Source organism: Cupriavidus pauculus (assembly GCF_003854935.1).
Taxonomy (GTDB): Bacteria; Pseudomonadota; Gammaproteobacteria; order Burkholderiales; family Burkholderiaceae; genus Cupriavidus; species Cupriavidus pauculus_C.
The window spans coordinates 57672-113686 of the sequence record NZ_CP033969.1 but is presented as its reverse complement, the minus strand read 5'-3'; the positions used below and the strand labels follow the sequence as shown (position 1 = coordinate 113686).

The 56015-nt window shown below is 66.5% G+C and carries 51 protein-coding genes, 1 tRNA gene, 1 other RNA gene and 1 pseudogene (2 of these 54 cut by a window edge); 36 read left to right on the top strand and 18 right to left on the bottom strand.

The annotated features are described in order from the left end of the window. On the bottom strand, positions 1–458 hold the 5' portion of the coding sequence (locus EHF44_RS02245; protein WP_124682229.1) for an aldehyde dehydrogenase family protein. It extends 979 nt beyond the left edge of the window; 458 of the gene's 1437 nt are visible here — the first part of the coding sequence; it begins with the start codon at positions 456–458; its stop codon lies beyond the left edge, outside the window. A 185-nt stretch (positions 459–643) separates the two neighbouring features. On the opposite strand from EHF44_RS02245, the gene ppa reads away from it, so the two are divergent. After that, positions 644–1171: an inorganic diphosphatase gene (ppa, locus tag EHF44_RS02240; RefSeq protein WP_124682228.1), complete on the top strand. Its 528-nt coding sequence runs from the start codon at positions 644–646 to the stop codon at positions 1169–1171. Positions 1172–1305: 134 nt separating this feature from the next. Beyond that, positions 1306–1893, top strand: a complete 588-nt coding sequence (locus EHF44_RS02235; protein WP_124682227.1) for a cytochrome b — start codon at positions 1306–1308, stop codon at positions 1891–1893. 6 nt (positions 1894–1899) lie between these two features. On the opposite strand, the gene EHF44_RS02230 is transcribed toward EHF44_RS02235, so the two are convergent. Continuing rightward, entirely contained in the window at positions 1900–3090 is a 1191-nt protein-coding gene (locus EHF44_RS02230) for a GNAT family N-acetyltransferase (RefSeq protein WP_124682226.1), read from the bottom strand. Between the two features lie 153 nt (positions 3091–3243). Here EHF44_RS02230 and EHF44_RS02225 point away from each other — a divergent pair, with 153 nt between their 5' ends. After that, positions 3244–5316: an NAD(+) synthase gene (locus EHF44_RS02225; RefSeq protein WP_124682225.1), complete on the top strand. Its 2073-nt coding sequence runs from the start codon at positions 3244–3246 to the stop codon at positions 5314–5316. A gap of 65 nt (positions 5317–5381) precedes the next feature. Next, the gene (gene glnK, locus EHF44_RS02220) at positions 5382–5720 is read left to right on the top strand and encodes a P-II family nitrogen regulator (RefSeq protein WP_006162803.1); all 339 of its coding nucleotides are present in this window, start codon (positions 5382–5384) and stop codon (positions 5718–5720) included. Positions 5721–5792: 72 nt separating this feature from the next. Here the strand turns inward: glnK and EHF44_RS02215 are convergent, their stop codons facing one another. From EHF44_RS02215 to trxB, 3 genes are all read right to left on the bottom strand, one after another. Then, the gene (locus EHF44_RS02215) at positions 5793–6434 is read right to left on the bottom strand and encodes a trimeric intracellular cation channel family protein (RefSeq protein WP_124682224.1); all 642 of its coding nucleotides are present in this window, start codon (positions 6432–6434) and stop codon (positions 5793–5795) included. Positions 6435–6438: 4 nt separating this feature from the next. Then, positions 6439–7104 carry a Smr/MutS family protein gene (locus tag EHF44_RS02210; RefSeq protein ID WP_124682223.1) on the bottom strand — a complete coding sequence of 222 codons (666 nt, stop codon included), beginning with the start codon at positions 7102–7104 and terminating at the stop codon, positions 6439–6441. A gap of 130 nt (positions 7105–7234) precedes the next feature. After that, positions 7235–8188 carry a thioredoxin-disulfide reductase gene (gene trxB / locus EHF44_RS02205; RefSeq protein ID WP_124682222.1) on the bottom strand — a complete coding sequence of 318 codons (954 nt, stop codon included), beginning with the start codon at positions 8186–8188 and terminating at the stop codon, positions 7235–7237. Positions 8189–8369: 181 nt separating this feature from the next. Here trxB and EHF44_RS02200 point away from each other — a divergent pair, with 181 nt between their 5' ends. From EHF44_RS02200 to EHF44_RS02190, 3 genes are all read left to right on the top strand, one after another. Beyond that, positions 8370–10700 carry a DNA translocase FtsK gene (locus EHF44_RS02200; protein ID WP_124682221.1) on the top strand — a complete coding sequence of 777 codons (2331 nt, stop codon included), beginning with the start codon at positions 8370–8372 and terminating at the stop codon, positions 10698–10700. Between the two features lie 131 nt (positions 10701–10831). Beyond that, on the top strand, positions 10832–11467 hold the full coding sequence (gene lolA / locus EHF44_RS02195) for an outer membrane lipoprotein chaperone LolA (RefSeq protein WP_124682220.1): 636 nt from the start codon (positions 10832–10834) through the stop codon (positions 11465–11467). 63 nt (positions 11468–11530) lie between these two features. Then, on the top strand, positions 11531–11938 hold the full coding sequence (locus EHF44_RS02190) for a hypothetical protein (RefSeq protein ID WP_124684969.1): 408 nt from the start codon (positions 11531–11533) through the stop codon (positions 11936–11938). A 33-nt stretch (positions 11939–11971) separates the two neighbouring features. Here EHF44_RS02190 and EHF44_RS28275 read toward each other — a convergent pair whose 3' ends face one another. Together EHF44_RS28275 and EHF44_RS02185 are read right to left on the bottom strand one after the other, a co-directional pair. After that, positions 11972–12145, bottom strand: coding sequence for a hypothetical protein (locus EHF44_RS28275; RefSeq protein ID WP_172965997.1), 174 nt, complete (start codon positions 12143–12145; stop codon positions 11972–11974). 172 nt (positions 12146–12317) lie between these two features. After that, positions 12318–13001 (bottom strand): hypothetical protein, encoded by a 684-nt coding sequence (locus tag EHF44_RS02185; protein WP_124682219.1) that lies wholly within the window; start codon positions 12999–13001, stop codon positions 12318–12320. 226 nt (positions 13002–13227) lie between these two features. Here EHF44_RS02185 and EHF44_RS02180 point away from each other — a divergent pair, with 226 nt between their 5' ends. From EHF44_RS02180 to EHF44_RS02155, 7 genes and pseudogenes are all read left to right on the top strand, one after another. Beyond that, the gene (locus tag EHF44_RS02180) at positions 13228–14541 is read left to right on the top strand and encodes a replication-associated recombination protein A (protein ID WP_124682218.1); all 1314 of its coding nucleotides are present in this window, start codon (positions 13228–13230) and stop codon (positions 14539–14541) included. Between the two features lie 122 nt (positions 14542–14663). After that, positions 14664–14834: pseudogene (locus EHF44_RS28950) on the top strand (PAAR domain-containing protein); the annotation flags it as partial. A gap of 9 nt (positions 14835–14843) precedes the next feature. Then, positions 14844–15215: a hypothetical protein gene (locus EHF44_RS02175; protein WP_253699938.1), complete on the top strand. Its 372-nt coding sequence runs from the start codon at positions 14844–14846 to the stop codon at positions 15213–15215. Beyond that, a complete protein-coding gene (locus EHF44_RS02170; RefSeq protein ID WP_124682216.1) occupies positions 15212–16108 on the top strand; it encodes a glycine zipper family protein in 897 nt (298 codons plus the stop codon). The genes EHF44_RS02175 and EHF44_RS02170 overlap by 4 nt, the downstream gene beginning before the upstream one ends. A gap of 5 nt (positions 16109–16113) precedes the next feature. Beyond that, positions 16114–16806 carry a hypothetical protein gene (locus EHF44_RS02165; protein ID WP_124682215.1) on the top strand — a complete coding sequence of 231 codons (693 nt, stop codon included), beginning with the start codon at positions 16114–16116 and terminating at the stop codon, positions 16804–16806. Between the two features lie 128 nt (positions 16807–16934). After that, on the top strand, positions 16935–18242 hold the full coding sequence (gene serS, locus EHF44_RS02160) for a serine--tRNA ligase (protein WP_124682214.1): 1308 nt from the start codon (positions 16935–16937) through the stop codon (positions 18240–18242). Positions 18243–18326: 84 nt separating this feature from the next. Then, positions 18327–18416, top strand: a tRNA-Ser gene (locus tag EHF44_RS02155). A gap of 136 nt (positions 18417–18552) precedes the next feature. Here the strand turns inward: EHF44_RS02155 and EHF44_RS02150 are convergent. Further along, on the bottom strand, positions 18553–19866 hold the full coding sequence (locus EHF44_RS02150; protein ID WP_124682213.1) for a hemolysin family protein: 1314 nt from the start codon (positions 19864–19866) through the stop codon (positions 18553–18555). A 97-nt stretch (positions 19867–19963) separates the two neighbouring features. Next, positions 19964–20917, bottom strand: a complete 954-nt coding sequence (locus EHF44_RS02145; protein WP_124682212.1) for a LysR substrate-binding domain-containing protein — start codon at positions 20915–20917, stop codon at positions 19964–19966. Positions 20918–21098: 181 nt separating this feature from the next. Here EHF44_RS02145 and EHF44_RS02140 point away from each other — a divergent pair, with 181 nt between their 5' ends. From EHF44_RS02140 to EHF44_RS02125, 4 genes are all read left to right on the top strand, one after another. Continuing rightward, the gene (locus EHF44_RS02140; RefSeq protein ID WP_124682211.1) at positions 21099–22376 is read left to right on the top strand and encodes a D-amino acid dehydrogenase; all 1278 of its coding nucleotides are present in this window, start codon (positions 21099–21101) and stop codon (positions 22374–22376) included. Positions 22377–22500: 124 nt separating this feature from the next. Continuing rightward, positions 22501–23409 carry a glutamate/aspartate ABC transporter substrate-binding protein gene (locus EHF44_RS02135; RefSeq protein WP_124682210.1) on the top strand — a complete coding sequence of 303 codons (909 nt, stop codon included), beginning with the start codon at positions 22501–22503 and terminating at the stop codon, positions 23407–23409. Between the two features lie 204 nt (positions 23410–23613). Beyond that, the gene (locus EHF44_RS02130; protein ID WP_124682209.1) at positions 23614–24426 is read left to right on the top strand and encodes a transporter substrate-binding domain-containing protein; all 813 of its coding nucleotides are present in this window, start codon (positions 23614–23616) and stop codon (positions 24424–24426) included. Between the two features lie 246 nt (positions 24427–24672). Continuing rightward, a complete protein-coding gene (locus EHF44_RS02125; protein WP_124682208.1) occupies positions 24673–25332 on the top strand; it encodes an amino acid ABC transporter permease in 660 nt (219 codons plus the stop codon). Here EHF44_RS02125 and EHF44_RS02120 read toward each other — a convergent pair. The 3 genes from EHF44_RS02120 to cphA (EHF44_RS02110) form a co-directional block, all read right to left on the bottom strand. Next, positions 25326–25808, bottom strand: a complete 483-nt coding sequence (locus tag EHF44_RS02120; RefSeq protein ID WP_124682207.1) for an SRPBCC family protein — start codon at positions 25806–25808, stop codon at positions 25326–25328. The two genes, EHF44_RS02125 and EHF44_RS02120, sit on opposite strands and share 7 nt — an antisense overlap. 176 nt (positions 25809–25984) lie before the next feature. Further along, a complete protein-coding gene (gene cphA, locus EHF44_RS02115) occupies positions 25985–28564 on the bottom strand; it encodes a cyanophycin synthetase (RefSeq protein ID WP_124682206.1) in 2580 nt (859 codons plus the stop codon). A 33-nt stretch (positions 28565–28597) separates the two neighbouring features. Continuing rightward, positions 28598–31249 (bottom strand): cyanophycin synthetase, encoded by a 2652-nt coding sequence (gene cphA / locus EHF44_RS02110; protein ID WP_124682205.1) that lies wholly within the window; start codon positions 31247–31249, stop codon positions 28598–28600. 277 nt (positions 31250–31526) lie between these two features. On the opposite strand from cphA (EHF44_RS02110), the gene EHF44_RS02105 reads away from it, so the two are divergent. Both EHF44_RS02105 and EHF44_RS02100 read left to right on the top strand, forming a co-directional pair. Next, a complete protein-coding gene (locus EHF44_RS02105) occupies positions 31527–33827 on the top strand; it encodes an ABC transporter ATP-binding protein (RefSeq protein ID WP_124682204.1) in 2301 nt (766 codons plus the stop codon). 22 nt (positions 33828–33849) lie between these two features. Then, complete coding sequence (locus EHF44_RS02100) at positions 33850–34320, top strand: DUF1854 domain-containing protein (protein WP_124682203.1); 471 nt, start codon at positions 33850–33852, stop codon at positions 34318–34320. 91 nt (positions 34321–34411) lie between these two features. Here EHF44_RS02100 and EHF44_RS02095 read toward each other — a convergent pair whose 3' ends face one another. Further along, positions 34412–34819, bottom strand: a complete 408-nt coding sequence (locus EHF44_RS02095) for a hypothetical protein (RefSeq protein WP_124682202.1) — start codon at positions 34817–34819, stop codon at positions 34412–34414. A 205-nt stretch (positions 34820–35024) separates the two neighbouring features. Here EHF44_RS02095 and EHF44_RS02090 point away from each other — a divergent pair, with 205 nt between their 5' ends. Beyond that, a complete protein-coding gene (locus EHF44_RS02090) occupies positions 35025–36218 on the top strand; it encodes a lytic polysaccharide monooxygenase (RefSeq protein WP_124682201.1) in 1194 nt (397 codons plus the stop codon). A gap of 101 nt (positions 36219–36319) precedes the next feature. Next, the gene (locus tag EHF44_RS02085; protein ID WP_124682200.1) at positions 36320–36691 is read left to right on the top strand and encodes a hypothetical protein; all 372 of its coding nucleotides are present in this window, start codon (positions 36320–36322) and stop codon (positions 36689–36691) included. Between the two features lie 98 nt (positions 36692–36789). Here the strand turns inward: EHF44_RS02085 and ssrA are convergent. The 4 genes from ssrA to ompA all read right to left on the bottom strand — a co-directional run bounded on the left by ssrA (position 36790) and on the right by ompA (position 39449). Beyond that, positions 36790–37149: a transfer-messenger RNA gene (ssrA, locus tag EHF44_RS02080) on the bottom strand. An 88-nt stretch (positions 37150–37237) separates the two neighbouring features. Next, entirely contained in the window at positions 37238–37894 is a 657-nt protein-coding gene (gene gph, locus EHF44_RS02075) for a phosphoglycolate phosphatase (protein WP_124682199.1), read from the bottom strand. Between the two features lie 2 nt (positions 37895–37896). Then, positions 37897–38634 carry a bifunctional 2-polyprenyl-6-hydroxyphenol methylase/3-demethylubiquinol 3-O-methyltransferase UbiG gene (gene ubiG / locus EHF44_RS02070; RefSeq protein WP_124682198.1) on the bottom strand — a complete coding sequence of 246 codons (738 nt, stop codon included), beginning with the start codon at positions 38632–38634 and terminating at the stop codon, positions 37897–37899. Positions 38635–38792: 158 nt separating this feature from the next. After that, positions 38793–39449, bottom strand: coding sequence for an outer membrane protein OmpA (ompA, locus tag EHF44_RS02065; RefSeq protein WP_066739225.1), 657 nt, complete (start codon positions 39447–39449; stop codon positions 38793–38795). 444 nt (positions 39450–39893) lie between these two features. On the opposite strand from ompA, the gene gyrA reads away from it, so the two are divergent. The 7 genes from gyrA (at position 39894) to aroA (ending at position 49214) form a co-directional block, all read left to right on the top strand. After that, positions 39894–42596, top strand: coding sequence for a DNA gyrase subunit A (gene gyrA / locus EHF44_RS02060; protein ID WP_124682197.1), 2703 nt, complete (start codon positions 39894–39896; stop codon positions 42594–42596). 82 nt (positions 42597–42678) lie between these two features. Next, complete coding sequence (locus EHF44_RS02055; RefSeq protein WP_124682196.1) at positions 42679–43245, top strand: DUF2059 domain-containing protein; 567 nt, start codon at positions 42679–42681, stop codon at positions 43243–43245. 145 nt (positions 43246–43390) lie between these two features. Then, positions 43391–44554, top strand: a complete 1164-nt coding sequence (serC, locus tag EHF44_RS02050) for a 3-phosphoserine/phosphohydroxythreonine transaminase (RefSeq protein WP_124682195.1) — start codon at positions 43391–43393, stop codon at positions 44552–44554. 88 nt (positions 44555–44642) lie between these two features. Then, positions 44643–45788 (top strand): prephenate dehydratase, encoded by a 1146-nt coding sequence (pheA, locus tag EHF44_RS02045; RefSeq protein ID WP_124682194.1) that lies wholly within the window; start codon positions 44643–44645, stop codon positions 45786–45788. 21 nt (positions 45789–45809) lie between these two features. After that, positions 45810–46940, top strand: coding sequence for a histidinol-phosphate transaminase (gene hisC, locus EHF44_RS02040; protein WP_172965996.1), 1131 nt, complete (start codon positions 45810–45812; stop codon positions 46938–46940). A gap of 20 nt (positions 46941–46960) precedes the next feature. Beyond that, the gene (locus EHF44_RS02035) at positions 46961–47860 is read left to right on the top strand and encodes a prephenate dehydrogenase (RefSeq protein WP_124682193.1); all 900 of its coding nucleotides are present in this window, start codon (positions 46961–46963) and stop codon (positions 47858–47860) included. Positions 47861–47900: 40 nt separating this feature from the next. Then, positions 47901–49214 (top strand): 3-phosphoshikimate 1-carboxyvinyltransferase, encoded by a 1314-nt coding sequence (gene aroA / locus EHF44_RS02030; RefSeq protein WP_124682192.1) that lies wholly within the window; start codon positions 47901–47903, stop codon positions 49212–49214. A gap of 27 nt (positions 49215–49241) precedes the next feature. Here aroA and EHF44_RS02025 read toward each other — a convergent pair whose 3' ends face one another. Continuing rightward, on the bottom strand, positions 49242–49478 hold the full coding sequence (locus tag EHF44_RS02025) for a DUF2061 domain-containing protein (RefSeq protein WP_253699936.1): 237 nt from the start codon (positions 49476–49478) through the stop codon (positions 49242–49244). Positions 49479–49622: 144 nt separating this feature from the next. Between EHF44_RS02025 and cmk the strand changes: the two genes are divergently transcribed. From cmk to rfaE1, 7 genes are all read left to right on the top strand, one after another. Next, the gene (gene cmk / locus EHF44_RS02020; protein WP_124682191.1) at positions 49623–50282 is read left to right on the top strand and encodes a (d)CMP kinase; all 660 of its coding nucleotides are present in this window, start codon (positions 49623–49625) and stop codon (positions 50280–50282) included. Between the two features lie 141 nt (positions 50283–50423). Beyond that, positions 50424–52118 (top strand): 30S ribosomal protein S1, encoded by a 1695-nt coding sequence (gene rpsA, locus EHF44_RS02015; RefSeq protein ID WP_124682190.1) that lies wholly within the window; start codon positions 50424–50426, stop codon positions 52116–52118. Positions 52119–52151: 33 nt separating this feature from the next. Next, positions 52152–52565 carry an integration host factor subunit beta gene (locus tag EHF44_RS02010; RefSeq protein ID WP_124682189.1) on the top strand — a complete coding sequence of 138 codons (414 nt, stop codon included), beginning with the start codon at positions 52152–52154 and terminating at the stop codon, positions 52563–52565. Positions 52566–52800: 235 nt separating this feature from the next. Further along, positions 52801–53127, top strand: a complete 327-nt coding sequence (locus EHF44_RS02005; RefSeq protein ID WP_124682188.1) for a lipopolysaccharide assembly protein LapA domain-containing protein — start codon at positions 52801–52803, stop codon at positions 53125–53127. A gap of 3 nt (positions 53128–53130) precedes the next feature. Then, positions 53131–54351, top strand: a complete 1221-nt coding sequence (lapB, locus tag EHF44_RS02000; protein ID WP_124682187.1) for a lipopolysaccharide assembly protein LapB — start codon at positions 53131–53133, stop codon at positions 54349–54351. Between the two features lie 39 nt (positions 54352–54390). Further along, positions 54391–55764: a UDP-glucose dehydrogenase family protein gene (locus EHF44_RS01995; protein WP_124682186.1), complete on the top strand. Its 1374-nt coding sequence runs from the start codon at positions 54391–54393 to the stop codon at positions 55762–55764. Between the two features lie 74 nt (positions 55765–55838). Further along, positions 55839–56015, top strand: partial view of a D-glycero-beta-D-manno-heptose-7-phosphate kinase gene (gene rfaE1 / locus EHF44_RS01990; protein WP_124682185.1) — the 5' portion only. The gene runs 768 nt beyond the window's last position; 177 of the gene's 945 nt are visible here — the first part of the coding sequence; the start codon lies at positions 55839–55841; its stop codon lies off the right edge, out of view.

Below are 56015 nucleotides of genomic sequence, written 5' to 3'. Positions count from 1 at the left end.
TGCAGCGGGTAGTTCCAGGGGATGATGTGGCCGGTCACGCCGTGCGGCTCGCGCACGGTCAGCACGGTGTAGCCGGTCTGGTAGGGGATGGTCTCGCCGTGCAGCTTGTCGGCCGCGCCGGCGTAGAACTCGAAATAGCGGGCCACGGCGCGTGCGTCGGCGCGGGCCTGGCGCAGCGGCTTGCCGGTGTCGCGCGCTTCCAGCGCGGCCAGCTCGTCCTCGTGCTCGATCAGCTTGAGCGCCAGGCGGTTCAGCAGACGCACGCGGCTGGCGGGGGCCATGGCGCCCCATTCGCCCTCGAAGGCCTGGCGCGCGGCGCGCACGGCCACGCTGACGTCGGTGGCATTGCCGCGGGCGATCTCGGCGAACGGCTCGCCGCTGGACGGATCGAACACCTTGATGCGCAGGCCGGAATCCGGCGCGATCAGGCGGTTGGCCACGAAGTGCTGGGCATGCATGCGGGTCTCCACGGCTCCGGTTATGGAGCAAATGCTGAAATCGGGAATGCCGCATTATCACCCAGCCCGCCGCGCGCGCAAGGCATTGCACGGCACACGGCGCCACGCCGTTTGTCAGGCCGGGGTCAGGGCCGACCCGCTATAATGCCGGCCATCCCATTCCTACAAGTATTCGGAGAACTCGCATGAGCTTCAACCTCGTCTCCCCGGGCAAGGATCTGCCCAACGATTTCAACGTCATCATCGAGATCTCCGCCCAGAGCGATCCGGTGAAGTACGAGGCCGACAAGGAAACCGGCCTGCTGTTCGTCGACCGTTTCATCGGCACCGGCATGCGCTATCCGGCCAACTACGGCTTCATCCCGCAGACGCTGTCGGGCGACGGCGACCCGGTGGACGTGCTGGTGCTGACGCCGTTCCCGATCCTGGCCGGCGCCGTGGTGCGCTGCCGTGCGCTCGGCATGCTGAAGATGACCGACGAGTCGGGCGTGGACGCCAAGCTGGTGGCCGTGCCCGTGGACAAGCTTTGCCCGGCCACGGCGCACATGAAGGGCCTGTCGGACGTGCCGCAGAACCTGCTGGACCAGATCAAGCACTTCTTTGAGAACTACAAGGCACTCGAAGCAGGCAAGTGGGTCAAGGTGGAAGGCTGGGCCGGCATCGAGGAAGCCCACAAGGAAATCACCGACGGCGTGGCGAACTTCAAGAAGTAATCGCGCCGCTGTCGCGGACCCGCAAGCCCCGCCGCCCGGCGGGGTTTTTTATTGGCGCCAATGATCTCCGGCAAGGCCGGGCGGCCGGCGCCGCCGGTAAGCTGTGCGCCGTTCCCCACCCACCTGGAGTTCCGATGTCCGTTCCACCGCGCGCCGCCGTCCTGCCGGCGGCCGGGCAGGCGCCGGCCGCCTTTGCCCGCTACGAATCCACCGCCATCCTGTTCCACTGGCTGATGTTCGTGCTGGTCGCCGTGGCCTACGCCACGATCGAGCTGCGCGGCTTTGCCGAGCGCGGCACGGCGGCGCGGATGATCGTCATGGAGCTGCACAAGTGGTCGGGCGTGCTGGTGCTGCTGCTGGCGATTCCCCGGGTGCTGTGGCGCCTGATCATGGGCGCGCCGCCGCCCGAGCCCGGCCCTCGCGCCGGCCAGCTTGCCGGCGCGGCCGTGCACGGGCTGCTGTACCTGTTCCTGTTCGCCCAGCCGATCCTGGGCCTGCTGATGTCGAATGCCGCCGGGCGCGTGGTGACGCTGCCGGGGCTCCATTTCGGCGTGCCGCCGCTGATCGGGCCGGACCCGGCGCTGCGCGACGTGCTGGCCGGCATCCACGAGATGGTCGGCAAGGCGTTCTACCTGGTCATCGGCCTGCACGCCATGGCGGCGCTGTTCCACCACTACATGCTGGGCGACAACACGCTGCGCCGGATCCTGCCGCGGCGCTGAGCCGGGTTATTCCGCGGTGCGGGCGAACGGGTTGCGGTCGTTGAGTTCGTCGAGATAGGCGTCCATGCCGTGGCGCTCGCGCTCCAGAAAGCGCTCCACGGCATCGGCAAAGGACGGGTGGGCGAGCCAGTGCGCCGAGCGCGTGGCCACGGGCAGAAAGCCGCGCGCCATCTTGTGCTCGCCCTGGGCACCGCCTTCGAACGTGGCGATGCCCTCGGCGATGCAGAACTCCAGCGGCTGGTAGTAGGCCGTCTCGAAATGCAGGCAGGGGTGGTGCTCCAGCGCGCCCCAGTAGCGGCCGTAGAGCGTGCTGACGCCGGGGGTGGCGTCGTAGACCAGCAGCGAGCTGGCGATGTCCCGGCCGTCGCGCGTGGCCACCACCAGCAGCAGGTTGTCGGGCATCGCCTGGCCGATGCGGCGGAAGAAGTCCAGGTTCAGGTACGGCGACGAATGATGCTCGCGGTACGTCTGCCGGTAGCAGCGGTTGAAGAACTTCCAGGCGTCGTCGTCGATGGCCGGGCCCTTGAACTGGCGGAACGTGATGCCGGCCTCGGCCACGCGGCGGCGTTCGGCGCGGATGTTCTTGCGCTTCTTCTGGGACAGCGTGGCCAGGAACGCGTCGAAGCTGGCGTAGCCGGGGTTGCTCCAGTGGAACTGCACGCCGTGCCGCATCATCATGCCGGCCGCCTGCATCAGGTCTGCCTCGTGATCGGACGGAAACAGGATGTGCAGCGACGACAGCTCGCTCTCGGCCGCCAGCGCCAGCGCCACGCGCAGCAGCACGGCGCGCGCGGCATCGTCCTCGGCCAGCAGCCGCGTGCCGCGCACCGGCGTGAACGGCACGGCTGCGAGCCACTTCGGGTAGTAATCGAGCCCGTGCTGCCGATAGGCGTCGGCCCAGGCCCAGTCGAACACGTATTCGCCGTAGGAGTGGGTCTTGGCGTAGAGCGGCATGGCCGCCGCCAGCCGGTCGCGGCCGGGGCCGTGGCCGTCGGGCACCCAGAGCGTCAGGAAGCGGGGCATCCAGCCCGTGTCTTCGGTGGCGCTGCCGCTGGCGTGCAGCGCGTGCAGGAAGGCGTGGCGCAGGAACGGGGTGGGCTCGGGCTGGGCGGCCAGCAGGGCATCCCAGTCGGCGGCGTCGATGTCGGCAAGGTCCAGCACGATGTCCGTGCGGTATGGGGGGCGCGGATCGCTCATAAACGGGTTGGCTTGGGTGCCGGGCGAGTCTACCGGAATTGGCATTGTGATGCTGGCGTTGTCAGCGTGACGCGGACGCCGGGTCGCGGCGGGGCGTCGTAGAATGCGCCTATCCGTTTCCCGATGTCCACTGCCGCCCCCGCGGCCCCCGACATGACGCACCCCTTTCACAATCTCTATTCCCACGGCTTTGCGCGCGTGGCCGTTGGCGTACCCGAGTGCCGCGTGGCCGATCCCGCCTACAACGCCACGCAGACCATCGAACTGGCCCGCCAGGCTGCCGATCGAGGCGCGGTGCTGGTGGTCTTTCCCGAACTGGGCCTGCCGGCCTATACCTGCGACGACCTGTTCCACCAGCGCGCGCTGCTGCGCGAGTGCGAGCTGGCGCTGCAGCGGATTGTGGAGGCATCCACCGGCATCCGGGCCGCGATCCTGGTCGGCATGCCGGTGCTGGTGGAGCACCAGTTGTTCAACTGCGCCGTAGTGGTGGCCAACGGCGTGGTGCAGGGCGTGGTGCCGAAGTCCTACCTGCCGAACTACTGGGAATTCTACGAAGCCCGCCAGTTCAGCAGCGGCGACTGCGCGGCCGTCGACACGGTGTCGCTGCTGGGCGCCGAGGTGCCGTTCGGGGCCAACCTGCTGTTCGACATCGAGAACATTCCGTTCTTCCGCTTCCATGCGGAAATCTGCGAGGACGTGTGGGTGCCGATCCCGCCGTCGTCGTTCGCGGCGCTGGCCGGGGCGACGGTGCTGGTGAACCTGTCGGCGTCGAACATCGTCATCGGCAAGTCGGGATACCGGCACCAGCTTGTCTCGCAGCAGTCGGCGCGGTGCCTGGCGGCCTACCTGTACACGTCGGCCGGCAAGGGCGAGTCGACGACCGACCTGGCCTGGGACGGCCAGGCGCTGATCTACGAGAACGGCGAGCTGCTGGGCGAATCGGAACGGTTTGCCGATACGTCGCACCTGCTGTTCGCCGACGTGGACCTGGAGCGCCTGTCGCGCGAGCGCATGCACCAGACGTCGTTCGGCCAGTCGGTCCGCCGCCACAAGGACGAGGTGGAAAAGTTCGACGTGGTCGCGTTCCGCATGGAGCTGCCGACCGGGCAGGACCTGCCGCTGGAGCGCAAGGTCGAGCGCTTCCCGTACGTGCCGGCCGACCCGCGCCGCCGCGACGAGCGTTGCATGGAGGTCTACAACATCCAGGTCCAGGCGCTGGTGCAGCGGCTGTCGTCGAGCCGGATGCAGAAGGTGGTGATCGGCGTGTCGGGCGGGCTCGATTCCACCCACGCGCTGCTGGTCTGCGCCAAGGCGATGGACCGCCTGGGCCTGCCGCGCGCCAACATCCTGGCCTACACGATGCCGGGCTTTGCCACCAGCGACCGCACGCTGAAGCAGGCGCGCGAGCTGATGGAGGTGGTGGGCTGCACGGCGCGCGAGATCGACATCCGGCCGAGCTGCCTGGCGATGCTCAAGGACCTGGACCACCCCTACGCGCGCGGCGAGGCTGTCTACGACGTGACGTTCGAGAACGTGCAGGCCGGCGAGCGCACGAACCACCTGTTCCGGCTGGCCAACCACAACGGCGCCATCGTGATCGGCACCGGCGACCTCAGCGAACTGGCGCTGGGCTGGTGCACGTACGGCGTGGGCGACCATATGTCCCACTACAACGTCAACGCCAGCGTGCCCAAGACGCTGATCAGCCATCTGGTGCGCTGGGTGGCCGACACGGGCCAGGTGCTGGACACCGGCAAGGATGTGCTGCTGGCGGTGCTGGACACCGATATCAGCCCCGAACTGGTGCCGGCCGGCACGGCCGAGGATGGGCAGGATGAGGCCCCCGGGCAGAAGACCGAGCAGATCATCGGCCCGTACGAGCTGCAGGATTTCAACCTGTACTACACGCTGCGCTACGGCTACACGCCGTCCAAGGTGGCATTCCTGGCGCTGCACGCCTGGGGCGACGTGGCGCGCGGCACGTGGCCCAACGGGCCCCATGTGGCCCGCAACAGCTACCAACTGCCGGAAATCAAGCGCATCCTCGGGATCTTTGTCGACCGGTTCTTCCGCACCAGCCAGTTCAAGCGGTCGTGCATCCCCAACGCACCAAAGGTGGGATCGGGCGGATCGCTGTCGCCGCGCGGCGATTGGCGGGCGCCCAGCGACGGCGAATCGGCGGTCTGGATGCGCGACCTGGACCGCATTCCGGACGAGGCCGGCTGACTGGCATGTGGTGTTTCGGGCTAGAATCTGACATCTTCCGACACCTTTAGAGACAGAGGCCAGCCATGAAGCAGATTACCGCCATCATCAAACCGTTCAAGCTCGACGAAGTGCGCGAAGCACTGGCCGACGTGGGCGTGACCGGTCTGACGGTGACCGAGGTAAAGGGGTTTGGCCGCCAGAAGGGTCATACCGAGCTGTACCGCGGCGCCGAGTACGTGGTCGACTTCCTGCCGAAGATCAAGATCGAGGTTGTGGTGGCCGAGAACCAGCTCGACACCGTGCTCGACGCCATCGTCAAGGCCGCCCACACGGGCAAGATCGGCGACGGCAAGATCTTCGTCACCGAGATCGAACGCGTCATCCGCATCCGCACCGGCGAGCAGGACGAAGCGGCGGTGTAAGTGGTGGCTTGAGAGAAAAAACCGGCCTGCGGGCCGGTTTTCTCGTTTTTACGCCGGCCGCCATCCGGAGACTCAGCTTGGCAACTTCCATCCAAACTGCACCGACAGCAGCCGCATGCCCATCGTGACCAGGGCGCCGGACAGCAGGGCCACTTCCTGGTCGGCGCGCAGCCACGTCAGGCCCACGTAGACCCAGCAGCCGACGAACGAGCAGGTGGCGTAGGGCGAGCGGTCGCGCAGGATCATCGGCAGCTCGTTGCAGAGCACGTCGCGCAGCACGCCGCCAAAGACGGCCGAGATGATGCCCATCATGACCGCCACGGTGGGCGTCATCTGCGCCACCAGCGCCAGCGAGGTGCCGGTGACGGAGAACAGGCCCAGGCCGATGGCGTCGGCCACCAGCATGGCGCGGTCCGAGGCGACCGTGCTGACCACGCGGAACACGATGGCGGCGCCGATCGACATCGCAAAGATCAGCAGCACGTAGTACTCGTGCTCGACCCAGTAGAACGGGCGGCGGTCCAGCAGCACGTCGCGGACGGTGCCGCCGCCAAACGCGGTGGCAAAGGCGACGATGAACGTGCCCACCGCGTCCAGCCGCTGCTTGCGCGCGTCCACCACGCCCGACACGGCAAAGGCAAGGACCCCGGTGATCTCCATGACATGGAGGATCAGGGGCAGCCGCCCCATCAGCAGATCGAACGGCAGGTGCATGGGTTCAAGGTTTGGGCTGGCGCAGCAACACCATCAGGGCACCCGCGCCGCCTTGCGACTCGCGGGCCTGGACGAAGGCAATCACTTCCTCTTTCTGTACCAGCCAGCTACGGACCTTGCCCTTGAGCACGGGCAACTTGTCGGGCGAGCCGATGCCCTTGCCGTGGATCACCCGCACGCAGCGCACCCCGTTGCGCACCGACCGGCGCAGGAAGGTGGCCAGCGCCTCGCGGGCCTCGTCGCTGCGCAGGCCGTGCAGGTCCACCTTGTCCTGCGGCACCCATTCGCCGCGACGCAGTTTCTTGATCACATCCTCGCCAATGCCGGGCCGGCGGAACGACATGGTCTCGTCGATGTCGAGCAGGTTCTCGACGTCGAATTCGTCGGACAGCGATGCCTCCAGCACGGCCTTGTCGTTGAGCTGGGTCTGGATGGCGACGGGTGCCGGGCGCTTGGCCGGGGGCTGCACGCGGTTGCGGTCGCGCAGGGTGCTGACCGTGCCGATGCTGGCGCGGAACACGTTGGCTTCTTCCTCGGCGCGCCGGGCGGCGGCCTCGGCGGCCACGCGCGCGGCCTCGCGGCGCTCGGCGTCGGCCTTCAGGTCGTCACGCAGCGTGGCCAGGTCGTGCAGGCCGAATCGCTTGGAAGGGGGCTTGGCGCCGTGCGGCATGGCAAAAACCTCAAAAAACGCTCGGCTTGATTATAAGGAAATCGGGGACGGCCGCTGGTCGAGGCGGGCGTCCCCGATGGGCATGGCGTACCGGGCCGGCAACAGTGCCGGCCGGCAGTGGTCGACAGGCTTACTGCAACGCTTCCACGTAGCGCTGGGCGTCCAGCGCGGCCATGCAGCCCGTGCCGGCGCTGGTGATGGCCTGGCGGTAGACGTGGTCCTGCACGTCGCCGGCGGCGAACACGCCCGGGATGTTGGTGGCCGTGGCGTCGCCCGTCAGGCCGCTCTTGGTGACGATATAGCCGTTGTTCATCTCCAGTTGGCCGACGAACAGGTCCGTGTTCGGCTTGTGGCCGATCGCCACGAACAGGCCGGAGACCTTCAGGTCCTCGGTCTGCGCCGTGTCCTTGGTGCTGCGGATGCGCAGGCCGGTCACGCCCGACTGGTCGCCCAGCACCTCGTCCAGCGTATGGTCGTAGCGCAGTTCCACGCGGCCTTCCTTGACGCGCTGGAGCAGGCGGTCCACCAGGATCGGCTCGGCGCGGAACTTGTCGCGGCGGTGGATCACGGTGACCTTGCTGGCGATGTGCGACAGGTACAGCGCTTCTTCCACGGCCGTGTTGCCGCCGCCGATCACGGCCACTTCCTGGTTCTTGTAGAAAAAGCCGTCGCAGGTAGCGCAGGCCGACACGCCGCGGCCCATGAAGCTCTCCTCCGACGGCAGGCCCAGGTACTGGGCCGAGGCGCCGGTGGCGATGATCAGCGCGTCGCAGGTGTACTCGCCCGCGTCGCCCACCAGCCGGATCGGCTTTTCGGTCAGCTTGGCCGTGTGGATGTGATCGAAGATGATTTCGGTGTTGAACCGCTCGGCATGCGCCAGGAAACGCTGCATCAAGTCCGGGCCCTGCACGCCGTTAGGATCGGCGGGCCAGTTCTCCACGTCGGTCGTGGTCATGAGCTGGCCGCCCTGGGCCAGCCCGGTGATCAGCACCGGGTTCAGGTTGGCGCGCGCGGCGTAGACGGCGGCGGTGTAGCCGGCCGGGCCGGACCCGAGAATCAGCACTTTTGCGTGTTTTGCAGACATGATGCGTTCCTGTAGGCAGCAAATGACCCGGCGCGGTATTCGTGCCGGCGTCATGCGAAACCGCCATTATATGTGGCGCGGCGTTTGCCGACTGTTGCAAATTCCAATGGAGGCGATAGGGGCCGGCGAGGTTAAAATGGCCGCCATCGTCCACTCCGCACGATCGTACAGACCCTGACGCATGGCTCGCGCAACCACGACTACCCGGACCGACCCCTCGGCACTTCCATCGCGCATCGGCAAGCTGCTTGGCGAGGTACGCTGGTTCCTGCTGCTTGCCGTGACGCTCGGCTTCCTGTGCGTGCTGGCCAGCTACAGCAAGGCCGACCCGGGCTGGTCGCATGCCAGCCAGGTGTCCGATATCCATAATCTTGGCGGCCGCGTGGGCGCCTGGGTGGCGGACGTGCTGTTCTTCGTCTTCGGCTTTTCCGCGTACTGGTGGAGCGTGCTGCTGATGCGCCGCTGCTGGCGCGGCTGGCGCGTGCTGACCGCCGAGCTGCCCGAGCGCATGCCGGACCCCCAGCACAGCACCGCGGTGAGCTGGATCGGCTTTGCGCTGACGCTGATGTCCAGCATGGGGCTGGAAGCGGTGCGGATGTACCCGCTGCGCGCCGCGCTGCCCCGCGCGCCGGGCGGCGTGCTGGGCGACCTGCTCGGCGGCTGGCTCCAGGTGGCGCTTGGGTTCTCGGGCGCCACGCTGCTGTTGCTGCTGATGTTCGCCATCGGCCTGTCGCTGTTCTTCCATTTCTCGTGGCTGTCGGTGGCCGAGCATGTCGGCGGGTTCGTCGAGACGCTGTTCATGGGCTTCAAGGCCCGCCGCGAGAAGAAGCAGGACCGCATCATCGGCGCCGCGGCCAAGGTGGAGCGCACCGAGACCGTCGAGGTCCAGCGCGTGAAGCAGGAAGAAGCCGCGCCGGTGCAGATCGTGCGCCCGCAGGCCGTGCCCAAGCACGAGCGCGTGGAGCGCGAGAAGCAGCAGCCGCTGTTTGCCGATATCCAGGACTCCGACCTGCCCCCGCTGTCGCTGCTGGACCCGGTGCCGGCCCACCAGGAAACGGTCAGCGCCGAGACGCTCGAATACACGTCGCGCCTGATCGAGAAGAAGCTCAAGGACTTCGGCGTCGAGGTCAAGGTGGTGGCCGCCTACCCGGGCCCCGTGATCACGCGCTACGAGATCGAGCCGGCCACCGGCGTCAAGGGCAGCCAGGTGGTGAACCTGGCGCGCGACCTGGCGCGCAGCCTGTCGCTGGTGTCGATCCGGGTGGTGGAGACCATCCCCGGCAAGAACTACATGGGCCTGGAGCTGCCGAACCCGAAGCGCCAGACGGTGCGGCTGGGCGAGATCCTGGGCTCGCACGTCTACAACGAGAGCGCGTCCAGCCTGACCATGGCGCTGGGCAAGGACATCGCCGGCAAGCCGATGGTGGCCGACCTGGCCAAGATGCCGCACTGCATGGTGGCCGGCACCACGGGCTCGGGCAAGTCGGTGGGCATCAACGCGATGATCCTGTCGCTGCTCTACAAGGCCAAGGCTGACCAGGTACGGCTGATCCTGATCGACCCGAAGATGCTGGAAATGAGCGTCTACGAGGGCATCCCGCACCTGCTGTGCCCGGTGGTGACGGACATGCGCCAGGCCGGCAACGCGCTGAACTGGGCCGTGGGCGAGATGGAGCGGCGCTACAAGCTCATGAGCAAGCTGGGCGTGCGCAACCTGGCCGGCTACAACAAGAAGATCGACGAGGCCGCCGCCCGCGAGGAAAAGATCCCGAACCCGTTCAGCCTGACGCCCGACGCGCCCGAGCCGCTGGAAAAGCTGCCGACGATCGTGATCGTGATCGACGAACTGGCCGACCTGATGATGGTGGTGGGCAAGAAGGTCGAGGAACTGATCGCCCGGATCGCGCAGAAGGCGCGTGCCGCCGGCCTGCACCTGGTGCTGGCCACGCAGCGGCCGTCGGTCGACGTCATCACGGGCCTGATCAAGGCCAACGTGCCGACGCGGATTGCGTTCCAGGTGAGCAGCAAGATCGATTCCCGCACGATCCTGGACCAGCAGGGCGCCGAGGCGCTGCTGGGCATGGGCGACATGCTCTACCTGGCGCCCGGTACCGGGCTGCCGGTGCGCGTGCATGGCGCGTTCGTGTCTGACGACGAGGTGCACCGGGTGGTCGAGAAGCTCAAGGAGGGCGGCGAGGCCAACTACATCGAGGGCATCCTCGAAGGCGGGCTGGTGGATGGCGACGGCGCCGGCGACAGCGTGGGCGGCGGTGCCGGCATCGGCGGGGGCGGCGGCGAGGCCGATCCGCTCTACGACCAGGCCGTGGAGGTGGTGGTCAAGAACCGCCGGGCGTCGATCTCGCTGGTGCAGCGGCACCTGCGCATCGGCTACAACCGCGCGGCGCGGTTGCTGGAGGACATGGAAAAGGCCGGGCTGGTCTCGGCGATGTCGGGCAACGGCAACCGCGACATCCTGGTGCCGGCCGGCAGCAGCGCCACGGCCGACGACTGACGCGCGCGGCCCCCTCGCGCGCGGCCGGAAGTGACGGGTAATATACCGTTACGCCGGTCACAGCCTGTCGCGGAATTGCGGGCAGGCCGTCGGCTCTTATCAGATATTCGCCAAAAACAAGGATCGATTCCATGCGACATCGCATTCTCGCGCCGCTGTGCGCGTCGCTGGCGCTGCTGGCCGCCGTGCCGGCCGCGCACGCTGCCGCCACCGACCAGTTGCAGACCTTCGTGACCAGCGTGAAGACCGCGCGCGGCGAATTCACGCAGAAGCAGATCAAGGGGCAGGGGGGGGACGCCAAGGTGGCCGGCACGTCCAGCGGCACGTTCGCGTTCTCGCGGCCGGGCAAGTTCACGTGGCGCTACGTCAAGCCCTACGACCAGTTGCTCCAGGCCGACGGCCAGACGCTGTACATCTACGACAAGGACCTGAACCAGGTGACCGAGCGCAAGCTGGACAACGCGCTGGGTTCCAGCCCGGCGGCCATCCTGTTCGGCAGCAACGACCTGTCGAAGAACTTCGACGTGAAGAACGGCGCCACGCGCGACGGCGTGGAATGGCTGGAACTGACGCCCAAGTCGAAGGACACGCAGTTCGAGCGCATCGGCATCGGCTTCAAGGGCGGTAACCTGGAGGCCATGGAGCTGCGCGACGCGTTTGGCAACACGACGCTGCTGACGTTCACGGGGATCCAGAAGAACCCGTCGCTGCCGGCGGACGCCTTCCGCTTCACGGTGCCCAAGGGCGCCGACGTGATGAAGCAATAAGACACCGACGCCCACGCCATGAAAGACGCCCCCGCTTTCCACCGTATTTCCGCCATTTCCGCCATGCCCACCCTGCGCGCGCTGGGCCGTGCCGCCGCGCCGGGCGGGGCGCTGGCTGCCGCGCTGGTGCTGTCCGCCTGCGCGCACAACCACGCGGCCCGCTTCGATGTCGACGCGTTCCTGCGTGGCTCCGACACGGCGCTGCCCGAGGTGCTGGGCAACACCGACTTCCTGAAGGCAACCCGGCTGGCGCAGAACGATTGCGCGACGCTGCTGCAATCGCCACACAACGGCGTGCTGGAAGACCTGCCGGCCAGCAACACGACGCGCGGCCCGGCCTGGATCCTGCATCCCAAGGCCACGCCGGACAAGGTCTGGCTGATTGTGGGCCAGCCCAACGGCGACCGCAGCTGTCACGGCCCGTTGCCGGCCGATGCGATGCAGACGTTGACCGATCGCGCCAAGGGCTGAGTCATGCCGGGCCCGCAGGCCCGGCCCGTGGCGTTACGACGACGCCAGCGACTCGCGCGCGTAGCGCTGGCGCGGCTTGGGTAGCGCCTGCAACTTCTCGCGCCGGATGCGGATCGCTTCCGCATCGCCGCGCTTGATGGCGGTGCGCAGTTTCAGCACGGCTTTCTTGTACTGCTTCTTCTTCCGCATCCGGGTCGTGATGGCCATGGCAGTGACGCTCCTCTGGTAGCAGGCCGGCACCAGCGCCGGCCGTCAGCCATGGTACGGCGCGCCGGCCGCCCGGTTGCCCCAATTCCGAAAGAATTCATATCGCACCGCAAAGCGTTGCAGGGGAGCAGTGCGGCGCGCGCCACATTATGTGATGTATCGAGCGCCCGGCTCAGAGCAGGAAGCGCCGGTTGTCGTTCTCCGCATAGCGCGGCTCCACCTTCCGGAACTTCAGCTTGGTGCTGCTCTTGAGCTTGCGCCCGGCCAGCTTGCGCTGGAGTTGCCGATGGACGGCCCGGATATGGCCCACGGAATCCTGCGCGTACGGCTTGCCGTCGGTGGCGCCGGCCAGCCCGCCACCGGCGGCCAGCGCGGCGTTGTGGGCCGCTGCCGAGCGGGCGATCAGCACATCCAGATACTGGCGGGCGCGCACGGCGGCGTGGAGCATGCCGTCGGCCGGGTTCTGCTTGGCGCGCACGGCGTCCTGCGGCAGCCGCACGTTGGCGGCAATGCGGCGCAGCGCGGCGCGCACTTCGGCGCCGTCGAGGTCCGCCTCCTGGACGATCCAGACGGCGTCGTGGCGGATCCAGCCTTCCACGTCCATCATCCGGCGCAGCAGCGCGGGCTGGAGCAGCCGGCCGCCGTAGCGGCGCGTGCGGCGGATGGCGGCCAGGCCGATACGGCGCACGTGCGGGTTCTCGTGCTCGAACAGGTCCGTGATGACCTGGTCGGCCTCCTCCTGCGATGCAATCAGTTCGGCAAACTGCCCGGCCAGCGAGATTTCCTCCACGCCGTTGAGCTTGTTCTTGCTCGCCAGCCGGTTCAGCTTGAACATCAGCATGCGGTATCGCAGCATACAAATCCCCGAAATTCGCAAACAATGGTTCTGAAGTGGGCCGCCGGTCGTGGTGCCGGCGTCGACGCTTCCCGCGGGCATGAAACGCGGGCCATTGGACGTTATCGGCGCAACCGGAGCGGGCTTTAGGGCCGCACGCCAAAAAAAGTGACCGCCGGCCGATGGTCTACACTGTGGCGTTCCGCGCCGCTGCGGCGGCCGCAACCAGACTGAAAGGCTCCAGACCGTGGCGGATTCGTTGTTCTCCGACCCTCCCGAACGTTCCCGGCAACCGCTGGCGGAGCGGCTGCGCCCGCGCAATATCGACGAAGTCATCGGCCAGCAGCACCTGCTGGGCGCCGGCAAGCCGCTGCGCGTGGCATTCGAATCGGGCGAACCCCATTCGATGATCCTCTGGGGCCCGCCCGGCGTGGGCAAGACCACGCTGGCCCGGCTGATGGCCAGCGCGTTCGATGCCGAGTTCATCGCGCTGTCGGCCGTGCTGTCGGGCGTCAAGGACATCCGCGAGGCCGTGGAGCGCGCCGAGCAATACCGCGCCCATGGCCGCCGCACGCTGGTGTTCGTGGACGAGGTGCACCGGTTCAACAAGAGCCAGCAGGACGCCTTCCTGCCGCACGTGGAAAGCGGGCTGTTCGTGTTCATCGGCGCCACCACGGAGAACCCGTCGTTCGAGGTCAACGGCGCGCTGCTGTCGCGCGCGGCGGTCTACGTGCTCAAGAGCCTGGACGAGGCCGAACTGCGGCAGCTCGTGCTGCGCGCCAGCGAGGAACTGGGCGGCGTGCAGTGGGACGACGAGGCCCTGGGCCTGATCGTCGGCTCGGCCGACGGCGACGGCCGCAAGCTGCTCAACAACATCGAGATCGTGGTGCGCGCCGCGCGCAATGCCGGCGTGGCAACCATCGACACGGCCCTGCTGGGCAGCGCGCTGTCCGAGAACCTGCGCCGCTTCGACAAGGGCGGCGACGCGTTTTATGACCAGATCAGTGCGTTGCACAAGTCGGTGCGAGGTTCGCATCCGGACGCCGCCCTCTACTGGTTGACGCGCATGCTGGACGGAGGCGCCGACCCCCGGTATCTGGCCCGGCGCATCGTCCGCATGGCCTGGGAGGATATCGGCCTCGCCGATCCGCGAGCCATGCAGATCGCCAACGACGCAGCCCTGACCTACGAGCGGCTGGGCAGCCCGGAGGGCGAACTGGCGCTGGGTCAGGCGGTGATCTATCTGGCCGTCGCCCCCAAGAGCAACGCCGGCTATAACGCCTATAACCAGGCGCGCGCGTTCGTCAAGCAGGACAAGAGCCGGGCGGTTCCAGTCCATCTCCGGAACGCACCGACCAAGCTCATGAAGGAACTGGGATATGGCCATGCCTACCGATATGCGCATGACGAGCCCAATGCCTACGCCGCCGGGGAAACCTATCTCCCGGACGGCATGACCGCGCCGAACTGGTATCAACCGGTGCCCCGTGGGCTGGAGCTCAAGATCGGGGAGAAACTCGCCTTGCTGCGGAAGTGGGACGAGGAGGCGGGGGGGAAATAAGGTTCTGCCCGAGCCGATTTTTAAGCCAACGCAATCAGATGAATAACAAAGTCCCTGCCGACTGGCGGGGCTGGCGCTGCCGTGATAACTGTCGCGTTTCTCTATTCCGACAGTAGAGTGATATGCAGCGTTTCTTTCTGAAAGTAGGCGACAAGTCCACGAGTGGTGGCACGGCTGTAGACGAACTACCCCTCTGTACCCATATGGGAACCGCCTTGACATTCCTAGGTGCTCAGGTTGTGTGCCCGGCTTGCCGAAGTATCGGCCGAATCGTTCCGGCCGGTCCAAGGAGACCATACAACATGATGGGCAAGGAAGCTGCCCTGAGCGGTGATTTGTGTGCGTGCCGCTGCTCGCCTCCTCCCGTCATGGTTGCCTCGCAAAGCACCATGTCCCAAACGTTCGAAACGCACGAACTCGCGAGTATGGGATTTGCCGCCAATGGCATGCCATTGAAGGAGGAGTCGAGGGGGGATTTCGACGAACTCGTAAGGGTGGTGGACGGCGACGGTCGTTCTCTTTGCGGTGTCCCTTTCCATATCCAGACGAAAAGCGGGACTATTCACAAAGGCGTGACGGACGAGAACGGTCATTGTCCGCGTGTATGCACGGGAAGCTGCGAACACCTCGAGATCGCAATCGGCATCGAGGCAGTGAAAAGGTGGCACGCATGAGCAGCTACCTCTACCAAATTCTCACCAACGACAGAAAGGACTCTCAGTACGACGTGCTCGGGCATTTGATGCCCGCTCGCATGTTTGTCTTTGTCGTTGTGGATGAACCGGGTGCGCAGGGTTTCCTGGTCCGCCGCGTCTATGCGTCAATCGATGATCCTTACCTGAAGAAACTGGAGCTTTCTCCTTTGCAGGTCCAGCGGGAGGTTTTTCCCGAGAAGTTCGGCCTTTGGGGCAAGAATCAATACTCCACAGCATCCATTGCCGAGCATGTTATGGGATTCGAGAAGATCACGAGTTATGCCTCCGCCAGTACGGAATTCCCCGAGGGGGCCAGCCGCATGCGCGGCAAGATGGTTTATGTCGATATAGCCAAGGCCAAGCGAGCCGGCGCCCAGCTTGTGACCACGCAGGAGATTCGACACGCGCTGCAGGAGTATTCCCGCCAGAATCCCCATCTCAAGAAACGCGTCGAAAAGATCATGAACTACGCCGAGAATCTCGACAAGGAGGTATTGGTTCGGCCGAATCCCGACGTGCCTGCCTCCGGCGTTTTTACCAAGAACGGGCTGGCAACTTCACTCGCCATCGTTAAGTACGCCCGTGTGGTTCAGGTGATCGGGATCGGCTTCACTGCGTATGACCTTGGGAATGCCACCGAGAAGTCTTTCGAGACCAAGAGTATCCGGCCCATCAGCAAGGAAGTTGTGCAGCAGGTCGGCGGATGGGGAGGGGCGATTGCAGGAATGAAGATTGGCGCCGCTTACGGCGCTCTGGCCGGAATCGAAACCGGGCCCGGCGCAATCATTACGGGGCTGATTGGTGGCATCATCTTTGGCTCCATTGGTTACTTCGGCGGTGGTGTCGTCGCCGACCAGATTCCGGATAAGTAAAGTCCATGTTCTCCTTGATGCGTGCCATCGAGAAAATCGCGAGGGAAAGGCGGGAGGCTCGGTTTCTGTCGGACTACGAGAAAGGGCGGCTGGAGGCGCTTTCTCGCGTGTTCGGGGTTCCGGTGGACACCCTGAAGGGCCTATTCCGGCAGCCCGTCGGTAGTTCCTTTGTCGATTATCCGGTGGTGGAATTGCTGCGCAGCCACGGGCTCGAAGCTTTCCTTGTGACACTGCATATCGAGATCGACGCCTTTCCCCGTTGTGTCAATCTGATCAGGCAGGGGCGGACGGAGATCTTGCCCTATCGCTACGAGAGGGACGGCGCCCATACCTTCTTCGCGCATGACGATGAGTTCGGCGGCAGGAATATTCGCCTGCTGACCAATGACTTTTCGTTGATCAAGGCACTGGCCGTGGCAAAGCTCGGCCCGCCTCCGCCCTGGGTGGTCTGGTATGACGTGGGGCCGGTTCCCTATACCCAAGGCAATCCCGAATTCTGGGTTGCTCATGTCTGGGATCCGTACTGGAAAAGCCTGAGTTCGGTCGAGAAGCGGCAATTCCTGGAGACGTGGCGGGGACGGACGCGTTCGTATATGTCGGATGAGGATTGGGCGGACTGGCTATTCCTTGTGCAGCCGGAAGACCCGGAACCCGCGGGGGACAATGCCGAAGTGCCTCCCCGACCCGCCGGCGGCTGACGGAGGCCGCTCTCCCCGGAACAAGACCCCGAAAACCCGCCAGATTCGGTCCCGTGGGGTCATGCCGGTGCAGTAAAATGTCGCGTTCGCCGGCATGTCGCCGGTACTGCACACGACTCCCAAGCAACATGCTCGACATCCAGCTGTTCCGCAAAGACATCGACGCCGTGGCCCAGCGCCTGGCTACGCGCGGCTTTCAACTCGACGTGGCCACGTTCCAGGCCCTGGAGGCCGAACGCAAGCAACTGCAGACGCAGACCGAGGACCTGCAGGCGCGCCGCAATGCGCTCAGCAAGCAGATCGGCATGCTCAAGGGCAAGGGCGAGGACGCTTCGGCGCCGATGGCCGAGGTGGCCGGGATTGGCGATATGCTGAAGGCGTCGGCCGAGCGGCTGGCGCAGATCCAGGGCCAGCTTGGCGACGCGATGATGTCGATCCCGAACCTGCCGCACGAGAGCGTGCCGGTGGGCAAGGACGAGACCCAGAATGTCGAGGTGCGCCGTGTGGGCACGCCGCGGGCGTTCGATTTCGAGGTCAAGGACCATGTCGACGTCGGCGCCCGCCTGGGGCTGGACTTCGAGACGGCGTCCAAGGTCACCGGGTCGCGCTTTGCGTTCCTGCGCGGCGGCGTGGCGCGGATGCACCGCGCGCTGGTGCAGCTCATGGTCGATACGCACACGCTGGAGCACGGCTACACCGAGATGTACGTGCCGTACATCGTCAATGCCGCGTCGATGCGGGGCACCGGCCAGTTGCCGAAGTTCGAGGACGACCTGTTCAAGGTGCCGCGCAAGGTGGGTGGCGACGACGGCCAGGACACGATCGAGAACTTCTACCTGATCCCGACCGCCGAGGTGCCGCTGACGAACATGGTGCGCGACGCGATTGTCGCGGCCGAGAAGCTGCCGCTGCGCTTCGTGGCCCATACGCCGTGCTTCCGCTCGGAAGCAGGCTCGTACGGCAAGGACACGCGCGGCATGATCCGCCAGCACCAGTTCGACAAGGTCGAGATGGTGCAGGTGGTGCCGGCCGAGCAGTCGATGGACGCGCTGGAGCAGATGACCGGCCACGCCGAGGCCATCCTGAAGAAGCTGGAGCTGCCGTTCCGCACCGTCGTGCTGTGCACGGGCGACATGGGCTTTGGCAGCACCAAGACCTACGACATCGAGGTGTGGATCCCGGCCCAGAACACGTACCGCGAGATCAGCTCTTGCTCGAACATGGGCGATTTCCAGGCGCGCCGCATGCAGGCCCGCGCGCGGGCCGGGCAGGGCAAGCCGGAACTGGTGCACACGCTGAACGGCTCGGGCCTGGCCGTGGGCCGGACGCTGGTGGCGATCCTGGAGAACTACCAGAACGCCGACGGCTCCGTGACCGTGCCCAAGGCGCTGCAGCCGTACATGGGCGGCATCGAGCGCCTGGAACCGGAAGCATAAAAATTTTCCGAAAAGGGGCTTGCGCTCGGCGTGGCAGTGTCCCTATAATCTTGGTTTCGCTGCTTACGCAACGACCCAGTTACCGGAGAGGTGGCAGAGTGGTCGAATGTACCTGACTCGAAATCAGGCGTACCGGCAACGGTACCGTGGGTTCGAATCCCACCCTCTCCGCCAAAACAAAAAGCTGCCGATTGATTCGACCACCGGCGGATAAAAACAGCGTAGTAAAACTCGAACCGACGCACTGTGAAAACAGGCGTCGGTTTTGTTTTGGGCGTCGCCCGGCTGGCGGGCTTACGGATTCAAAGGCTCACGCCCCACTTGCCGTCCCCGTGCCGGCAGGCTCCAGGCGCGACACCAGCAACTGGTCGATCTTGTGGTGGTCGATGTCCAGCACCTCGAAGCGAAAGCCTGCCACGGTGATCGACTCCGATTTCTTCGGAATCCGCTTCAGCGCGTAGATGACCAGCCCGGCGGCCGTGTCGACGTAGTCGTCGCCGGGGATCGTGTCCAGTTCCAGCGCCTTCTTCAGGTCCACCAGCGGCGTCAGGCCGTCGACCAGCCACGACGTGGCGTCGCGCCGCACGATCTGCTCGTCCTCGGCCGAGTACAGGATGTCGCCCATCAGCGCCCCGACGATGTCGTCCAGCGTGACGATGCCCACCACCAGCCCGTACTCGTTCATCACCACCGCAAAGCTCTCGTGCATCTCGCGGAAGCGTGTCAGTGACTCCGACAGCGTCAGCGTGTCCGGAATCACCAGCACGTTCTTGTCGTAGTGCTTGCCGATGTCGCCCAGCACCGACGCATTCTCGTTGGCCAGCAGCAACTGCAGGATGTCTTTCGAATCCATGTAGCCCAGCACGTCGTCGATGGTCTTGCCGCAGACCGGGTACTGCGCGTGGGGCTGGTTGACCAGCTTGCGCCGCACGCTGTCGGCGGACTCGTCGAGCGTCAGGAACACCACGTCGTCGCGCGGCGCCATGATCGCGGTGATCGGCTTGGAATCCAGCTCGAACACGTTCTCGATCAAATGCAGCTCGTGCTTGTGCAGCACGCCGGCCTCGGCGCCGGCGTCGACCATCGCGGCAATGTCCTCGGTGGTGATCTGGTCCACGGGCTTGGTCGGGATGCCCAGCAGCTTCAGCATCGCGTCGGCCGCCGCGTTGAACACCCACACCACGGGCTTGAAGACCTTCAGCAGCGTCAGCATCGGACCGATCACGTTGACCGCGCACGCTTCCGGGAAGGTCATCGCCACCCGCTTGGGAATCAGGTCGGCAAACTGGATGAACAGCAGCGTCACGACCAGGAACGAGCCGATGTTGGCCGTCCGCTGGGCCACGTCGGGGCTCAGCCATGGCAGCAGGGCGTCGAACAGCAGGTCGGAGACGTGCTTCTCGCCGAGGATACCGGCCAGGATCGCCACGCTGTTCACGCCGATCTGGACGACGGTGAAGAAATTGCCGGGCTCTTCCTTGAGCAGCAATACCTTGGTGGCGCGGCGGTCGCCGCGTTCGGAGAGGACTTGGAGCTTGGTGCGCCGGGCCGCGGTCAGGGCGATCTCGGAGATCGAGAAGAACGCGCTCGCCAGCACCAGGAGAACTAGGGTCAGGACGAACATAAAGAAGCTCACGCGCCGGTCGGGGCGTGTCGATGATGGTGCACAGCGTGGTGGGCTGTCAATTGTCTGCGCAACGCCGGGCCTGCCGCCGGGCGGATCAGCGCGGCGCCGGCTCGAACTGCACGGCCGGCACCTCCAGGCGGTCGCCAAGCGTGGCGGCCAGCGCCGCCGCGGCGGCGGCGAACTGGGCCTGCATGTCGTCGACCAGGCTCGACGCCCCGCGATGGCTGGCGCGCAGCATGTGGATCTCGAACGCCAGTTCCGGCTGCAGGTCGTGCAGCGCCACGTGCGCCGGGTTGGCGCTGAGCGCCGTGTACTGGTCCAGCAGCGTCAGGCCCAGCCCGGCATCGACCAGCGCCAGCGCCAGCGAGTAGGTCTGCACCTCCAGCGTCGAATGCGGCTCCAGCGCGTGGCGCGCCAGCGTCTGGCGCACCAGCAGCCCCAGCGAGCTGTCGTCGTCATAGCCAATGAACGGCCGCTCCAGAACCTTGCGGATGGCCACCGTGCCGCGCCGGCCGCCCGAGGGCAGCGGCTGGGTGCGCGGCACGGCCAGCAGCATCCGGCCGGCGGCCACCGGCGCGCTGGTGATTGCCTCGTGGCGCGGCGGCGAGAACGCGAATCCGACGTCGATCTGGTTGGCCAGCAGCGCCGCCATGATCTCGTTGGTGTGGTGCGTCAGCACCTGCACCTGCGTCTCGGGATGGCGCGCGCAGAAGCGGCGCACCGCGGGCACCAGCAGCGGGTTGGCCAGGCTGGGCGTGGCGGCCACGCGCAGCCGTCCCGCGCCCTTGTGGCGCAGGCTTTCGGACACGCGCCGCACGCGCTCGATCTCGCCATATAGCCTTTCGACATCGCCATAGAGCGCCTGCGCCTCGGGCGTGGGCTGCAGCCTGCCGCGCTGGCGGTCGAACAGGCGAAAGCCGAGCGACGCCTCGGCGTGCTGCAGCACCCGCGTCACCACCGGCTGGGAGACGTGGAGCAGGCGGGCGGCCTCGCTGACGGTGCCGGTCAGCATGACGGCACGGAAAACCTCGATCTGGCGCAGGCGCATCGTTGTGGTGCGGAAGGGGGCGGGGATGGGGCGAAAAAATGGTGCTCTGCACTACGGGTAGACCCGGGTGGCGGCGCCCATAGCCTGGGGACATATTCTGGCACGTATTGGCATTGGGCAAGCCGCGTCCGGTGCTCTACGCTCTGGCCCATCGTCGAAACGGGAAGGCAAGGCAAGTCAGATGCGGGTAGCGATCGTGGGCGCCGGCGTGGTCGGCATGACTACCGCGTGGCGGTTGGCCAACGACGGCCATGAGGTGACGGTGGTGGAGCGTCACGACGGCCCGGGGGAGGAAACCAGTTTCGCCAACGGCGGGCAGCTCAGCTACAGCTACGTGGCGCCGCTGGCCGGGCCGGGCGTGCTGTCGAAGGTGCCGGGCTGGCTGCTGGACCGCGACTCGCCGATGCGCTTCCGCCCGTCGATGGACGCCGGGCAGTGGCGCTGGCTGATGGCGTTCATGCTGGCGTGCAATGCCACGACGAGCGAAGCCACCACGCGCAAGCTGCTGCGGCTGGCGTTCTATTCGCGGGACCTGATGCAGGCTTTCGTGAACCGCCCCGAGGCGCGCGAGGAGGGCGGCGGCTTTGATTTCGCGCGGCGCGGCAAGCTGGTGGTGCACCGCGACGCGGCGGCCTACGACTCGGCATGCCGCTTGCTGGACTACCAGGCGAGCCTGGGCTGCGAGCAGCAGGCGCTGGACCGCGACGCGACGGTGGCGCTGGAGCCGGCGCTGGCCGGCATCCGCGACGACATCGCCGGCGCGATCTACACGCCCAGCGAGGAAGTGGGCGATTGCCATCGCTTCTGCGTGTCGCTGGCCCACCTGTTGGAAGGCAACCGGGCCGTGACGCTGCGGTTCGGCACGCGGGTGACGGCGCTGAGGCGGCAGGGCGAGCGCGTGACCGGCCTGCGCACCGACCAGGGCGATGTCGCGGCCGACGTGGTGATCGTCTCCGGCGGCATCGGCAGCGTGCCGTTGCTGCGGCCCGCCGGCATCCGGCCGATGCTGTGGCCGCTCAAGGGCTACAGCATCACGGTGCCGATTGCCGACGGGGCGCGGGCGCCGCACATCAGCGTGACGGACTTCGCGAACAAGATCGTCTACGCCCGCATCGGCAATACGCTGCGCGTGGCGGGCATGGCCGACATCGTGCGCGGCGGGGCCGTGGTGGACCGCGAGCGCGCCCAGACGCTGGTCACGCAGACGCGGGCCGTGTTCGGCAACGTGACGAACGGCGCCGGCCTGGACGCGCTGCAGCCCTGGGCCGGCCTGCGCCCCGCCACGCCGACCGGGCTGCCGATGATCGGCCCGTCGCGGCTGCCGGGGCTCTGGCTGAACCTGGGCCACGGCGCGCTGGGGTTCACGCTGGCCATGGGCAGCGCGGGCCTGCTGGCCGACCGGCTGGCGGGCCGCACGCCGGCCATCGGGACGGAAGATTTCAGTGCAGTGTCGGCCTGACCGGGCCGGCGCAATACGGGTTGTGCTGGAAGTGCTGGAAGTGCTGGAAGTGCGCAGTACGTTGGGTAGTGAGATTGCCTCGATATCGATAGCTATTAAACCAAGCCCCTTGAAGGAGCGAACCATGAAGTCACTGTCTGTCCGTTCAACCCCCCTCCATCGCCTGGCCGCCGCAGCCCTGCTGGCTGGCGCGGCCGCCGGCGCCCACGCCGCCGATGGCGACACGCTCAAGAAGATCAAGGACAGCGGCGTGATTTCGCTGGGCTACCGCGAATCGTCGATCCCGTTTTCGTACTCGGACGGCAACCAGGTCATGGGCTATTCCCATGACTACCTGCTGGCCATCGTCGACAAGGTGAAGTCGACGCTGAACATGCCGAACCTGCAGGTCAAGATGACGCCGATCACGTCGCAGAACCGCATCCCGCTGATGCAGAACGGCACGCTCGACATCGAGTGCGGCAGCACCACCAACAACACCGAGCGCCAGAAGCAGGTGGCCTTCTCCAACAGCCTGTTCATTTACGGCATCCGCATGCTGACCAAGAAGGACTCGGGCGTGACGGACTTCCCGCAGCTCAAGGGCAAGAACGTGGTCACCACGGCCGGCACCACCGGCGAGCGCCTGCTGGTGAAGATGAACGGCGAGGGCTGGAACATGAACCTGACCAGCGCCAAGGACCATGGCCAGGCGTTCCTGATCCTGGAATCGGGCCGCGCCGCCGCGTTCGTGATGGACGAGCCGCTGCTGTACGGCGAGCGCACCAAGGCCAAGAACGCCGGCGACTGGGTGGTGGCGGGCACGCCGCTGCAGACCGAGAACTACGCCTGCATGTTCCGCAAGGACGATCCGTCGTTCAAGCAACTCGTGGACGGCGTGGTGGCCGACATCCAGAAGAGCGGCCGGGCCGAGAAGCTGTACACCAAGTGGTTCCTGCAGCCGATTCCGCCGCGCAACATCAACATGAACTACGCGCTGTCGCCGGAAATGAAGCAACTGTTCGCCGAGCCGAACGACAAGGCGTTCCAGTAAGCCGCTGTCCCTGACGCCGCGGCCGTCCTCCGCCTGCCAGCGGGCGGAGGCTGCAGTGCAGAACCAGTTATATAACCATATCCAATCGTTATTTCGTCCTCGATAGTATTTGCGGTACCTTTGAGCCCGTTATAGGCTCCTAGAGCCGCCGGCATTCCCTCAAAAGGGGCACCGGCAACGCCACCGCATTCCACTGGAGAAGATATGCGAACGATTCGATCGGGTTGGTTCAAGTCCCTGCTGGCTACCGCACTGGTGGCCGGCGCCACCGGCATGGCCGCCACGGCCGCCCATGCCGCTGACCTGCTGGACACCGTCAAGCAGGCCGGCGTGCTCAAGGTCGGGCTCGAAGGAACCTACCCGCCGTTCGGCTATCGCGGCGCCAACAACGAGCTGGACGGCTTTGACGTCGACGTGGCCCGCGCCGTGGCCGGCAAGCTCGGCGTGAAGCCCGAGTTCGTGACCACCGAATGGAGTGCGATCATCGCCGGGCTGCAGGCCGGCAAGTTCGACATCATCGTCAACCAGGTGTCGGTCACCCCGCAGCGCAAGCAGGTGCTCGACTTCTCGACGCCGTACGTCTACTCGGCCGCCCAGCTTATCCAGCGCAAGGACGACAAGCGCGAATTCGCGTCGCTGGACGCGCTGAAGGGCCACAAGCTCGGCGTCAGCCTGGGCAGCAACTACAACGACCTCGCCAAGTCGGTGCCCGGCATCGACGTCAAGACCTACCCGGGTGCCCCCGAGTACCTGCGCGACCTGGCCGCCCAGCGCGTGGACGCGGCGCTGAACGACCGCCTGATGGTCAACTACCTGATCAAGCAGGCCAACCTGCCGCTGCGTCCGGGCGCGGTGTTGCCGGGCGCCAACAGCGAGGTCGCCATCCCGTTCCGCAAGGACAACCCCAAGTTCGCCGCCGCGATCGACAAGGCGCTGGACGACCTGCGCCGCGACGGCACGCTGGCCAAGCTGTCGAACAAGTGGTTCGGCTCGGACGTGACCAAGCCGGCCAAGTAACACGCTCAAGCGCGTCCGGCGCCTCTGGCGCCTCTGGCGCGTCGTTTCCTCCCTGGCCAGGGGCGCCGGACCTTGGTCCGGCCGCTTCTGGCCCGATGGCCGGGCGCGTCCCGGCCAATGTTTTTCCCGCAGCCTGCCCATCACCCCCTTCCTGCGCCCATCCACGCGCTATCCCCGCGCCGCCGCCCGCGCTCCCGATCACGTATGATCGCGGCATTCCACGCCCAGTCGAATTCGAACCGCCCCATGTCCGCGCTCCAACTCGTCATCGATTCGCTGCCCGTCTTGCTGCAGGGCACGCTGCTCACGCTGAAGTTTGCCGTGCTGTCGATGGCGTTCGGTCTCCCGATCGGTATGGTGGTCGCGCTGATGGGCATTGGCCATCAGAGGATTCTGAAAGGGATTGCCTGGGTGTACGTCAGCATCATGCGCGGCACGCCGCTGCTGGTGCAGATCTTCGTCGTCTACTACGGGCTGCCGGGCATCGGCATCGCGCTGGAGCCCACGCCGGCCGGCGTGCTGACGCTGAGCCTCAACGTGGGGGCGTATCTGTCGGAAAGCATGCGCGGCGCCATCCTGGGCGTGGCGCGCGGCCAGTGGCTGGCAGCCTACAGCCTGGGGATGACGCCCGTGCAGACGCTGCGCCTCGTGGTGGGTCCGCAGGCGCTGCGGCTGGCGGTGCCGAGCCTGTCGAACAGCCTGATCAGCCTGATCAAGGACACGTCGCTGGTGTCGGTGATCACGGTGACGGAACTGCTGCGGACCTCGCAGGAAATCATCGCCGCGACCTACCAGCCGCTGCCGCTGTACCTGGCGGCCGCCGCGATCTACTGGATCCTGAGCACGGCGCTATCGGCCGTGCAGCACGTGATGGAGCGGCGCCTGTCGCTGCCGTCGCGTCACTGAGCGGGCTGGGGCGCGGGCGGCGGCTTGGGCGCCTCGACGTTGAGCGGGCGGCCCGTTTCGAGCAGCGTCTTGAGCCCGGCCAGGATCAGCGGCCAGCCGTTGCGGCCGCCTTGCAGGATCTGCGCGTCCACGGGCTCCTGATGCAGCTCGCTGACCGTCAGCCGCACCGCCTCGTCGCCCAGCGCGTCGACCTGCCATGTGACCACGACCTCGGGTAGCTGGCGGAACGCCTCCAGCCATTCCACGCGCCACGTCACCGACAGCCGGTAGGGCGGCTCGGCGGCCAGCACCACGCCCTGCGAATCCACCTTGCCGTCCTCCATCCGCAGCACGAACGGGCTGCCCGGCTGCCAGTCCGATTCCACGCGGCGCCCAAAGAAGTAGCGTACGCTCTGGGCCGGGTCGGTCAGCGCCTGCCAGACCTGTTCCGGCGTGGCGGCGATATAGGTGACGACGATGGTCTGCGGGGTGGTCATGGAGGCGTCTCCCTGCGTGGAAGGTGGCGCCTATTATGCGCTTGGCGGGGGGTGTGGGGGAGGGGGTGATACCGGCAGGATGCGGGGTTTGGCGCGCGATTTGGTGCGCTGGCGCGCTTCCGCGGCCCCTCTCCCGCGGGCGGGAGAGGGGCGCAAACCAGAGGTAGCGAACGTCCTCAGGCCTGCGAGGTTTCGGCAATGCGCCTGGCGATGTGGTCCAGCGCGTCTTCCACCTGGTCGATCAGGATCAGGCACAGGTCGCCGGGCTGCAGGCGGGCCAGGGCCGTGTCGATGGCCAGGTACTCGCCGCGGATTTCCTCGGTGTGGCGAGTGCGTTGCGCGCCCACCAGCCCCTCGCGCAGCAGCGCCAGCACTTCGCCGTCCTCGCGGCCGCGCTGGCACTGGTCCTGGTACAGCACGACCTCGTCGAACACGCCGCCCAGGATCTGCGTCTGCTTGCGGATGTCCTCGTCGCGGCGGTCGCCGGCGCCGCTGATCACCACCACGCGCTTGTTCGAGCGCATGGTCTGCACGGCGTTGCACAGCGCCTGGATCGCGTCGGGGTTGTGGCCGTAGTCGGCAATCAGCGTGGCGCCCTTGTAGTCGAACACGTTGAAGCGGCCCGGCGCCGTGGCGGCGTCGCTCACGAACGTGGCCAGCGCGCGGCGGATCACGTTCCAGTCGATGCCCAGTGCCCAGGCGGCGGCGATCGACGACATCGCGTTTTCCACCTGGAAGCCGATCGAGCCATTGCGCGTGAGCGGAATGTCGGCCAGCGCAAACCGCACGCTGGTCTCGCCTTCGGTGGCCACGATCTCGGCGCCTTCCACGAACACCACGCGCTTGCCCTGGGCGCGGTGCAGCGCCATCGTCGGCAGGCCGGCGTCATGGGCGAAGAACGTGACTGACCCCGGGCAGGCGTCGGCCATGCGGGCGACCATCGGGTCGGCGGCGTTCAGCACGGCCATGCCGTGCGGCGCCACGTTCTGGACGATCACGCTCTTCAGCACGGCCAGGTCCTCGACGGTGCTGATGAACGACAGGCCCAGGTGGTCGCCTTCGCCCACGTTGGTCACCACGGCCACGTCGCAGCGGTCGAAGGCCAGGCCCTCGCGCAGCAGGCCGCCACGGGCCGTCTCGAACACGGCGGCGTCCACGTCGGGATGCAGCAGCACGTTGCGGGCGCTGCGCGGGCCGCTGCAGTCGCCGGTGTCGATCCGCTGACCCTGGATGTACACGCCGTCGGTGCCGGTCATGCCCATGCGCAGGCCGTTGGAGGCCAGGATATGGGTGATCAGCCGCACGGTCGTGGTCTTGCCGTTGGTGCCCGAGACGGCCACCACGGGGATGCGGCCATCGTCGCCATCGGCAAACATGGTCGAGATGATGGCCTCGCCCACGGCGCGGCCCTTGCCGTACGACGGCTGCAGGTGCATGCGCAGCCCCGGCGCGGCGTTCACCTCGACGATGCCGCCGGCCTGTTCCTCGAACGGCTTGAGCATCGTCTCGCACACGGCGTCCACGCCGCAGATGTCCAGCCCCACCATCTGGGCCGCCGCCACGGCGCGCGCGGCGATGTCCGGGTGGACGTCGTCGGTCACGTCGGTGGCGCTGCCGCCCGTCGACAGGTTGGCGTTGTTCCGCAGCACCACGCGCACGCCCTTGGCCGGCACGGCGTCGGCGGACAGGCCCTGCTTGGCCAGCGTGGCCAGCGCGATGTCGTCGAAGCGGATCTTGGTCAGCGACGTGGCATGGCCCTCGCCCCGGCGCGGGTCGCGGTTCACTTCCTCCACGAGCTGGCGCACCGTGTGCGTGCCATCGCCAATCACCTGCGGCGGGTCGCGGCGGGCCGCGGCCACCAGGTGCTTGCCGACGACCAGCAGCCGGAAGTCGTGGCCGGGGATGTAGCGCTCGACCAGCACGTCCGACGAGATGTCGGCCGCCACTTCATAGGCCGTCATCACTTCCTCGCGCGTGCGGATGCGCACCGCCACGCCCTTGCCCTGGTTGCCGTCGCGCGGCTTGACCACCACCGGGCCGTTGATTTCCTGCGCGGCGGCCCAGGCTTCCTCTGCGCTGGTCACCGACCGGCCCAGTGGCACCGGCACGCCGGCCGCGTGCAGCAGGCTCTTGGTCAGTTCCTTGTCCTGCGCGATCGATTCCGAGACCGCGCTGGTCATGTCGGTCTCGGCGGCCTGGATGCGGCGCTGCTTGCTGCCCCAGCCAAACTGGACCATCGAGCCCTGCGTCAGGCGCCGGTACGGGATGCCGCGCGCCACGGCGGCGTAGACGATAGAGCCGGTGCTGGGCCCCAGGCGCACGTCCTCGTCCAGCTCGCGCAGGCGGTGCAGCGCATCGTCCAGGTCGAACGGCTTGTCGTCGCGCGCGGCCAGGCAAAGCTGCTCGGCCAGCTCGAAGGCCAGCCGGCCCACTTCTTCCTCGCTGTACTGCACCACCACCTGGTAGGTGCCCGGTTCCAGCGTCGGCGCGGCGTGGCTGAACGTTACCGGGCAGCCGGCGGCGGCCTGCAGGCCCAGCGCGGCGGCTTCCAGCGCGTGGGCCATCGAGGGCGAGCCGGCTTCGTCGTCGGGGCGCATCGGCGGAATGGCCGGAAAGCGCGCCCGCAGGCGATCCTCGAAGCCGGGCAGTTCGGCCAGCAGGTGCGATTGGTCCGAACAGGCCACGATGGCTTCGATGGCGGTATGCCGGCACCAGAGATTCGGGCCACGCAGAGCCCGGATACGAGAGACTTCCATAGAATCGTTTGTCCGTTGTTCTTCGGGCCGGGATCAGGCGCGGCGTCCGCTGCGGCCCATCCACTGGTGCACCTGCTCGACGGTGGACTCCGGGGAGCCCTCGTCGCACTGCAGGACCAGCAGGTCGCCCGCCACAAGCTGCGACAGCGCGGCTTCCACCGCGGCGCGGCGCGCGCCTTCGTCGATGATCTTGGTCACGCGGCGGCCTTCGTAGAGGCCCTTCTTGACCAGCGCGCGGGCCTCGGCGTCGGGCAGGTCGCGGCGCACGCTGTGGTCCTCGCACAGGAACACGCGATCGAACGACTTGCCGATGACCTTGCCCTGCTGCACCAGGTCTTCGTCGCGGCGCTGCACGCCGGCGCCGAACACCAGCATGCGGCGCTCGGCCGGAAAGCGGTCCAGCGCGGCGGCCAGCGCTTCCAGCGCGGGGGCGTTGTGGGCGTCGTCGACGATCACCATGGCGCCCTGGCGCTCGAACATCGTGAAGCGGCCCGGCACGTCCACCTGGCCCACGTCGAACGTGACGATGCCGGCGCGGATGAGGTCGTTGGAGATGCCGAGCGCCCAGCCCGTGGCCACGGCGGCCAGCACGTTGTCGATCTGGAAGGCGACGCGGCCCGCGTAGGTCAGCGGAATGGCCGACACGTCGGTCAGCGCGGTCTCGCTGCCGCCGGTGGCCATGACCACCTTGCCTTCGCGCACGAATACGGCGCGCTTGCCGGCCGCGCGATGGGCGACGATGGCGGGCAGGTCGGCGGACAGGCCGAAGAAGATCACGTCGCCATCGCACAGCTCGGCCATCTCGACCAGGCGCGCGTCGGCGGCGTTCAGCACGGCGGCGCCGGTCTTCAGCACCACGTCCACCTGGGTACGCAGCACGCTGTACATGCGGTCCGCGTCCTCGACGTAGTAGTCGCCCAGGTGGTCGGGCTGGCCGAAGTTGGTCACCACGCCCACCTGGCAGCGGTCGTAGGGCAGGCCCTGCGACAGGATCATGCCGCTGTCGTTCTCGAACACCGCGGCTTCCACCGCGCGGTTCATCAGGATGCGGTGGCCGGCTTCCCAGCTCGCGCGCTCGCCCAGGTCGCCTTTCTCCACCTGGCGGCGGTCCAGGAACAGGCCGTCGCTGCAGGCCAGGCCGGTGTGCTTGCCCGATAGCTGCAGCAGCCGCGCCACGAGCTTGGCCACCACGGTCTTGCCGTTGGTGCCGGTGATGCCCACCACCGGGATGCGGCCGTCATCGTCCACGCCGTTGCGCGACGGGAACAGGTGGTCGACGATGGCGCGGCCCACGGGGCGCGGCTCGCCGTCGGCGGGTTTGATGTGCATCAGCAGGCCGGGGCCGGCGTTGACCTCGACGATGGCGCCGCGCTGGTCGGCCAGCGGACGCGAGATGTCCTCGGCCACCAGGTCCACGCCGGCGATGTCCAGCCCGACGATGCGGGCGGCCAGCGCCGCATGCGCGGCCACGCTGGGGTGCACGCGGTCGGTCACGTCGAACGCCACGTTGCCGTTGCGCTGGATCAGCACGGTGCGGCCCTCGGGCGGCACGGCGCTGCCATCGGCATAGCCCTGGCGCTTCAGTTCCAGCCGCGCGGCCGAATCCAGCCGCACGCGGTTCAGCGGGTGGTCCTCGGTGCTGCCACGGCGCGGATCGGAGTTGATCTGCGATTCGATCAGCTCGTCGATGGTCTGGCGGCCGTCACCCACGACCGACGCGGTCTCGCCCATCGCGCAGGCGACCATGCGGCCGCCGACGATCAGCAGGCGGTGCTCGTTGCCGGGCACGAAGCGCTCGACGATCACGCCGTTGCCTTCCTCGATGGCAACGCCGTAGGCGGTTTCCACTTCCTCGCGCGTCATCAGGTTCGTGAACACGCCGCGGCCGTGGTTGCCGTCGTAGGGCTTGACCACCACGGGCACGCCGATGCTTTCGGCGGCGTCCCAGGCGTCCTCGGGGCTTTCGACCATGCGGCCTTCCGGCACCGGCACGCCGCACGATTCCAGCAGCGTCTTGGTCAGGTCCTTGTCGCGCGAGATCGATTCGGCGATGGCGCTCGTGCGGTCGGTCTCGGCCGTCCAGATGCGGCGCTGGCGCGCGCCGTAGCCAAGCTGCACCAGGTTGCCGTCGGACAGCCGGATCGACGGGATGTCGCGGTCGTCGGCGGCGTCGACGATGCAGGCCGTGCTGGGGCCCAGGCAGTGTTCGTCGACCAGGCGGCGCAGGTGGTCCACGGCCGCGGGGACGTCGAACGGCCGGTCCTCGATGGCGGCCATGACCAGGTCGCGCGCGGTGAACAGCGCCGCGCGCGTGACCTCTTCATGCCAGGCGCGCACGATGACCTTGTAGACGCCGCGTACCGGCGTCTCGCGCGCCTTGCCAAACCCGCCGGGCATGCCGGCCAGGTTCTGCAGTTCGAGCGTGACGTGTTCCAGGATGTGGCCCGGCCAGGTGCCTTCCTTCAGCCGCATCAGGAAGCCGCCGCGCACGCCAGGGCTGCAGCGGTGCTCGATCAGCGTGGGCAGCCAGGCCGACAGGCGTTCGTAGAAACCGGGAATCTTGTTGGACGGAAAGTCCTCCAGTTCGCCGATGTCGACCCATGCCTCCAGCACCGGCCGATATGTCCACATATTCGGGCCGCGCAGCGACATGACATCGAAAATCTCAATGTCCTTCTTTTTCATTGCATTTGCTTGAGGCAGTGGGCGAGTGCCCGAGAAATGGAAGCCTAACCTTTCAATAACGTTACTGTAGCCTCAGGGTTGACCCTCGGTTATCCCTTTTGAGACGGGTAACGCATTGTGCAGCGCACCAAGACGCCCGCTTGTTTGCGTTATGTATACTTGCGGGCAAAATTGCGGGCCGCCAGCCTGGCTGACCGCTTAAATTGTTTCAAGTTATGTCCGTATTTGATCCATTTTTGGGCTTGCGGACGCGCTTTTATCGCTTTTTGCGCCAACAATGACCCAGTCCTCCCCGTCTGCTTCCACCCAACCCGGCCCGCATGGTCCCTGGGCTGCCGAACTCGGCGCCGGCCTGCTGCCCGGGGAAACCGTCCTGGCCGGGCTGATGCTGGACCTGGACGCAAGGCTGCATTTTACCCAAGGGTGGCTGGTTGTGACGGATCGTCGTCTGATCTCTCGCGCCCCGGGTGAAAAAGACCTGCGAAGCTGGGAAATCGGCCCCGGCCTGACCCTGACCCATGGCGACCACGCCGGCGTGGGCACGCTGGAGCTGGCCGACGGCCCGATCCGGCTGGCAAGCTGGCGCTACACGCTTGGTTACAATCCTGACGCATTGCGGCTGGCCGACCAGTTCGACGCGCGCCGCGACACGCTCGCCACTGGCCATGCCGCCGTGCCCGATGCCGATGTCTGTCCCACCTGCAAGGCGCCGATTCCGCCGGGCGAGGAACAGTGCCCGCAATGCAGCCGCGAGCTGGAGACCCCGCCGTCGACGTGGGCGCTGCTGCGGCTGTGGCGCTTTGCCCGGCCGTACCGCTGGCAACTGGCCGGCGGCTTCATGCTGCTGTTGCTGGGCACGGCCGCCACGCTGGTGCCGCCGTACCTGACCATGCCGCTGATGGACAAGGTTCTGATTCCTTATCAGAACGGCCTGCCGATCGACTACGACCTCGTCAAGCTGTACCTGGCCGGCCTGCTCGGCGCCTCGCTGGTGGCCTGGGCGCTGGGCTGGGCCCGCACCTACCTGCTGGCGCGCGTGTCCGAGCGCATCAGCGCCGACCTGCGCACCACCACCTACGAACACCTGCTGAAGCTGTCGCTCGAATACTTCGGCGGCAAGCGCACGGGCGACCTGATGGCGCGGATCGGCTCCGAGAGCGACCGCATCAGCGTGTTCCTGTCGTTGCACCTGCTCGATTTCGCCACCGATGTGCTGATGATCGCGATGACGTCCATCATCCTGATCTCCATCAACCCGTGGCTGGCGCTGGTCACGCTGGTGCCGCTGCCGTTCATCGCGTGGATGATCCACCTGGTGCGCGACCGCCTGCGCCACGGCTTCGAGAAGATCGACCGCATCTGGTCCGAAATCACCAACGTGCTGGCCGACACCATCCCGGGCATCCGCGTGGTCAAGGCGTTCGCGCAGGAAAAGCGCGAGGTCGTGCGGTTCCGCGAGGCCAATCGCCACAATCTGGCCATCAACGACCGTGTCAACGCGGTGTGGTCGCTGTTCACGCCCACCGTCACGCTGCTGACCGAGGTGGGCCTGCTGGTGGTGTGGATCTTCGGTATCTGGCAGGTCAGCCACAATGCGATCACGGTGGGCGTGCTGGTGGCATTCCTGACCTATATCAGCCGCTTCTACACGCGGCTGGACTCGATGAGCCGCATCGTGTCGGTCACGCAGAAGGCGGCGGCCGGCGCCAAGCGGATCTTCGACATCCTCGACCATGTGTCCAGCGTGCCCGAGCCGCAGAAGCCCGTGCATCTGGAGAATGTACGAGGCGCCATCGAAATGCGCGACCTTGGCTTCCGCTATGGCAATCGCGCCGTGATTCGCGGCCTGGACCTGACGATCGCGCCCGGCGAAATGATCGGGCTGGTGGGCCACAGCGGATCGGGCAAGAGCACGCTGGTCAACCTGATCTGCCGCTTCTACGACGTTTCCGAGGGGGCGATCCGGGTGGACGGGGTTGATATCCGCTCGCTGCCGGTGTCCGAGTTCCGTCGCAATATCGGGCTGGTGCTGCAGGAGCCGTTCCTGTTCTTCGGCACCATCGCGGACAACATCGCCTACGGCAAGCCGGACGCCACGCGCGAGGAAATCATCGCGGCGGCCCGCGCGGCGCATGCCCATGAATTCATCCTGCGGCTGCCGCATGGCTATGACTCGCTGGTCGGCGAACGCGGCCAGGCGCTGTCCGGCGGCGAGCGCCAGCGCATCTCGATCGCCCGGGCGCTGCTGATCGACCCGCGCATCCTGATCATGGACGAGGCGACGTCGTCGGTGGACACCACCACGGAGAAGGAAATCCAGAAGGCGCTGGACAACCTCGTACAGGGCCGCACCACGATTGCCATCGCGCACCGGCTGTCCACGCTGCGCAAGGCCGACCGGCTGGTGGTGATGGACCGCGGCCAGATCGTCGAAGTGGGCAGCCACGACGAATTGCTCGCGCGCGAAGGCGCCTACTACAAGCTGTATCAGGCGCAGGCGCGCAACGTCGACGCGGAAGCGGACGAGCCCGGCACGGGCGAGCGCGCCGAGACGGCGGAGCCGGTCAGTGCCCAGTAATCGATCATTTGAGCAAACGGCTATGCAGACGCCCGATTTCACCCTGACCCGCAACCGCCTCGGCAAGCTGGTGCTGACCACGGCCGATGGCACGCCGCACGAGGGCGTGGTGCCGGTGCGCGCCTTCCCGATCTCGGCGGCCGACGACGGCGTCGGCATGATGAGCACCGACGGCCACGAACTGGCCTGGATTCCCCGGCTCGACGCCTTGCCGGGCCCGACGCGCCAGCTGATCGAGGAGGAACTGGCATCGCGCGAGTTCATGCCCGAAATTCAGAAGATTCTGGGCGTGTCGACCTATGCGACGCCGAGCACGTGGACCGTGCAGACGGACCGCGGCCAGACCGACCTCGTGCTGCGCGGCGAGGAGGACATCCGCCGGCTCACCGGGACCTGCCTGTTGATCTCGGACAGCCACGGCATCCACTACCTGATCCGCGACCAGCTTGCGCTAGACAAGCCCAGCCGCAAGATCCTGGACCGGTTTCTCTGACCGCCGGCCGGACGACCGCACCAGCCGGGGTAGCCTGGCCAACGAAAACGGCACGCCTGGGCGTGCCGTTTTTTCTGGAGCGTGCGGGCGCTCAGTGCAGGACGGACGGGGCGTCGTCGTCGTCCTCGCCGTCCCAGTCCTCGTACTCGATCGACGATTCGGGCGCCATGTCCCAGACCATCGAATGGAAGCGGATGGTGAACCATTCGCGGAACATGTCGAGCGTCAGGGTCTCGGGCCACACCGAGTCGTCGAACCACTCGCCGAGCATGAATTCGAAGAAGTACTGCCAGCGCTTCTCGACCCAGCGCAGGGCGTTCTCGGACGTGTCGGCCACCTCGTCGGGCAGCAGGAAGACGCTGGCATCGTCCCGCACGTCGTCGAGCGTCAGCGTCGGCACGGGTTCGGGATCCACGGCCTGGATCCAGTCCAGGAACGGCTGCTCGGGCAGCAGCATGACCATGGACCGGTTGACGGTGAAGCGGGGGTGTTCGGACATGAAGGCGGGAAGGTGAGAACGACGGGCCTATTGTAGCGCCCAGTCGCCAGCACGCCGCGATGGATTCGGATTGTCATCGGATTGACCGCCCGCATGGCATCGGGCGGTTTCAGAAAAATCCGATTCCTCGCACATGGGCGAGCGGTTCAAATCGCGCGGCCGTCTTCTGCACGGCATCCCGACCCGCAGAACCAAGGAAAACACCATGCAATTCAACAGAGCCGTATTGGCGGGGCTGGCGACAGCCGCCGCGATGGCCACGCCGCTGACCGCATTCGCGCACGGCACGATGGAACTTCCGGCCAGCCGCGTGCTGACCTGCTACAGCGAAGGCGCCGAACAGCCCAAGTCCGGCGCCTGCCAGGCTGCCCGGGCCGTGGGCGGCGCGCAGCAGTTCTACGACTGGAACGGCGTCCGGCAGGGCAGCGCCGCCGGCAACCACAAGGCATTCGTCGCCGATGGCGAGCTGTGCTCGGGCGGATCGGCCAGCTTCCGCGGGCTGGACCTCGCCCGGCTGGACTGGCCGCAGACGTCCATCGTCCCGACGGCGTCCGGCGACTACACGTTCGTCTGGCGCGCCACGGCCCGCCACGCCACCCAGTACTTCAAGTACTACATCACCCGCGACGACTGGGACCCGGGCGTGCCGCTGCGCTGGCAGGATCTTGAGGAATTTGCGACGGTCACCGGCGCGCAGGCCACCGAGGAGGGCGGCCGCTACCGGATGAACGTGCAGCTCCCCAAGGGCAAGAAAGGCAGCCACGTGATCTACAGCATCTGGCAGCGTAGCGACAGCCCGGAAGCGTTCTACGCCTGTGCCGACGTGCGGTTCCCGGGCGACGGCCTGCCGGTGCGTGAGATCGGCTGGGAAGACCAGGGCCCGCTGGCCGCGATGGGCGACCTAGTGGCCGGTACCAAGTTGACGTTCCGCGCGCTCGACAGCGCCGGCCGCGACTCTGGCAAGCATGTGCTCACCATCACCGCGAGCAATGCCCGGGCACGCACCTGGGCCTATCAGCTGGCCCAGAAGGTGAACGCGGAGTCGCAGATCTTCCGCATCGGCGAACTGCAGGCGCGCAACGGGGTCTCGAACATCGTGCCGCTGCAGTCGGCCACGGCGAACCGTGTGTACCTGGGCAAGTCCTACCCCGGTTACCGCTTCGAGATCGACAAGGAAGCGCCCAGCGCCAGCGGCCGGTCCGGCGGTGGCGGACAGGCGGCCACGGGCCAGGTCGACGGCCGCGCGCTGGACACGTGGCGTGAAGGCCCGACCTATGAAATCGGTCAGGCCGTGACCTATCAGGGCCGGCGCTACGTCTGCCTGCAACGCCATACGGCGTGGCGCGGTGCAGGATGGAGCCCTGCCGTGACGCCGGCATTGTGGCGTGTGATTCGCTAAGTGTTGTTTTTTCGCCGGAAGCTGCAGGGATCGGTTCCGATTTCTACAGTTTTCGGCGAAAAATGCCGTCATTGTTCAGACACGGGGTCAGGAGCCGTCTGATGAGCTTTACCTTTCTCCCGCCCGGCGATGCGTTCATGCCGACCATGACGGAACGCTTTGCCGAAGCGGACAAAATCGAAGATCGCGCCGCGCGCTGGACCGCGCAGGCGGAAATCGCCCTCGATACGGGCGACATGTACCTGGTGGGCCTGGTGCTGTTCAAGGCAATCCAGGAATACGGCGTGGATGCGTTCGCCACCCACTCGGGCGAACCGCACGCGCGCCTGCAGCGGCTGTGGATGCCGGGCATGATCGGCTCGGTCGACAACGCGCGGCACCTGTACGGCCACCTGGGCGTGAGCCTGCCGGTAGACCGCTACTACGCCGCCCGGCTGCAGAGCATGCCGATGGACGGCGCGGCGGTGCACTGACCGGCGCCGCCGGCCGCGCATCGACCAAAGAAAAACGGGCCGCAAGGGCCCGTTTGTTCATGGCCCCGGACGTGCGGCATGTCCGGGGTAGGTGTGTTTGGTGGAGCCGGCGGGAATCGAACCCGCGTCCGCAAGCCCTCCACAGAGAGTTCTACATACTTAGTTCTGTCATTTGATTTAACCGCACCATCGCGGACGAACACGCTCTGTTACGGCGAGTCACTTGGTTTTCGTCCCCGCAGTCGTGACACCGACGGGGCTTATCTGACGTAAATGACCTCGCTGGTTCTTGCGAACCCTAGCCCGTCAGCGAGCCAGTGCGAGGACGGCGGCCCTTAGGCTGCCAGTGCGTAACGTTCGTCGTTAGCAGTTATTGCATTCCCATTGATTAACGAGGTGACGGGTCCTCGGTATGCCCTCCACTGCTTTGCAACCCACGTCGAAACCAGGTCGGCCCCAAGTGCGTAGTCAAACGCGAAAGAAAACGGATTGTACCCGGTTTCGACGCCGCTGGCGCGCCGGGGTTCCCTGACCTGAACTGGGGGCTCAGGCCAGCAATGCAAGCAGTTCCGAGGGGTGATGGATCAGGTAGTCGGCGCCCCAGGTATCGGGCGGCTCGGCGTCGCCGCAGTAGCCGTAGGCCGCCGATACCGTGGCCATGCCGGCGGCCTTGCCGGCCTGGATGTCGCGCAGGTCGTCGCCGACGTACAGGCAGCGGCCGGGCGCCACGCCGCTCAGTTCGGCCGCATGGAGCAGCGGCGCAGGGTGGGGCTTGGCGTGCGGCGTGGTGTCGCCGCTGACCACGGCGGCGGCGCGCGGCGCCAGGCCGATGGCGGCGACCAGCGGCACCGTGAACCGGGCGATCTTGTTCGTGACGATGCCCCACGGCACGCCGGCCGCCTCCAGCTTCGCCAGCACGTCGTCCATGCCGTCGAACAGCCGCGTATGCACGGCGATATCGGCCTCGTAGTAGTTCAGGAACGTATCGCGCAGGGCCGGGAATTCGGGGTCCTCGGGTCGCTTGCCGAACGCCGCGCCAATCAGCCCGCGGGCGCCGTGCGATGCCACGGGGCGCAGCTTCTCGTAGGCAACCGGCGCCATGCCATGCTCGACGACGAGCCGGTTGGCGGCTGCTGCCAGGTCGGGGGCCGTGTCGGCCAGCGTGCCATCGAGGTCAAAGAAAACCGCGTCGAACTTCGCCATCGTCAAGCCACCTTCCGGAACGCCATCATGTAGTTGACGTCGGTGTCGCGGCTCAGCGAATAGATCTGCGTCAAAGGGTTGTAGGTCATGCCGCGCATCTCGACCAGGTCCAGCCGCGCGTTGCGGGCAAAGCGGGCCATTTCGGAAGGCGTGATGAACTTGTCGTAGTCATGCGTGCCGCGCGGCAGCATGTTGAGCATGTATTCCGCGCCGACGATGGCCAGCAGGTACGCCTTCAGGTTGCGGTTGATCGTCGAGAAGAACACGTAGCCTCCGGGTTTGACCAGCGTCGTGCAGGCGCGGACGATCGACTGCGGGTCCGGCACGTGCTCGAGCATTTCCATGCAGGTCACCACGTCCACGCTGGCCGGCGCGCGCGCGGCCAGGTCTTCCACGGCGATTTCCTCGTAGGTGACGGCCACGCCCGATTCCAGGCTGTGCAGGTCGGCCACCTTCAGCGCCTTGGTGGACAGGTCGATGCCCCGCACCGTCGCGCCCAGGCGCGCCATGCTTTCGGACAGGATGCCGCCGCCGCAGCCGACGTCAATCACCTGCTTGCCGGCCAGCCGCGCGATGCCGTCGATCCAGCCCAGCCGCAGCGGGTTCAGGTCGTGCAGCGGCTTGAATTCGCTGTTCGGGTCCCACCAGCGGTGCGCCAGTTCGCTGAACTTGTCGATCTCTTTGGGATCGGCGTTGCGGCCCGTAGGGGCGGGAGAGGTCAGGGAGGTGGAAAGCGACATCGTATGCGCCGGTCTTCGCGGCGGGTCGTATGAGAAGGCTGCGGCAACTGTACCAAAAAAACCGGCCCGCGCCGAATGCGGCCGGCCGCCCGGCGGCTGGCGACGGGCGAAAAAAAGCCCAGCTTGCGCTGGGCTTTTCTGCATCGGAGAGGATCCGATTAACGTGCGCTGCGGGTGCCGACCACTTCGACTTCCACGCGGCGGTTCGGCTGCTGGCAGGCGATCTGCGCGGTGCGGTTGCCCTTGCACGACTTCGGATCGACCTTCAGCTGGCGCTTGCCCTTGCCTTCGGTGTACACACGGTTGGCTTCGACGCCCTTGCTCACCAGGTACGCCTTGACCGATTCAGCACGACGGATCGACAGGCGATCGTTGTACTTGTCCGAACCGAACGAGTCGGTGTGGCCAACGGCGATGATGACTTCCAGCGTGATGCCTTGCAGCTTCGAGACCAGGTCGTCCAGCTTGGCCTTGCCTTCGGGCTTCAGAACAGCCTTGTCGAAGTCGAACAGGGTGTCAGCTGCGAAAGTGACCTTCTCGCTCGAGACAACCGGCGGAGCAACCGGAGTCGGTGCCGGAGCCGGTGCAGCGGCCGGAGCCAGTGCGCCATCGCACAGGGCGTTTGCCGTTGCCGGGGTCCAGGAGCTGTCGCGCCAGCAGAGCTCGTTCGTGCCATTCTTCCACACGTACTCGCTCGTACCGTTGCCCCAGTTATCGTTCACGGCCTTCTTTTCGTAGGGGACGGACTGGGCTTGAGCGGATGCAGCCATTACTGCGGTAGCTGCAACGAGCGCGAGCTTGGCAAATTTTTTCATATTTCTCCTCTCAGGATGAGATCACCGCAGGGTTACTGCGAGCAAATGGACGAAAACAAGTCATACATTCTTCGGAGTATAACATTCTCGATGTGGTGGATGCTCCACTTCGAACAATGTCTGGCTCTTCGCTGGGGAATTGTGCCACAAGGCTCGTTTCCTAAGAAGTAAATATATTCGATTCAACCACGTGGTTTTGGGCCTGTGGTGTTTGTGCAACATCGCTCTTGCGGTGCCTGCAAACCCTTGTCCTGTATGGGTTGCAGGGCGTCGGGGGGTGGCGCGCCGCGCGTCGGGCGGGCCCCGCAGGGGGCGGTTCGGACGGGGGCGGAGAGGGGTTCCGCGCGTGTTAGAATGCCATGTTCGCCCGTCGCCGGCAGGGGCCTTCCCGCGCCGCCGGATGCCGGGCTATTTGCTTAAACCCGCCGCATAAACCACGCCGCAATGGATCAATTCGCCAAAGAAACTCTTCCGGTCTCGCTGGAAGAGGAAATGCGCCGTTCATACCTCGATTACGCGATGAGCGTGATCGTGGGGCGCGCGCTGCCCGATGTCCGGGACGGCCTGAAGCCGGTGCACCGGCGCGTGCTCTTTGCGATGCATGAGCTGAACAATGACTGGAACCGGGCCTACAAGAAATCGGCCCGTATCGTCGGTGATGTGATTGGTAAGTACCACCCGCACGGCGATACGGCCGTGTACGACACCATCGTCCGCATGGCGCAGAACTTCTCGCTGCGTTATATGCTGGTCGACGGCCAGGGTAACTTCGGCTCGGTGGACGGGGATAACGCCGCGGCGATGCGTTATACCGAAATCCGCCTGGCGAAGATCGCCCATGAAATGCTTCACGATATCGACAAGGAAACTGTCGATTTCGAACCGAACTATGACGGTTCGGAGAAAGAGCCGGGTATTTTGCCGGCGCGTATTCCGAATTTGCTGATCAATGGTTCGTCGGGTATTGCCGTGGGTATGGCCACGAATATCCCGCCGCATAACCTCAATGAAGTCGTCGACGCCTGCCTGCATCTGCTTGGTAATCCCGAGGCGACGGTCGACGAGCTGATCGAACTGGTGCCGGCGCCCGATTTTCCGACCGCCGGCATTATCTATGGCATCCAGGGTGTGCGCGAGGGCTACCGCACCGGCCGCGGCCGGGTGGTCATGCGCGCGCGCACGCACTTCGAGGATATCGACCGCGGCCAGCGCCAGGCGATCATCGTCGACGAACTGCCGTACCAGGTGAACAAGCGGACGCTGCTGGAGCGGATCGCGGAGCTGGTCACAGAGAAGAAGATCGAGGGCATCTCGGACATCCGCGACGAATCTGACAAGTCAGGCATGCGCGTGGTGATCGAACTGAAGCGCAACGAGGTGCCCGAGGTTGTGCTGAACAACCTATATAAGAACACCCAGCTGCAGGACACGTTCGGCATGAACATGGTGGCGCTGGTCGACGGCCAGCCGCGCCTGCTGAACCTGAAGCAGATGCTGGACGCCTTTCTGTCGCATCGCCGCGAAGTGGTGACGCGCCGCACGGTGTTCGAACTGCGCAAGGCCCGCGAGCGCGGCCACGTGCTGGAAGGCCTGGCCGTGGCGCTGGCCAACATCGACGAGTTCATCGCGATCATCAAGGCCGCGCCGACGCCGCCGCTGGCCAAGCAGGAACTGATGGCCAAGCCGTGGGATTCGGGCCTGGTCCGCGAGATGCTGTCGCGTGCCGAAAGCGACACCGCGGGCGGCCGTGCGTCTTACCGTCCCGATGGCCTGCCGGCCGTGTTCGGCATGCAGCCGGATGGCCTGTACCGGTTGTCGGACGGGCAGGCGCAGGAAATCCTGCAAATGCGACTCCAGCGCCTCACGGGGCTGGAGCAGGACAAGATCGTGCAGGAGTACCGCGAGGTCATGGGCCTGATCGCGGACCTGCTGGACATCCTGGCGCGCCCGGAGCGCATCACGACGATCATCACCGAGGAACTGGGCGCCATCCGCGCCGAGTTTGGCGACGCCCGCCGCTCGCAGATCGAACTGAACGCCACCGAGCTCGACATGGAGGACCTGATCACCCCGCAGGACATGGTGGTCACGCTGTCCCACTCGGGCTACATGAAGAGCCAGCCGATTTCCGAGTACCGTGCGCAGAAGCGTGGCGGCCGCGGCAAGCTGGCCACGGCGACCAAGGAAGACGACTGGATCGACACGCTGTTCGTGGCCAACACCCACGACTACATCCTGTGCTTCTCGAACCGCGGCCGGCTGTACTGGCTGAAGGTCTACGAGGTGCCGCAGGGCTCGCGCAACTCGCGCGGCCGGCCAATCGTCAACATGTTCCCGCTGGCCGACGGCGAGAAGATCAATGTGATCCTGCCGGTGCGCCAGTTCGACGCCGAGCATTTCGTGTTCATGGCCACCGCGCGCGGCACGGTCAAGAAGACGGTGCTGACCGATTTCTCGAACCCGCGCAAGGCCGGCATCATCGCCGTGGACCTGGACGAGGGCGACTTCCTGATCGGTGCCGCCATCACCGACGGCCAGCATGACGTGATGCTGTTCTCGGACGCCGGCAAGGCCGTGCGGTTCGACGAGAACGACGTGCGTCCGATGGGCCGTCAGGCCCGCGGCGTGCGCGGCATGAACCTCGACGAAGGGCAGGCCGTCATCGCCATGCTCGTGGCGCCGGCAGAGACTGCCGATGCTGAAACTGCCGACGGCGTGCCGGCCATCGGCAGCGTGCTGACCGCCACCGAGAATGGCTACGGCAAGCGCACGCCGATCTCGGAATACACTCGACATGGCCGCGGCACCAAGGGCATGATTGCGATCCAGACGAGCGAGCGCAACGGCCGCGTGGTGGCCGCCGCCCTGGTGTCGCCCGAGGACGAGATCATGCTGATCACCACGGGCGGCGTGCTGATCCGCACCCGCGTGGCGGAAATCCGCGAGATGGGCCGCGCCACCCAGGGCGTGACGCTGATCAACGTGGACGAAGGCACCAAGCTGTCGGGGCTGCAGCGCATCGTCGAGAGCGATGCCGACAGCAACGGCAACGGCGAGGACGACGAGCTGGCCCAGGACGCCGCGAGTGACGCCGCCACGGGCAGCGATACCGGCGCGGGCGCCACCGACGCGGACGCCAATTCGTAAATTGTTGCAACAACGGGACGACGGCCGGAACTCGCCAGACGGCCGTTCGGACTAAACCGGACGTATTTACCAGGGAGTCATAATGCTCAAAACCTATCGACGTATCGCTGTTCTGGCTGCTTTCGCTCCGATGATGATGCTGGCGCAAGGTGCGCACGCTCAGGAAGACAAGGACAAGACCGCGGCCATCAAGGAACTGCTGTCCGTCATGCAGGCCGACCAGGCCGTCAAGGGTCAGGCCGAGAACTGGCAGCAGGGCGCCAAGCAGGAAGCGCCGCTGGTGCTGGAGCAGGTCCTGGTCGAGAACAAGACGATGGACGACAAGAAGAAGCAGGCCGCCGTCGAGAAGCTCAAGAAGAACGGCGCCGTGCAGCGCATGGTGGACGGCGCGGGCACCGCGTTCAACACCGACGGCTTCCGCCAGGACGCCATCAAGGCGCACTACGATGCCTTCGGCAAGTACTACACGACGCAGGAAATCAAGGACCTGACCACGTTCCTGAAGTCGCCGACGGGCCAGAAGTTCATGCAGAACCAGGGCAAGGCCACGCAGGAAATCTGGGGCTCGATGATGCAGAAGTACGGTCCGCAGGTTGGCAAGTCGATGCGCGACGCCGCCGAGAAGGAAATCGCCGCCGCCGCGAAGTGATCGACGGCTGGCCTCTCCGGGCCCTGGCACGGAGAGGCCGACCCGCCCGGGTCCGCGCCGGACGCCCTGGTGTCCAAGGGGCGCGGGTTTTGGGCGATAATGGCTGCCTGGTGCAATCCGGCAGCCATTTTTCTTTTCCCCCTCCATGAACGATCCCCAGAATCCCGCCCTCGACGGCCTGCAACGATCGCTGGCCGAGCGCGTCTTCAATTTCTCGCCGGGCCCGGCCGCGCTGCCGACCGAAGTCCTGCAGCAGGCCGCCGCGGAAATGCTGTCGTGGCGAGGCACCGGGGTGTCGGTGATGGAGATGAGCCACCGCAGCAAGGAATTCGAAAGCATCCACCAGCAGGCGCTGGCGGACCTGCGCGAACTGCTGCACGTGCCGAAGAATTTCCGCATCCTGTTCCTGCAGGGCGGCGCCATCGGCGAGAACGGCATCGTGCCGCTGAACCTGGCGAATCGCGTCGATGCGTCGCGGCCGAAGACCGATTTCGTGGTCACCGGCACGTGGTCGGTCAAGACCGAGCAGGAAGCGCGCCGCTATGGCGAAGTCAACATCGCCGCGTCCAGCAAGGACCACAAGTGGCACAAGATTCCCGATGCCAGCACCTGGAAGCTGTCCGACGACGCGGCCTACGTGCACCTGTGCACGAACGAGACCATCGTCGGCGTGGAGTTTCAGGAGATCCCGGACATCGGCCAGACCGGCACCCATGACAAGGGCCGCATCGTCGTGGCCGACGCGTCGAGCCACATCCTTTCGCGCCCGATCGACTGGTCGCGCGTGCAGGTGGTCTACGGCGGCGCCCAGAAGAACATCGGTCCGGCCGGCGTGACGATCGTCATCGTGCGCGAAGACCTGATCGGCTTTGCCCATCCGCTCTGCCCGTCGGCGTTCAACTGGCGCCTGGTGGACGAGCACGACTCGATGTACAACACCCCGCCCACCTACGCGATCTACGTGGCGGGGCTGGTGTTCCAGTGGCTCAAGGCCCAGGGCGGCGTGGCCGCGATCGAGCAGCGCAACATCGCCAAGGCGCGCGCGCTGTACGACTTCCTGGACCAGAGCGACTTCTACCGCAACGAAATCGATCCCGGCAGCCGCTCGCGCATGAACGTACCGTTCTTCCTGCGCGACGAATCGCGCAACGAAGCGTTCCTGACCCAGGCGCGCGCGAACGGCCTGGTACAGCTCAAGGGCCACAAGTCCGTGGGCGGCATGCGCGCCAGCATCTACAACGCGATGCCACTCGAAGGTGTGACCGCGCTGATTGAATTCATGCGCGAATTCGAGCGCACCGCCGCCTGACGGCGGTGCTTTCTGCCGGGCGCGCGCCACGCGGGTCCGGCAACAGCCCAGACTTTCCGAGGCCGTGCCATGCGCGGCCCATAGGCCTATGACAGAGCAAGACAAGTCCGGCGCGCAGGCCCCGGACACCGACAACGCCGCCCCGAGCCCGCAGGAGCAGGCCCTCTCGGCAGACCTGGCGCCGCTGCGCGACCAGATCGACGCCGTGGACCGCGAACTGCTGGCGCTGCTGAACCGCCGCGCCCAGCTTGCGCTGGACGTGGGCGAGGTCAAGAAGAAGTACGGCGCGCCGGTGTTCCGCCCCGAGCGCGAGCTGCAGGTGATCCGCAAGGTGCAGGGCGCCAATCCGGGCCCGCTGCTGGGCGAGAGCGTCGCGTCGATCTGGCGCGAGGTGATGTCGGCCTGCCGCGGCCTGGAGAAGCCGCTGGAGATCGCGTTCCTGGGCCCGGCCGGCACGTTCTCCGAGCAGGCGCTGTATGCCCACTTCGGGCATGAGGTCCACGGGGTGCCGGTGCCGAGCATCGACGAGGTCTTCCGCGCCGTGGAAGCCGGCACGGTCGAATATGGCGTGGTGCCCGTGGAGAATTCCACCGAGGGCGCCGTGTCGCGCACGCTGGACCTGTTCCTGCAGACGTCGCTGAAGATCAGCGGCGAGATTGCGCTGAAGGTGCATCACAACCTGATGGCGTCGTCGCCGGACATGCAGGGCGTGACCGTGGTACGCGCCCATGCGCAGGCGCTGGCGCAGTGCCAGCACTGGCTCACGGCCAACTACCCGCACCTGGAGCGCCAGGCGGTGTCCAGCAACGCCGAAGCGGCGCGCATGGCGAGCCTGGACCCCACCGTGGCCGCCATCGCCGGCGAGACCGCCGCCAACCGCTACCACCTGCACATCGTCCGCGCCAATATCCAGGACGATCCGCACAACCGCACGCGCTTTGCCGTGATCGGCCGCTATGAGACGGAGCCGTCGGGCAGCGACCAGACGTCGATGATCCTGTCGGTGCCGAACAAGGCCGGCGCGGTCTACCAGTTGCTGGCGCCGCTGGCCGAGAACGGCGTGTCGATGTGCCGCTTCGAGTCGCGCCCGGCCCGCAGCGGTGCCTGGGAGTACTACTTCTACGTCGACGTGGAAGGCCACCAGCACGAGCCGGCCGTGGCGCGCGCGATCCAGACGCTGCGCGCCAACGCCGCGTACCTGAAGGTGCTCGGGTCCTACCCGTCCAGCAAGTAAGCCCGGCAGCAAGGAGACACCATGGCACAGCAGGACAACGCCCACGTGGCGGACTACTTCGGGCCGACCTACGTCCGCAAGATTTCGCCGTACATCGCAGGAAAGCCAATTTCGGAAGTCGCGCGCGAATTCGGGCTCGACGAGGCGCGCATCGTCAAGCTGGCCTCGAACGAGAATCCGCTCGGGATGCCGGCATCGGCGCAGAAGGCCATCGCTGCCGCCGCCGGCGACCTGGGACGCTACCCGGACAGCAACGGCTTCGCGCTGAAGGCCGCGCTTTCGGAAAAGTACGATGTCCCGGCCGAGTGGCTGACGCTGGGCAACGGCAGCAACGACATCCTGGAACTGGCCGCGCACGCGCTGGTGCGGGCGGGCGAGTCGATCGTCTATGCCGAGTATTCGTTCGCCGTCTACGCACTGGCGACCCAGGAAGTGGGCGCGCGGGCCATCGAGGTCAAGTCGCGCGACTACGGCCATGACCTTGACGCGATGGCCGCGGCGATTGCGCCGGACACCAAGCTCGTCTTCATCGCCAATCCGAACAATCCGACCGGGACCTTCGTCACGGCCGACCAGATCGCGGCGTTTCTGGCGAAAGTGCCACCCCACGTGGTGGTCGTGCTCGACGAGGCGTACAACGAGTACCTCGACCCGGACCAGCAGTACGAGTCGTTGGCGTGGGTGCGGCAGTATCCGAACCTGATGGTGTCGCGCACGTTCTCGAAGGCGTACGGGCTGGCCGGCCTGCGCGTGGGCTATGGCGTGGCGCAGCCGCCGCTGACCGACCTGCTGAACCGCGTGCGCCAGCCGTTCAACGTGAACAGCCTGGCGCAGGCCGCGGCCGTGGCCGCGCTGGGCGACGCCGGCTTCCTGCGCGAAAGTGCCGAGCTGAACCGCGCCGGCAAGGCGCAGCTGGTGGCGGCGTTCGAGCGCATGGGGCTGGAATACGTGAAGTCGTCCGGCAACTTCGTCATGGTGCGCGTGGGCACCGACGACGGCGCCGGGGCGCGGGTCAACCTGGCCATGCTGAAACAGGGCGTGATCGTGCGGCCCGTGGCCAACTATGGCCTGCCACAGTGGCTGCGCATAACCATTGGACTGCCTGACGAGAACGCCGCGTGCATCGCCGCGCTCGAACAGGCGCTGAAGTGAATTCGAGGCGACCAGAAGCCGTGACCGCTCTGCATTTTTCCCGTGTTGTGATTGTTGGCGTCGGCCTGATTGGCGGATCGCTGGCGTTGTCGCTCAAGCGTGCCGGCGTGGTGGGCACCGTGGTGGGCGTGGGCCGCTCCGGCGCGTCGCTGGACAAGGCGCTGGCGCTGGGCGTGATCGACGAAGCGGCCACGTCGCTGGCCGAGGCCGCGCGCGGCGCCAGCCTGATCGTGCTGTGCGCGCCCGTGGCCCAGAACTTCGCGCTGCTGCACGCGCTGGAGCCGCACCTGCAGCCGGGCACCATCGTGACCGATGCCGGCAGCACCAAGTCCGACGTGATCATGGCCGCCAAGACCGCGCTGGGCGACAAGGTGGCCCAGTTCGTGCCGGCCCATCCCATCGCCGGGCGCGAGCAGCATGGCGTGGAGGCGGCGCTGAACGACCTCTACCGCGAAAAGAAGGTGGTGATGTGCCCGCTGCAGGAAAACAGCCGCGCTGATGTGGCCGCGGTGCGGGCCATGTGGGAAGCGGCCGGCGCCGATGTGCACGTGATGTCCGCCGTGCAGCACGACGCCGTGTTCGCATCGGTCAGCCACCTGCCGCACGTGCTGTCGTTCGCGCTGGTGGCGCAGGTCGCCAATGCCGAGGACGCCGCGCTGAAGCTGGGCTTTGCCGGCGGTGGGTTCCGCGATTTCACGCGCATCGCCGCGTCGTCGCCCGAGATGTGGCGCGATATCTGCCTGGCTAACAGGGAGGCGCTGCTGCGCGAGATCGGTACGTATGAGGCGATGCTGGCCCACCTGAAGGCGCAGATCAAGTCCGGCGATGGTGCCGCGCTGGAGCGGGTGTTCCAGCGCGCCAGCGAGACGCGCCAGAAGTGGGGCGTGGCCAGTGCCGGCGCCCATAACATCGAACCGTGAAGCGCGTCGCCCCAGGGCGGCGGCTCAAGTAGCCAAGACCATGGAACATCTGACCCTCGGCCCCCTGACCCGCGCATCGGGCACGGTCCGCCTGCCCGGCTCCAAGAGCATCTCCAACCGCGTGCTGCTGCTGGCCGCGCTGGCACAGGGCGAAACGCGCGTGCGCGACCTGCTCGATTCGGACGACACGCGCGTGATGCTCGACGCGCTCAAGGTGCTGGGCGTGGCCTGGCGCCGCGAGGGCGGCGACTGCATCGTGACCGGCGTGGGTGGGAATTTTCCGAACAAGGCGGCCGACCTGTTCATGGGCAACGCGGGCACCGCGATCCGCCCGCTGACCGCCGCGCTGGCACTGCAGGGCGGCACCTACGCGGTGAGCGGCGTGCCGCGCATGCACGAGCGGCCCATCGGCGATCTCGTCGACGGCCTGCTGCAGGTGGGCGCGGCGATCGACTACCTTGGCACGCCCGGCTATCCGCCGCTGCGCATTCGCCCGGCCGACATCCAGATCGACGCGCCGATCCGCGTGCGCGGCGATGTGTCCAGCCAGTTCCTGACCGCGCTGCTGATGACGCTGCCGATGGCGGCGGCGCCGTCCGGGCGCATCGAGATCGAGGTGGTGGGCGAGCTGATTTCCAAGCCGTACATCGACATCACGCTGAACCTGCTGGCGCGCTTCGGCATCGAGGTGGAGCGCCATGGCTGGGAGCGCTTTGTGCTGCCGGCCCGGGCGCAATACCGGTCGCCGGGCGAGATCTACGTCGAGGGCGACGCGTCCACCGCGTCGTACTTCCTGGCCGCCGGTGCCATCGGCGGCGGGCCGGTGCGGGTGGAGGGCGTGGGGCTGTCGAGTATCCAGGGCGACGTGCGGTTTGCCGACGCGCTGAACCGGATGGGCGCCAACGTGATGGCCGGCGACAACTGGATCGAGGTGCGCGGCACCGAGCGTGACGACGGCCGCCTCAACGGCATCGAGCTCGATTGCAACCACATTCCCGATGCGGCGATGACGCTGGCGGTGGCGGCGCTGTTCGCCGAAGGCCCGACCACGCTGACCAACATCGCAAGCTGGCGCGTGAAGGAAACCGACCGCATCGCCGCCATGGCCGCCGAGCTGCGCAAGCTCGGGGCCGGGGTGGAAGAGGGCGCCGACTACCTGAAGGTGACGCCGCCGGCATCTGTCGACGCATGGCGGACGCCGGCCGACGGCATCGGCACCTATGATGATCACCGGATGGCCATGTGCTTCTCGCTGGCCGCGTTCGGCCCGCTGCCGGTGCGGATCAACGATCCGGGCTGCGTGGCCAAGACGTTCCCGGAGTACTTCTCGGTATTTGCCGGGGTAGCGCGGTAAGCGCTCGCTCCGGTTCAATGGCGGGTGTCAGGCGGCAGCCAGCCGGTGGCGGGCCAGCGCGGCGGACGCATGGCGCGGCGTGCCGCCGTCCGCGCGGCGCGCCCGGCGTTCCCAGTATCGGTCGAAGAAATAGTGCGCCACCGTGTTGACGGCCGGCTCGATGAACGTGATGGCACCGCTGATGGCCAGGCTGCCGGTCAGCGCGTAGGTCACGCTGAACGCGATGCCCAGGTGCATGATGCCGAAGGTCAGGGTCTTGGCCATGATCGTTTGCCTCGCATGAAAGTCGGAATGGTTGCGCAGCGTCTTGTGGGGACCGGGAGCGTTGCTGCCACGCAACCATGGATCGAATGATAACGATTCTCAATTAAGAACGAAAATCAATAGTTTCTAGCATATCAATTAAGAATGACTATCATCGATGTCATCACGATAGATGGGCCAACCGCGTCGGGCAAGGGCACCGTCGCCCACAAGGTGGCGGACGCGCTGGGTTTCCATCTGCTCGACAGCGGCGCGCTCTATCGCCTGGTGGCCCTGGCCAGTGACCGCGCCGGCGTGGACGTCGCCGACGTCGACACCCTGGCCCGCATCGCCCTGCGGCTGGACGTGAAGTTCGGCCCGGACCGCGTCTGGCTGGAAGGCGAGGAGGTCAGCCAGCTGATCCGCCAGGAGGCCATCGGCAACCGGGCCTCGGCGCTGGCCGTGCACCAGCCGGTGCGTGATGCGCTGACCGCACTTCAGCGCGGCTTTCGCAAGCTGCCTGGGCTGGTGGCCGACGGGCGCGACATGGGCACGGTGATCTTCCCGGAGGCCCGCCTGAAGGTGTTCCTGACCGCGAGTGTCGAGGCGCGCGCGCGGAGGCGCTATAAACAATTGATTGATAAGGGAATTTCTGCTAATATCGAAGACCTTTTGCGTGACCTCGAGGCGCGCGACGCGCGGGATCGTTCCCGTGCCGCCGCGCCACTGCGTCCCGCGGAAGACGCGCAACGCCTGGACACCTCCGAAATGACGGTGGACGAGGCGGTGGCGCAGGTGCTGGAGTGGTTCGCCGCGGTGCGGTGATTCAAACCACGAGGCGCCGCCTGGGCCCGTGCCGGAACCCAACCCGTCCGGTTCGGGTGATCAACCTGACCCCGCTGCGTGAGGCAGACTGTGCGCGACCGTCGCGCCGGCCAACGTACTGCGGATTGCAAACCTACGTTTATGTCCGACCTGCAAACCAACGAATCCTTTGCCGCACTGTTCGAGGAATCGATCGCCCGCTCCAACATGAAGGCTGGCGAAGTGATTTCCGCTGAAGTCGTGCGCATCGACCACAATTTCGTGGTCGTCAACGCCGGCCTCAAGTCCGAAGCCTTTGTGCCGGTGGAGGAGTTCCTGAACGACCAGGGCGAACTCGAAGTGCAGGCCGGCGACTACGTCTCCGTGGCCATCGACGCGCTCGAGAACGGCTATGGCGACACCATCCTGTCCCGTGACAAGGCCAAGCGCCTGGCATCGTGGCTGAACCTCGAGAAGGCGCTGGAAGACGGCGAGATCATCTCGGGTACCGTGACCGGCAAGGTCAAGGGCGGCCTGACCGTCATGGTCAATGGCATCCGCGCCTTCCTGCCCGGTTCGCTCGTCGACGTGCGTCCGATCAAGGACACCACGCCGTACGAAGGCAAGACCCTCGAATTCAAGGTCATCAAGCTCGACCGCAAGCGCAACAACGTCGTGCTGTCGCGCCGTGCCGTGGTGGAAGCCACGCTGGGCGAAGAGCGCCAGAAGCTGATGGAAACGCTGAAGGAAGGCGCGATCGTCAACGGTATCGTCAAGAACATCACCGACTACGGCGCGTTCGTGGACCTGGGTGGTATCGACGGCCTGCTGCACATCACCGACCTGGCATGGCGCCGTGTCCGCCACCCGAGCGAAGTGCTGTCGGTTGGCCAGGAAATCACCGCCAAGATCCTGAAGTTCGACCAGGAAAAGAACCGCGTCTCGCTGGGCGTGAAGCAACTGGGCGAAGATCCGTGGGTGGGCATCTCGCGCCGCTACCCGCAAGGCACCCGCCTGTTCGGCAAGGTCACGAACCTGACCGACTACGGCGCGTTCGTCGAGATCGAAGCCGGTATCGAAGGCCTGGTCCACGTGTCGGAAATGGACTGGACCAACAAGAACGTGGCCCCGTCGAAGGTTGTCCAGCTGGGCGACGAAGTCGAGGTCATGGTCCTGGATATCGACGAAGACAAGCGTCGTATCAGCCTGGGCATGAAGCAGTGCAAGGCCAACCCGTGGGACGATTTCAGCCGCAACCACAAGAAGGGCGACAAGCTGTCGGGCCAGATCAAGTCGATCACCGATTTCGGCGTGTTCATCGGCCTGCCGGGCGGCATCGACGGCCTGGTGCACCTGTCGGACCTGTCGTGGCAAGAGTCGGGCGAAGAAGCCGTGCGCAAGTACAAGAAGGGCGACGAAGTGGAAGCTGTCGTCCTGGGCATCGACGTCGACAAGGAACGCATCTCGCTGGGCATCAAGCAACTGTCGGGCGATCCGTTCAACAACTTCATCTCGGCCAACGACAAGGGCTCGCTCGTCAACGGTACGATCAAGGCCGTTGACGCCAAGGGCGCCGTGGTGCAGCTGGCTGACGACGTGGAAGGCTACCTGCGTGCCTCGGAAATCTCCGCGGACCGCGTGGAAGACGCCCGCAACGTGCTGAAGGAAGGCGAGCAGATCACCGCCCTGGTGGTGAACGTCGACCGCAAGTCGCGCAACATCAACCTGTCGATCAAGGCCAAGGACTCCGCAGAGCAGCAGGAAGCGATGCAGAAGTTCCAGGCTGACACCGGCGCGGCTGGCACGACCAACCTCGGTGCACTGCTGAAGGCCAAGCTGGGCCAGGACAACCAGTAATATAGAGCGCCGCGCACTCAAGCGAGACCGCCCATGACCAAGTCCGAGCTCGTCGAAAAACTGGCTGCCCGCTTTCCGCAGTTGCTGCTGCGGGATGCGGACATCTCGGTGAAAACGATCCTCGACGCGATGTCCGAAGCCCTGGCCGATGGCCATCGCATCGAGATCCGCGGGTTCGGCAGCTTTGGTCTGAACCGGCGGCCCCCTCGCGTGGGGCGCAACCCCAAGTCCGGCGAACGGGTGCTGGTCCCTGAAAAACGGGTGCCGCACTTCAAGGCGGGCAAGGAATTGCGCGAGCGGGTGGACCGTCCGGCATCGCCGCCGTCCGGCATCGTGGCCGTCAATGGCCAGGTGTCGCACGGCAAGGCCGGGCAGTCGCTGGCGCCCTCGCAGTCGGCTTCGGCCGGGCTGCACGAGGATGGCCAGCTCAATCTGGTTCGCTCGTAACGCGGCTCTTGCATCACTGGCAAGTCTTCAGGAAAGCGCTCCCCCGGGAGCGCTTTTTCTTTTGGCGTTTCCGCGCGCGGGCGCCCGGGTGCGCGGGAGCCGGCGCAGCGATGCGACCAATCGTTACCGTTTCCGAGAAGTGATTCCGCTACAATGCCGGGAATCTTGGCCGGGCAACGCCCGACGCGCCCCCGCGTGACCGGGTAAGCACTCACGTTCCGATGACCTTCCTCGCATGAAACTCGTCACCTGGATCTTCCGTATCGTCCTGTTCGTGCTGCTGTTCGTGCTGGCGCTGCGCAACACTGGCGACGCCGATCTGCAACTGTTCTTCGGCGCCGTCTGGCATGCCCCGCTGATCCTGATCCTGCTGGCGGCCTTCGGGCTCGGCATCGTGGCCGCGCTGGCCTCGGTGGCGCCGGGGCTGATGCGGCAGCGCATGGAGGCAGCCCGCCTGCGCCGTGCGCTGGGCGAGGTGCGGGCCGCGGCAGCCCCCGTGGATGCCGTGCCGCCCGAGGCCAAGCCGGGCGTACCTTATAACGTAGTCGGTCCGAAAGTCTGACCCATGATGTTTGAAACCTGGTGGCTGCTGGCGCTGCCACTTGTCTTTGGCCTTGGCTGGATGGCTGCCCGGTTCGACCTGCGGCAGCTCATGAGCGAGCAGGGCGCCTTGCCCCGCTCCTATTTCAAGGGCCTCAATTTCCTGCTGAACGAACAACCCGACAAGGCGATCGACGCCTTCGTGGAAGTGGCGCGGCTGGACCCCGAAACCACCGAGCTGCACTTTGCGCTGGGCGCGCTGTTCCGCCGCCGCGGCGAAACCGAGCGCGCGATCCGCGTCCATCAGAACCTGGCCAACCGCCCGGACCTGCCCGAGCCCGAACGCGAGCACGCACTTTACGAGCTGGGCCAGGACTTCCTGCGCGCCGGCCTGCTGGACCGTGCCGAGGAATCGCTGCGCCGGCTGATGTCGGGCCCGTATGCCGCGTCGGCCAAGCGTGTGCTGCTGGAGCTCTACGAGGTCGAGAAAGAGTGGGCCAAGGCGATTGACGCCGCCCGCGAACTCCAGACCCTGGACCAGAAGGACTACCGCGTGCAGATCGCCCAGTTCTGCTGCGAACTGGCGCAGGACGCGCTGCAGAAGAAGCGTCCCGAAGATGCCATCGAATGGCTCGGCCGCGCCCGCCAGGAGAATCCGGCCAACGTCCGGGCGCCGATCCTGCTTGGCGACGTGGCCGCCGCCGCCGGCGACCTGCCCGGCGCGCTGCAGCACTGGCTGGGCATCGAGACGCAGGACGCGGCCTACCTGCCGCTGGTGGCCGACCGCATCGTCAAGGCCTACGCCACGCTGGGCGAGCAGGGCAAGGCCGTGCAATGGCTGCGCGAACTGCTCAAGAGCAACCTGGCGCCCGAACTGCTCGATACCGCCTATCGGACCGAACTGGAAGTGAACGGCCCGGTGGCCGCCGCCGCGCTGATGCGCGAGCAGCTGCGCCGCCAGCCCACGCTGCTGGCGCTGACCCGGTACTTCGAGGCCCAGGCCGCCGAAACCGAGGCGCTGCAGACGGCCACGGCCGGCGAGGCTGCCCCGGGCGATGCCGGCACGCTCGACGACCAGGCGAAGGAAACCGCCGCCATCCGCGATCTTCTGCAACTTCGCACGCGTAACCTGGCCCGCTATACCTGCCGCGAATGCGGCTTCCGGGCCCGGCTGTTCTACTGGCAATGCCCTGGCTGCAACCGCTGGGAAACGTATGCGCCGCGCCGCTCCGAAGCGCTTGGCTAAGTCATCTCAAGCGAATTCGAATTCCGTGGAGCTTCCGCAATGAAAGTTACGATTATCGGCAGCGGCTATGTTGGCCTGGTGACCGGCGCCTGCCTGGCGGAACTGGGCAACGCCGTGTTCTGCCTCGATGTCGATGAAAAGAAGATTGCGCTGCTGAACAGCGGCGGCGTGCCAATTTACGAGCCCGGGCTCAAGGAACTGATCGACCGCAACCGCGCGGCGGGCCGGCTGACGTTCTCGACCGACGTGGCCGCCAGCGTCGAGCACGCCGACGTGCAGTTCATCGCCGTGGGCACACCGCCGGACGAGGACGGCTCGGCCGACCTGCAGTACGTGCTGGCCGCCGCCCGCAACATCGGCCGGCACATGACCGGCTTCAAGGTGGTGGTGGACAAGTCGACCGTGCCCGTGGGCACCGGCGACCGCGTGGCGGCGGTGATCCGCGAGGAACTGGCCGCGCGCGGGCTGGAGGACCTGCAGTACTCGGTGGTCTCGAACCCCGAGTTCCTGAAGGAAGGCGCCGCCGTCGAGGACTTCATGCGCCCGGACCGCATCGTGCTGGGCTGCGCCGCCGACGTGGCCGGCCGCCACGCGCAGGCCATCATGCGCCAGTTGTACTCGCCGTTCAACCGCAACCACGAGCGCACGTTCTATATGGATGTCCGCTCGGCCGAGTTCACGAAGTACGCGGCCAATTCGATGCTGGCCACCCGCATCTCGTTCATGAACGAGCTGGCCAACCTGGCCGACGAGGTGGGCGCCGATATCGAACTGGTACGGCTGGGCATCGGCTCGGACCCGCGCATCGGCTACAGTTTCCTGTACGCCGGCGCGGGCTACGGCGGATCGTGCTTTCCCAAGGACGTGCAGGCGCTGATGCGTACCGCCAGCGCCTACGGCAAGCCGATGCGCGTGCTGGAGGCCGTGGAATCGGTCAACGACGACCAGAAGCAGGTGCTGGGCCGCAAGGTGGTCAAGCGATTTGGCGAGAATCTGACAGGCAAGACGTTCGGCGTCTGGGGCCTGGCGTTCAAGCCCAATACCGACGACATGCGCGAGGCGCCGTCGCGCGTGCTGGCGCGCGAGCTGGTGTCGCGCGGGGCGTCGCTGCGCGTGCACGACCCCGTGGCAATGGAAGAGGCCCGCCGCGTGATCGGGATGGACCTGGCCGGCATTCCCGGCGCGATGGACCGCGTGACGTTCTGCCCCGCCCAGATGGACGTGCTGGCCGGCGCCGACGCGCTGGTCATCGTTACCGAGTGGAAGGTCTTCCGCAGCCCCGATTTCTCGCAGATCCGCGCTATGCTCAAGACGCCCGTCATCATCGACGGCCGCAATCTTTATGAACCCGATGCCATGGCGCAGGCCGGCATCGAATACCACGCGATCGGGCGTTCCAACGCGACGCACTGATTTTCCCAACCATCCGTGTATCCAGACCGGCCGCCGCGCCCCAGGCGGGCACGGCATCGCCGCAAGGAGAGTTCATGAGCAAGACCATCATTCCGCAGGACCAGATCCGGCAATCGCAAGTGCTGGTGGTGGGCGACATGATGCTGGACCGCTACTGGTTCGGCGACGTCAATCGTATTTCGCCGGAAGCACCCGTGCCGGTGGTGCAGATCAAGCGCAGCGACGAGCGGCTGGGCGGCGCGGCCAACGTG

What these genes read in the sequence shown, in the direction of transcription:
- ppa (WP_124682228.1), top strand. Translation starts at nt 644, where the DNA reads ATGAGCTTCAACCTCGTCTCCCCGGGCAAGGATCTGCCCAACGATTTC.
- EHF44_RS02235 (WP_124682227.1), top strand. Translation starts at nt 1,306, where the DNA reads ATGTCCGTTCCACCGCGCGCCGCCGTCCTGCCGGCGGCCGGGCAGGCG.
- EHF44_RS02230 (WP_124682226.1), bottom strand. Translation starts at nt 3,090, where the DNA reads ATGAGCGATCCGCGCCCCCCATACCGCACGGACATCGTGCTGGACCTT.
- EHF44_RS02225 (WP_124682225.1), top strand. Translation starts at nt 3,244, where the DNA reads ATGACGCACCCCTTTCACAATCTCTATTCCCACGGCTTTGCGCGCGTG.
- glnK (WP_006162803.1), top strand. Translation starts at nt 5,382, where the DNA reads ATGAAGCAGATTACCGCCATCATCAAACCGTTCAAGCTCGACGAAGTG.
- EHF44_RS02215 (WP_124682224.1), bottom strand. Translation starts at nt 6,434, where the DNA reads ATGCACCTGCCGTTCGATCTGCTGATGGGGCGGCTGCCCCTGATCCTC.
- EHF44_RS02210 (WP_124682223.1), bottom strand. Translation starts at nt 7,104, where the DNA reads ATGCCGCACGGCGCCAAGCCCCCTTCCAAGCGATTCGGCCTGCACGAC.
- trxB (WP_124682222.1), bottom strand. Translation starts at nt 8,188, where the DNA reads ATGTCTGCAAAACACGCAAAAGTGCTGATTCTCGGGTCCGGCCCGGCC.
- EHF44_RS02200 (WP_124682221.1), top strand. Translation starts at nt 8,370, where the DNA reads ATGGCTCGCGCAACCACGACTACCCGGACCGACCCCTCGGCACTTCCA.
- lolA (WP_124682220.1), top strand. Translation starts at nt 10,832, where the DNA reads ATGCGACATCGCATTCTCGCGCCGCTGTGCGCGTCGCTGGCGCTGCTG.
- EHF44_RS02190 (WP_124684969.1), top strand. Translation starts at nt 11,531, where the DNA reads ATGCCCACCCTGCGCGCGCTGGGCCGTGCCGCCGCGCCGGGCGGGGCG.
- EHF44_RS28275 (WP_172965997.1), bottom strand. Translation starts at nt 12,145, where the DNA reads ATGGCCATCACGACCCGGATGCGGAAGAAGAAGCAGTACAAGAAAGCC.
- EHF44_RS02185 (WP_124682219.1), bottom strand. Translation starts at nt 13,001, where the DNA reads ATGCTGCGATACCGCATGCTGATGTTCAAGCTGAACCGGCTGGCGAGC.
- EHF44_RS02175 (WP_253699938.1), top strand. Translation starts at nt 14,844, where the DNA reads ATGATGGGCAAGGAAGCTGCCCTGAGCGGTGATTTGTGTGCGTGCCGC.
- EHF44_RS02170 (WP_124682216.1), top strand. Translation starts at nt 15,212, where the DNA reads ATGAGCAGCTACCTCTACCAAATTCTCACCAACGACAGAAAGGACTCT.
- EHF44_RS02165 (WP_124682215.1), top strand. Translation starts at nt 16,114, where the DNA reads ATGTTCTCCTTGATGCGTGCCATCGAGAAAATCGCGAGGGAAAGGCGG.
- serS (WP_124682214.1), top strand. Translation starts at nt 16,935, where the DNA reads ATGCTCGACATCCAGCTGTTCCGCAAAGACATCGACGCCGTGGCCCAG.
- EHF44_RS02150 (WP_124682213.1), bottom strand. Translation starts at nt 19,866, where the DNA reads ATGTTCGTCCTGACCCTAGTTCTCCTGGTGCTGGCGAGCGCGTTCTTC.
- EHF44_RS02145 (WP_124682212.1), bottom strand. Translation starts at nt 20,917, where the DNA reads ATGCGCCTGCGCCAGATCGAGGTTTTCCGTGCCGTCATGCTGACCGGC.
- EHF44_RS02140 (WP_124682211.1), top strand. Translation starts at nt 21,099, where the DNA reads ATGCGGGTAGCGATCGTGGGCGCCGGCGTGGTCGGCATGACTACCGCG.
- EHF44_RS02135 (WP_124682210.1), top strand. Translation starts at nt 22,501, where the DNA reads ATGAAGTCACTGTCTGTCCGTTCAACCCCCCTCCATCGCCTGGCCGCC.
- EHF44_RS02130 (WP_124682209.1), top strand. Translation starts at nt 23,614, where the DNA reads ATGCGAACGATTCGATCGGGTTGGTTCAAGTCCCTGCTGGCTACCGCA.
- EHF44_RS02125 (WP_124682208.1), top strand. Translation starts at nt 24,673, where the DNA reads ATGTCCGCGCTCCAACTCGTCATCGATTCGCTGCCCGTCTTGCTGCAG.
- EHF44_RS02120 (WP_124682207.1), bottom strand. Translation starts at nt 25,808, where the DNA reads ATGACCACCCCGCAGACCATCGTCGTCACCTATATCGCCGCCACGCCG.
- cphA (WP_124682206.1), bottom strand. Translation starts at nt 28,564, where the DNA reads ATGGAAGTCTCTCGTATCCGGGCTCTGCGTGGCCCGAATCTCTGGTGC.
- cphA (WP_124682205.1), bottom strand. Translation starts at nt 31,249, where the DNA reads ATGAAAAAGAAGGACATTGAGATTTTCGATGTCATGTCGCTGCGCGGC.
- EHF44_RS02105 (WP_124682204.1), top strand. Translation starts at nt 31,527, where the DNA reads ATGACCCAGTCCTCCCCGTCTGCTTCCACCCAACCCGGCCCGCATGGT.
- EHF44_RS02100 (WP_124682203.1), top strand. Translation starts at nt 33,850, where the DNA reads ATGCAGACGCCCGATTTCACCCTGACCCGCAACCGCCTCGGCAAGCTG.
- EHF44_RS02095 (WP_124682202.1), bottom strand. Translation starts at nt 34,819, where the DNA reads ATGTCCGAACACCCCCGCTTCACCGTCAACCGGTCCATGGTCATGCTG.
- EHF44_RS02090 (WP_124682201.1), top strand. Translation starts at nt 35,025, where the DNA reads ATGCAATTCAACAGAGCCGTATTGGCGGGGCTGGCGACAGCCGCCGCG.
- EHF44_RS02085 (WP_124682200.1), top strand. Translation starts at nt 36,320, where the DNA reads ATGAGCTTTACCTTTCTCCCGCCCGGCGATGCGTTCATGCCGACCATG.
- gph (WP_124682199.1), bottom strand. Translation starts at nt 37,894, where the DNA reads ATGGCGAAGTTCGACGCGGTTTTCTTTGACCTCGATGGCACGCTGGCC.
- ubiG (WP_124682198.1), bottom strand. Translation starts at nt 38,634, where the DNA reads ATGTCGCTTTCCACCTCCCTGACCTCTCCCGCCCCTACGGGCCGCAAC.
- ompA (WP_066739225.1), bottom strand. Translation starts at nt 39,449, where the DNA reads ATGAAAAAATTTGCCAAGCTCGCGCTCGTTGCAGCTACCGCAGTAATG.
- gyrA (WP_124682197.1), top strand. Translation starts at nt 39,894, where the DNA reads ATGGATCAATTCGCCAAAGAAACTCTTCCGGTCTCGCTGGAAGAGGAA.
- EHF44_RS02055 (WP_124682196.1), top strand. Translation starts at nt 42,679, where the DNA reads ATGCTCAAAACCTATCGACGTATCGCTGTTCTGGCTGCTTTCGCTCCG.
- serC (WP_124682195.1), top strand. Translation starts at nt 43,391, where the DNA reads ATGAACGATCCCCAGAATCCCGCCCTCGACGGCCTGCAACGATCGCTG.
- pheA (WP_124682194.1), top strand. Translation starts at nt 44,643, where the DNA reads ATGACAGAGCAAGACAAGTCCGGCGCGCAGGCCCCGGACACCGACAAC.
- hisC (WP_172965996.1), top strand. Translation starts at nt 45,810, where the DNA reads ATGGCACAGCAGGACAACGCCCACGTGGCGGACTACTTCGGGCCGACC.
- aroA (WP_124682192.1), top strand. Translation starts at nt 47,901, where the DNA reads ATGGAACATCTGACCCTCGGCCCCCTGACCCGCGCATCGGGCACGGTC.
- EHF44_RS02025 (WP_253699936.1), bottom strand. Translation starts at nt 49,478, where the DNA reads ATGGCCAAGACCCTGACCTTCGGCATCATGCACCTGGGCATCGCGTTC.
- cmk (WP_124682191.1), top strand. Translation starts at nt 49,623, where the DNA reads ATGACTATCATCGATGTCATCACGATAGATGGGCCAACCGCGTCGGGC.
- rpsA (WP_124682190.1), top strand. Translation starts at nt 50,424, where the DNA reads ATGTCCGACCTGCAAACCAACGAATCCTTTGCCGCACTGTTCGAGGAA.
- EHF44_RS02010 (WP_124682189.1), top strand. Translation starts at nt 52,152, where the DNA reads ATGACCAAGTCCGAGCTCGTCGAAAAACTGGCTGCCCGCTTTCCGCAG.
- EHF44_RS02005 (WP_124682188.1), top strand. Translation starts at nt 52,801, where the DNA reads ATGAAACTCGTCACCTGGATCTTCCGTATCGTCCTGTTCGTGCTGCTG.
- lapB (WP_124682187.1), top strand. Translation starts at nt 53,131, where the DNA reads ATGATGTTTGAAACCTGGTGGCTGCTGGCGCTGCCACTTGTCTTTGGC.
- EHF44_RS01995 (WP_124682186.1), top strand. Translation starts at nt 54,391, where the DNA reads ATGAAAGTTACGATTATCGGCAGCGGCTATGTTGGCCTGGTGACCGGC.